Source organism: Streptomyces aurantiogriseus (assembly GCF_014649375.1).
In the GTDB taxonomy this organism is placed as follows: domain Bacteria; phylum Actinomycetota; class Actinomycetes; order Streptomycetales; family Streptomycetaceae; genus Streptomyces; species Streptomyces aurantiogriseus.
The window spans coordinates 227692-283596 of record NZ_BMSX01000001.1 but is presented as its reverse complement, the minus strand read 5'-3'; the positions used below and the strand labels follow the sequence as shown (position 1 = coordinate 283596).

Genomic DNA, 55905 nt, shown 5'->3' with positions numbered 1-55905 from the left:
CAGGATGATCCCAGTACATGCCTATACGTATAGCGCGCCCAGACGAACTACCTGCCCTCGTCCAGCACTCCGAGCAGCCCGAGCGCAACGCCGGGACGGCCGCCTACCTCACCGACCTACTTGCCAAGAAATGTACCCGGCCGGAGTGGTGCCTGGTCGCGGAGGACGAGGCCGGTCGGCTCACCGCGGCCACCGCGCTATGGACCCTCCCCGGGAACGACGTCCCGATGGCCCTGGTGCTCCTTGAGACGCGGTGGGACGAGCCGGGCCTGGCCACCGGCCGGGCGCTGCTGGCCGAGGCCGTCGCCCTGGCCGGCTCGCTCGGCGCCAGGGAGCTGGAGCACGTCATCGACTCGCCGACGCAGCCGCCGCAATACCAGGCGGAGCCGGAACGGCGCGCCGAGCTTCTCCGTCTGGCGGGCTTCGAGCGCGCCCGAGACGGTCGCCGCTTCCGCCGCCACTCCGGGGCGGAACTCACTTCGCATGATGACCGGTTGAACTGGCATTCCCTGCCCAGTCTGGGCCGTGAGCCGTTCATCGCTCTCCTCGCCGAGGCGCTGCCGACCAGCGCCGACGCCCACCTCGCCGCCAAGGTCGCCCAGCATGGCGCCCGGCGTGCCGCGGAGAGCCTCTTCACGGACATGGAGGAGTTCTTGTACGAACCCTCGTGGTGGGAGATCGGCTACGCTCCGGACGGCACGCCGGCTGCCCTCAGCCTCCCCGCCCGAAACCCCTCGACCGCGGTGATCGGCCTGGTGGCTGTGTCTCCCGCCTGCCGCGGCAACGGCTACGCGACGGCGGCGGTGGCCCGCGGCACGCGGCTGCTGGTCGAAGCGGGCGCCGAGGAGATCCGCGGCGACTGCGATGCGGCCAACACCGCCATGATCATGGCTTTCGAACGGGCAGGCTACGAGAACTTCGCCGACCGCCAGGAGTTCACCCGCCGGTTGTGAGCGGGGCCGCTCCCGCGCCGTAACGAATGCTGAGCGGCCCATCCCCACCCCGGTTGGTAGGGCTGGACGAGTAGGTCCGAAGTCCTGCGGGCGCAAAGGGAGAAGGGTCTCGTTGATCGTTGTGTGACGAACGACATCGAGACCCTTCTGACCGCACTGTACGTGAAGATCGACGACGAGCTGGCGGGACCACGACGGCTGGGCAGGCCCCCGGTGTTGACCGACTCCGAACTCGTGTGCCTCGCGCTCGCCCAGTCGCTGCTCGGTTTCACGTCCGAGACGCACTGGCTGCGCTACGCCGGCAAGCACCTCACCGGTTCCCGTACCTCCCTCAGCAGTCCGGCTACAACAAGCGGCTGCGGTCCGCGCTCGGCCTGGTCAAGCGGGTCATCCGGATGCTGGCGAAGTCGAGCGACTTCTGGCTGGACGACTGCTGGATCGTGGACTCCACCCCGGTGCCCTGCGGGATGTCGCGGCCAACGGTGAAACGCTCGGACCTGGCAGGATGGGCGGGCTATGGGTACTGCGCCAGCCACTCGCGGTTCTACTGGGGGCTGAAGCTGTATCTGGTGTGCGCTCCGTCCGGGATGCCGATCCTGTGGGCTTTGGCCGATCCGAAGATCGGCGAGCGCGAGGTGCTGGCCTCGATGCTCGAAGTCGAGGCAGACATGGTCGCCGAGCACGATGGCATCCTGCTGATCAGTGACAAGGGCTTCGCCGGACGAGCCTTCGAGACGCTGCTGGAGGAGCATGACATCACGCTCCTGCGGCCGTCCCGCAAGGACGAGAAGGCCCGCTACGGCGAACCGATGCTCAAGAAGGTGCGGCAACTGATCGAGTCGGTGAACGACACCCTCAAAGGTCAGCTCGACCTCGAAGACCACGGCGGCCGCGGCTGCGCCGGAGTCGCGATTCGCGTCGCTCAGCGCATCCTCGCGATGGCCGCCGCGATGTGGCACAACAACGCGACCCAAAGCCCCGATCACCCGATCAACAAGGTAGGGACCACTGACCGGAGATCGGACTTACTCGTCTAGGCACCCTTCCGCGCGCCCGGGCCGCTCACCCCCGGCTGCTGTATAACCGGACGATGATCTACCACGTCGTAGCGAAGGCCGAGTGGGACGCCCGCCCCGGCGAGCCCTACGCGCCCGCCTCCCTCGCCGAGGACGGCTTCGTCCACTGCTCCCCGGACGAGGCGACGACCCTCACCATCGTCAACAGCTTCTACCGCGACGCCCCCAGGCCGCTGCTCGCCCTGCTCCTCGACGAGGACCGTCTCACCGCCCGCTGCGAGTGGGAGGCGGCGGCCCCCGCTCCGCCGCCGGGGGTTCCCGACAGCACCCTGTTCCCGCACGTCTTCGGCCCTCTCGACCGCGACGCGGTCATCCGTGTCCTGGAGGTCCGGTGGGACGAGGAGGGGCGGGCGACGGGTCTGGTCGAGCCGGCCGCCGGCTGACGGACTCCCGACGCGCCCTCAGCACCACTGCGAGCCGTCCCGTTGGGCGACGATCTCCACATGGAACCCGCCGTCGGCCGGGTTCTCCACCTGGAGGTAGGCGGTCGTACCGCCGACCGCCTTGGTGAAGCAGCCGGCCGTGGAGTGGGCCTGCCAGCCGTCCGCGAGGGCCGCCTGCCGGTAGTGCCCCAGCACGCTCCGCGAGGAGTCGGCGGCGGAACCGGCGAGCTCGTACCGCGCCCCCGCGACCACGAACAGATCGTCGTCATCGCACGACCGGTAGGACTCCTCCCGCTCCGCCCACTCCGGCTCCGCCTCCAGCACACCCTCGCCGGCGAGCACCCCGGCGAGCCGGTCCTCGGCATCCCCGCAGCCGTAACCGGTCAGGAAGTACACCGCCGGCGGCCCCAGAGTCACCACCCCCGCCACCAGTACGCCCGCCGCCAGAGCCCCCGCCACGACCCCGACGCCACCTGGCCGCCGAGCCCCCACCCCACGTCTGTCCATGCGCCGGGACGCTAGCGCACGCACCATCCGCCCCACACCGACTCAGCCCGCACCCGCCCTTGGCCCCCAGTTGGCCACCCGTACGAATGCTTGCTCCCATGGGTGGATGGCCCGACCGCCGGTGAGATCGTGCTGTTCGACCGCTCCTGGACGACACCGCACCCCCGGCCGGCACCGCACCCCTGGGTGATCAGCGGTCGTAGGGCTCGTCCCGCGGTACCAGCGTCACCCGGTGGAAGTTGCACGAGGCGGACGTCGGTCCGGTGCCCGGCGCCTCCGCCAGGTGCGCCTTGAGGGCCATGCTGACGAGGCTCATCAGCAGGTCCACGTCCGCGTCGCAGTCGAGGTGGACGGTGACCCAACGGGAGCCCGGCACCAGCCGTACCGCGGTCGACTCCCGCAGGTCGCGACGGATGCGTTGGATGGCCGGGACGGTGAGGTGCAGGTCGACGTCCCGGTCGGTGTGGAAGTGGAGTATCTCGCTGTGGACGGAGCGCAGCGCGCGCCCTGTGCCACAACTGGCCTGGCCTGCAAGAAGATCGGGCCAGACTTCCAGTCGCTGCATGGCGCGCTCGGCCAGAGTCATGTGCCCATGGTTGCTGGCTCACCGCTTGTCCACCAGGGGTTGAGGGAAATGTAACCGGGGCGTGAGGTGACTCACGTGTGCTGTGCGAGGGGAGTGACGTTTCCACCGCCCGCCGCGCTTTGATCAACATGCGCCTCATATTCGAACGCACGCCCGATATCACGCGCCCTCGCACGCCCGGGCACACCAGCCGCACGGCCCGGCGCCTCGCGCTCCTGGTCGCCGTCGCCACCGTGCCCGTTCTCGCCGTCTCCCCGGCCGCCCACGCCGAGGACCCCGCACCGACGGAACTCGTCCTCCCCACCCCGTCCCAGTACGTCCCGGTGCAGGACACCCTGTACGCCGCCGGCGACACCGGCTACCTCCACCGCCGCGAGACGACCGACGGCTCCACGCCGACGTACCAGTGGCACGGCTACGACGGGACCGAGCGCACGGTCGACGACTTCACCGGCAAGGTGCCGGGCCAGCAGGGCTACTACGGCGCCGGGACGGACGTCCTGCCCGTGCCGGTCGGCGTGAGCGGTGTCGTCGAGCTGCGGGATCCCGCGACCGGGGAGTCGACGCAACTGACCGTGCCGGACGGGCAGTCCACCGTCGGCTCGTTCGGACGGACCGTACTGACGGTCTCGTTCAACGAGGTGTGGCAGGTGGACAAGCTGCACATCCTCCGCGTCCAGGACGGCGTCACCGTCGACACGCCCGTCGACCCGCCGGAGGGCGAGCGGTTCGACCGGTATCCGGTCGTGGCCGGTGACGGGGCGCTGGCCGTGGTGAGATTCATCCACGGGCGCACGCTCGGCATCCTCGACCTGACCTCGGGCACCCTCACCCCGGTCGCCTCCCGTGTCTCCGTCGACGAGTCCTGGAACATCCAGGCTGCCGTCTCGCCCACCCACATCGCCTGGTACCAGCAGGGCATGAGCACGGCCCGGGTGGTCCGCCGCGACGACCCGGCCGGGGCGCAGACCTCCGTCGCCGTACCGCCGTCCGGCGCGGACATCCCCGTCGTCGGACTGGCGGGCGACTGGCTGCTCACCACCTACCGGCCCGCCGCGCCCACCGAGCAGAACCCGCCCCTGCGCCGCGGCGGCCCCCTCAAGGCCACCCCGCTCGCCGGCGGAACCCCGGTCACGCTGCTCGCCGCCGCCCAGCCCGACCTGTTCCAGGTCCCCGGCGGCGGGGCGATCACCGTCGGCGGCGCGGACTCCGGCGACTGGGCGGTGCGCCGCGTCGAGGCCGGAGCGGACGGCGCCCCGACCCTCCGCACGCTCTCCGGGGTGCCCTCCCGGCCGGCCGCCGTACGCGGAATCGCGCTCTCCGGCGGCCAGTTGGTCACCAAGGAGGAGGACAGCGCGCCGCGCCCCGCCTACCTGACCCGGAAGGTGACGCTCACCGGCACCCCGGCGGCCGGGCCGCGCACCGAGCTCACCACCGCACCCCTCGGCGACGCCTACGGCCAGCCACTCGGCGCCGGCGACGGCTCCGTCGTCCACGTCCGCCACGACGACACCACCCAGCGCGACATCCTCGTCCGCGCCACCCCGTCCGGCACCCGCACCGAGGTCGTCCCCTTCGACCGGAACACCCCCTCGACCACCGGCCGCGGCCTGCGCGACGCCGCCGGCCGGTACGCGGTGTACGGCAGCGGCGACGAGCGGGCGGTCGTCGACTTCGAGGCGCCCGGCGGCGGCGCGGTCGTCCAGCGTCTGACCACCCCTGCTGCCGCCCTGTGGGGTTCCAAGCTGTGGACCACGGACGGCACCTGGGGCCAGATCGAGGCCCGCGACCTGACGACGGGCACGGTCACCTCGTACTCGGTCGGCGCCTCCTGCGTCATCCGCGACCTCCAGACCGTGGGCCGCTGGGTCTACTGGGACTGCCTGGGCCAGGACGTCATCGGCGGCGACCCGTCCACCCCCTTCGGCGTGTACGACCTCCAGACCGGCGCCACCATCACCCTCCCGAAGCGCGGCGAACTCGGCGACGGCTTCGTCGTCAACCACGACACGAGCGCGGCCACACTCCAGCTGACGGACTTCCACACCGGCACCGCGACCGGGCCCCGCACCCTCACCGACCTCCCCGCCGTCCCCAACTGGAAGAACTACGACGTCGACAAGTTCGGCGGCGGCGTCGCCTGGCTGGACACGACGGGCCGGGCCCATGTCGTCCCGTCCGGCGTCCCGGCCCAGCCCCTCACCGTGACCACGGCCGACGCCCCCACGGCCTACATCCGCACGGCCGACGCCACCTGGAACCCGGCCTGGCGGCTCTCCAAGCCGGCCACCGCCGCCCACCTGGTGATCAAGCGCAAGGCGAAGGTCCTCCGCACCCTCGACGTCACCCCGGCCGGCGCCGCGCTGACGACCCGCTGGGACGGCACCCTCGCCGACGGCACCCGGGTCGCCGCAGGCACGTACCCCTGGGAACTGACGGCCGCCCCCGAGGACGGCACCGGCACGGGGATCACTCTGACGGGCAGCGTCACCGTGACGGACGGCGCCTGACCCGGCGGGAAGCGGAACACGGGCGCCGTACCATCCCCACCCATGGCGATGTTCGTGCACCTGACCTCCGCGGCCGACGCCCCCCGCATCCGCCGCTCCGGCATCCGCGCCGCGAGCCGCGGGCAGGGGGGCGCCCGCGGGGTCTACTGCTTCCCCGTGCTGCCGTCGCACACCCTCACCCACCAGTGGCTGCGTGAACTGGCCCGCTCCGGCAGCCGGGGCGGGCTGGTGGCCGTCCATGTGCGGCTGGACGACACGGAGGACGTGCTGGTCGGTCACTACCGGGACCGCGCGCGGGACGAGCAGGCCACCGTCAGCGCCGCCGAGGCCGTACGGCGTGTCTCGGCGCTGGAGGACTCGCGAGGCTGGGAGGTGTTCGTGCCCCGCGCGATCCGGCCCCGCGAAGTGCACCGGGTCCGTACCGCCCCGCAGGTGGCCGGCTGGCGTTACTTCCCGGACGCGCACGGCACCCGCCCGTGCACCTGCTTCGGCTGCCGGGTACGCCGCGGCTACGGCGCCCGCCGCCTGCGCGAACGCCTCCCGCACCCGCTGGACGGCCCGCCGCCCCCGCCCAGGGTGCTCCTCGCCCGGCTCGCGGCGGCCGGGAGCCCCGGCGACCCGGCCGTGCTCCGGGAGACCCTCCACTGGTTCGGCATGCGCCGCCGGGGCCCTCTCCCACAACTGGCCCCTCTTGCCATCCACCCCGACCCCGGCGTCCGGGAGGACCTGGTCTGGGCGGTCGCCCGCTGGACGACCCCCGGCGTCACGGCCCTCCTGGACATCCTGGCCGACGACCCGGACCCGGACGTCCGGGAGGCGGTGGAGGCGGTACGCGCACCGGAGTGACCGGCGCGCCGAGCGGCCCCCGATGTCGGCCCCGCCCAGGTGTCAGCCCTGCTTCGGTGCCGCCTGCTGGACCACCTCGAAGGACCACAGCGTCGCGTCCGTCGCGGCGGGCTTCGGGCGCTCGCCGCCCTCCGCGGAGCCGCCGCCGTGCGCCGCCTGGCCGCGGCCGGCCATCCAGTTCTGGAAGTCCTCCTCGGTGCGCCAGCGCGTGTAGACGAGGTACGTGTCGGTGCCCTCCACCGGCCGCAGCAGCTCGAACCACTCGAAGCCGTCCGAGCTCTCCACCGCGCCCGCCCGGGCGGCGAACCGCTTCTCCAGCGTCTCGCGCTGCTCTTCGGGGACCGTGAGTACGTTGATCTTGACGATGCTCATGGGCCCATTGTCCAGCAGGTCACCCGCGCCGTCGCTCAGGAGCCGTCCGCGCGGACCGCGTACACGTACCGCTTGCCGGCGTACTCGCTGACGTTCCAGATCACCGACTCGCCGTACGCCCAGCCGGACGCCCCGCTGCTGTGGTAGCTGAGGTCCTCGCAGCCGACGGCCAGGTCGCCGACGGTGCTCGCGGTCGCGGCGCCGGAGGTGAAGGTGCGCAGGGCGCCCGTGCCGGAGGGGCCGTTGCTCACCGAGAGGTAGTGCTTGCTGTTGCGGGAGACGACGCCCTGGATCTTCTGCTGGGCGACCGTCACGGCCTCGGTCGCGGTGAGCGAGGCGAGGTGCCGGGTGGTGTAGTCGAGGTTCCAGCGGACCACCTTGGGCGTGGCGGTGCTGGGCTCGCCCGTGCCGTTGAAGGCGCCGTCCGTGTAGCTGACGGTGCCGGAGGTCGAGTACTCGCTGATCACCAGGGAGTCGGGGGTGCTGGCGCGGTCGAGGCCGATCGTCGTGTAGCGCAGGTAGGCCCCGGCGTTGTCGTAGGCGTGGCTCTGCGGCAGGACGTACTGGTAGCCGTAGCCGTAGTACTGCCCGTCGGTGTGCAGACCGCACACGTTGCCCTCGGCGGTGGCCACCTTGAAGAGGGTGCGCAGGTCGAAGACGCGCAGCCCCTTGTAGGTGTCGACGACGTACAGCAGGTCGCCGTACCACATGATGCCGCCGGCGTGCTTGCGGACCGGGTTGAAGGAGTACGCGCCGGTGGCGGTCTTGACGGGTTCGACCAGCAGGACGTGCTGGTAGCGGGGCGCCGCCGGGTTGGCGTAGTCGACGAAGGTCAGTCGCATGCCCTTGTCGAGCGCGTACTCGTCGACGCCGTCGGCGTCCGGGTCGGTCTCGAAGAACCAGGAGACGAGCACGACCTTGTTGCTTCCGCCCGCCGGGTAGAGCCCGTTGCCGAAGGCGTCGGCGCTGGTGGTGACGCCCTGCGGGATCCAGTAGGCGACGGCCTGGTCGGCGTCGTCCCAGGTGAACCCGGTCTGGAAGGCCTCCACCGTGCTGGGGGCGCCGGTGAGGGCCTTGGCGCTGCGGTTGGTGCCGGCGATGACCGTGGCCGCGTCGACCTTCGTCAGCACGCTGCCCAGTTGGGCCGTCAGATCGGCGAACTCCCCGTGCCTGTTGGAGGAGCGGCTGGTGAGGCTGAACTGCCCGGCGTCGATGGTGGCCGCGTGTGCGGTGGTGGGGGAGAGCAGGGTGCCGGCCACTCCGACGAAGGGGGCGGCGGCCATGCCCTTGAGGATCGCTCTGCGCGTCATGGTCATGGCGGGCAAAACTAAGCGAACACGATCACGCGCCACAACTTCGTTCGAGGTGGGCGAGGTTGGCGCTGTGGCTGTCCGGTATCGCGCGCAACGGGTGATCGCGTCCCCTTCCGCGATGTCCGCGCCCGTTATGGCGCCGCATGTACGCAGCACGTTTCGTGACCCGGTCGCGAAGCCTGGAACGAAGCCGTGAGGGGTGGGGAGATTCGGCGCACGCCGTGCCCGAAAGCGACTCGCGCGCGAGACGCTCGGGTCCGACGGGGGCGCTGTTGCTCCGTCCGCACCTGGAAGGCACATCTGTAGTGAACGCTCGTACCCACCGTGGGACCGCCGCGCGCCGTTGCGCAGTGGCCCTGGCCGCCGCCGCGTCGGCCCTCCTGCTCACCGCCTGCGGCGCCGTCGACGGCATCGGTGGGAGCGAGGAGTCCGCTGTCCCGAAGAAGGGCAACGACATCACGGTGGGTCTGCTGCTGCCCGACAAGTCGACCTCGCGCTTCGAGAGGTTCGACCACCCGCTCATCGCGCAGCGGGTCGCCGCGCTCACCCAGGGCAAGGGCAAGGTCCGCTACGCCAACGCCGAGGCGAGCGCGGCGAAGCAGAGCGAGCAGCTCGAGAAGATGATCGCCGAGAAGGTGGACGTCCTGCTGGTGGACGCGGTGGACGCCAAGGCCGTCGCGCCGGCCGTCGAGAAGGCCGAGGAGGCGGACATCCCCGTCATCGCGTACGACCGGCTTGCCGAGGGCCCGATCGACGCGTACGTCTCGCACGACAACGAGCTCGTCGGTGAGGTGCAGGGCCGCGCCATCATGGGGGCGCTCGGCACCAAGGCCCCCACCAGCAAGATCGTCATGATGAACGGCTCACCCGCCGACCCGAACACGGCGCGGTTCAAGAAGGGCGCGCTCAGCGAGCTGAGGGACAGGGTGATCATCGCCAAGTCGTACGACACCAGGGAGTGGCTGCCCGAGGTCGCCGAGGCGAACATGCGCAAGGCGATCCAGTCCGTCGGCCTCGACGACATCGCCGCCGTCTACGCGGCGAACGACGGCATGGCGGGCGCCGTCATCGACGCGCTGAAGAAGGCGGGCGCCGCCGAGCTCCCGCCGGTGACCGGGCAGGACGCGGATCTGGCGGCGGTGCAGCGGATCGTGGCCGGTGAGCAGTACATGACGGTGTACAAGTCGTTCCTGGAGGAGACCGCCAAGGCCGCGGAGCTGGCCGTGGCCAGGGCCCAGGGCCGCTCGCTGACGTTCGACTCGCTGACCCCCGACAGTGTCGACAGCCCGACGCAGAAGGACATCCCGTCGATGCTGGTGCCGGTGGTCGCCGTCACCCAGGACAACATCGAGGACACGGTGATCCGGGACGGCGTCTACACCGTCAAGGACATCTGCACCCCGGCCTACGCGGCGGACTGCGCGGCGATCGGCTTGAACTGACGTGATCGGCCTGAACTGTCGTGGTCGGCCTGAACTGAAGCGATCGGCCTCTCAGGGATCGGCCCGCACCGCCGCGGCCGGCCGGGTCAGCGGTCGGAGCTGAGAAGCGCGGGCGGGCCGGCGAGGACACCGCCGTCCAGGACGAACTCGCTGCCGGTCGAGAAGGTGGCGTCGGTGACGAGGAAGAGCACCATGCGGGCGACCTCCTCGGGCTCACCGAACCGGGGGAGGGGCTGCCCGGAGACGAACGAGTCGTCGAAGCCGGCCGTCATCACGGTGCGGACGGCACCCGGGTGGACGGAGCAGACGCGGACCCCGTCGGGAGCCAGCTCCAGCGCGGCGGCCTTCGTCAGCCCGCGCAGCCCCCACTTGCCGGCCACGTACGCTCCGACGCCGGCGTACCCGATCAGCCCGGCGAGGGAGGACATGTTCACGATCACCCCGCCGCCGGCCCGGCGCAGCGACGGCGCCACCGCGCGCATGCCCAGCCACGGGCCCTGGAGATTGACGTCGATCACCCGCCGGAACGACTCGAGGCTCTGTTCCTCCATCGGCGCCCACTCGACGACCCCGGCGTTGTTCACCAGCACCGAGACCGGCCCCAGCTCCCGTTCCGTCTCCGCCACGGCCCGCTCCCACCCGTCCTCACCGGTGACGTCGAGCGGTACGAAGCGGGACCGGCCGCCGAGCTCCGCCACCAGGCGGGCCCCCTCGGCCTCGAGGACGTCGGCGACCACCACGGCGGCCCCCTCGGCCGCGAGCAGCCGCGCCACCGCCGCCCCGATCCCCCTGGCCCCACCGGTGACGATCGCGACCCGCTCACTGAGACGCCCCATTCCGGCCTCCTGCTTCCGACGTCGTCGTGTCCATGGCCCTCAGCATCGGCGGGGCCGGGGCGCGGCGCAGGTGGCACTGGGCTGATCGGTGAACTACGTGATCACCCCAAAAGGAGTAAGACTGGACTGGAAGTGAAGAAATCAGGCACGCCTCAACACCCCAGGCACGCCAACGCAGCGGACAGCTCTACGAGAGCGAGATGAGCGGCGATGGACCGGCGAATCGGCGAAGAGCAGACAGCGGTCCAGGGCCCGAGCTCCGCCCGGGACGTCGTCGGTGAGGCGCTCACCGCGCGCGCCAGCGTCGACGAACACGGCACCGTGACCGGATGGAACGACGGCGCCGAACACCTGCTGGGACACACGGCGGCGCAGATCCTGGGCCGGCCGGCGGCCACCCTGCTCGCCGAGGAGCCCGCGGCAGCGGACCTCCCGCCCTTCGCCCAGCTGCCGAGGTGGCACGGAACGCTCGCCCTCAGGCATCGGGACGGCCATCGTGTCGAGGCCCGTGTGCTGGCCCACCACCGGACGCCGGAGCACGGCGCCGGTGCGTGGCTGGTGCTCTCCCCGCTGACCGGGCGGGAGGGCCGCCCGGCCGACGAGAGCCTGGTGAGCTGGAGCTTCGCCCAGTCCCCGAGCTGTGCGCTGGCGCTGTACGACACCGGGCTGCGGCTGCGGCGGGCCAACGCGGCCATGGAGCGGTCCGTGGCCCTCACCGAGGCCGAGATGCGCGGGCTGCGCGTGCCGGAGATCGTGGACAACGAGGCGGGTGAACTGGCGGAGCAGGACATGCTCCGGGCGCTGGAGACCGGTGAGCCGCAGTACCGCGAGAACTTCCTGCGCGCCGCCGGTGAGAACCGTGAGCACGCCTGGTCGGTCTTCCTGGCACCGCTGCGGGACTCCGGCGGCCGCACCCACGGCGTCTGTCTCACCGCCCACGACATCACGGAGCAGCACTGGGCCCGCGGGCGCCTGCAGCTGATCGCCGAGGCCGGCCGGCGGATCGGCAGCACCCTCGACGTGACGCGTACGGCGCAGGACCTGGCGGACGTGGCCGTACCGGCGCTCGCCGACTTCATCAGCGTCGACCTGCTGACCTCGTTCGAGGACGGCCAGGAGGAGCCCGCGGCCGGCGGATCCCTGATGCTGCGGCGCGTCGCCCACCAGTCCGTGCTGCCCGGGGTGCCCGAGGCGGTCCTCGCCCTGGGCGAGGTGGACGAGTACCCGGAGGGCTCCCCGCCGTTCGAGGCCCTCCGCTCGGGACGCGCCGTGCGCCGGCAGGTGACCGACTCCGCGATCGCCGACTGGGTGGCCGACGATCCGCTGCGGACCGCCCGCATCCGTGACTTCGGCTTCCACTCCGTGATGGCCGTTCCTCTGTCCGCACGCGGCACCACCCTCGGCGTCGCCGTCTTCGCCCGGCACCGGCACCCCGACCCGTTCCAGCAGGACGACCTGGTCCTGGCCGAGGAACTGGCCGCCCGGGCGGCCGTCTGCATCGACAACGCCCGCCGCTACACCCGCGAGCGCGGCACGGCGGTCACCCTGCAGCGCAGCCTGCTGCCGCAGCGGCTGCCCGAGCAGGCCGCCGTGGAGGTCGCCTCCCGCTACCTCCCGGCCGGCGCCCGGGCGGGGGTGGGCGGCGACTGGTTCGACGTGATCCCGCTGTCCGGGGCCAGGGTGGCGCTGGTCGTCGGCGACGTCGTCGGCCACGGCATCCACGCCTCCGCGGCCATGGGACGCCTGCGTACGGCCGTCCGCACCCTCGCCGACATCGACCTTCCCCCCGACGAACTGCTCACCCACCTCGACGACCTGGTGGGCCGCCTGGCTACCGAGGCGGAGGGCCCGGACCGGCACCCCGGCGACGGGGAATCCGCGGGCGATGTCGGAGCCACCTGCCTCTACGCCGTGTACGACCCCGTCTCCCGCCACTGCGCCCTCGCCCGCGCCGGCCATCCCCTCCCGGTGGTGGTGAGCCCGGACGGAACCACCGTCGACCTCCTTCCCCTCCCGGCGGGACCCCCGCTGGGCCTGGGCGGTCTCCCCTTCGAGGCGGCCGAGATCGAGCTGCCCGAGGGCAGCCTGCTCGCCCTCTACACCGACGGCCTGATCGAATCCCGCGACAACGACGTCGACGCCGGCGTCTCCCGCCTGTGCCGGGCCCTCACCACCCCCGCGGCCTCCCTGGACGTCCTCTGCGACACGGTCCTCGGCGCCGTCCTCCCGCACCGCCCCGCCGACGACGTGGCCCTCCTCCTCGCCCGCACCCGGGCCCTGGACGCCTCTCGGGTCGCCACCTGGGACGTCGCCCCCGACCCCGCCGCCGTCGCCGACACCCGCAAGAACGTCGCCGACCGCCTGGAGACCTGGGGCCTGACCGACACCGCGTTCGTCACGGAGCTGATCGTCAGCGAACTGGTCACCAACGCCATCCGGCACGCCGCCCCACCGGTCCAACTCCGCCTCATCCACGACAGAACCCTCATCTGCGAGGTTTCCGACGCCAGCAACACCGCTCCCCACATGCGCCGCGCCCGCATCTACGACGAGGGCGGCCGCGGCCTGCTCCTCGTCGCCCAACTGAGCCTGCGATGGGGGACACGGCCCACGACCACGGGGAAGACGATCTGGGCGGAACAGGAGGTGCTGTCGGGGGAGCCGTGGTGAGCCGACGGCAGGGTGACCCGGATCGGAACGGCCCCGCACGCCCCGTACGGCACGCAGGCCCGTGCCCGGCGATCAGCTGGAACCGGGAGAGGAGCCGTCGGCCGCTTCCTCGGCGGCGCGGCGGTATTCGGCGTTGATGCGCTGGGCCTCCTCGAGCTGGTCCTCGAGGATGACGATGCGGCAGGCGGCTTCGATCGGGGTGCCCTGGTCGACTAGTTCGCGGGCGCGAGCGGCGATCCGCAGCTGGTAGCGGGAGTACCGGCGGTGGCCGCCCTCCGAACGCAGCGGGGTGATCAGGCGGGCCTCACCGATGGCGCGGAGGAAGCCGGGTGTGGTGCCGAGCATCTCCGCCGCCCGGCCCATGGTGTACGCGGGGTAGTCGTCGTCGTCCAGTCGACCGTTGAGCGGACTGTCTGCTGTCATGTCACCTCGTTGCGCGGCGCGTCGAGGGGCCCCGATTCGGTCCTGCACCAGGGCCCCACCGGAAATTCAACACCATCGCGTCGGTGACGGCGGTTTCCCGCCCGTCCTCACACCCCGGGGAAGGGCCGCGCGTCGGTCCTGCCGAGCAGGTCCGATGCCGTCTGGAGGGGAGTGAGGACACCCGCGGGCGGGGGCTCGGGGTGGCTGTGGCAGGTGAATCCGAGCCGGGTCATGGCCCGGACGACCTCGCCGCTGCTGAAGTCACGGCGGTCCTGCCGGGTGATGACCTCGCCCACCTGCTTCACGGGGTAGCGGCGGCGGCCGATGGTCACGGACTCACCCGTGATGAGCTCGGGCGTGACGCCCTTCATGGAGGCCAGCACGCCCTCCTTGGTCAGATCGAACGGGTACCGGGCGATGACGCAGCGCATGGTGCCTCACAGAGAGCGAAGGGGAACGGATGGCGCCGGGGCGGGCGCCGGACGGGGGGACGGGAGCGCTCCGCCGGGGACGTCCCGCAGACGGATGCGGTCCGTGTACGTGGAGCTGTCGCGGAGGACGGTCAGCCGGGCCCGCGTGACCAGACCCGTGCACTGGTCGTCCCCGTCGCAGAGGAGCAGGTGGTCGACCCGGGCGCCCGCCATGACGGACAGGGCCACCTCGACGGTCATGTCGTCACTGACCCGCGGCGCGGACGGCTCGGTGTCGTCGCCCACGGGCACGGGGGCGGGATCCGCCGGGAGTCGCCGCATCTAGACCGCCGGACCGAGAGTGGACCGCCGCTGTGTCCCACGGCGCGGCGCCGTGCCGGCGGACCGGCCCTGAGCGGTGCGGTTCTGAGCGGTGCGGTTCTGGGCGGATTTGCCCTGCCCGGACCGGCCCCGGCGGCCACCGGACGACGCCGAGGACGCGGCCCGGCGCGGACGTTCTGCGACCGGCGCCGTGATGACGACGGGGACACCGGAAGGGGCCTGGGCGCCGGTGATGCGGCTCAGCTCCGCCTCACCCGACCGTACCGGGGTGATCCGCGCGGTGATGCCGGCCGCGGCCATCAGCCGGCTCATGCCGCGGCGCTGGTCGGGGGTCACGAGGGTGACGACCCTGCCGGACTCGCCGGCGCGGGCCGTACGACCGCCGCGGTGCAGGTAGTCCTTGGGGTCGCTGGGCGGATCCACGTTGACGACGAGGTCGAGGTTGTCGACGTGGATCCCGCGCGCGGCGACATTGGTCGCCACCAGCGCCGTCACCTGCCCGTTCTTGAACTGGGCAAGGGTGCGCGTGCGCTGCGGCTGGGACTTGCCGCCGTGCAGGGCGGCGGCGCGGACGCCGCTGCTGAGCAGGTGCCTGGTCAGCCGGTCCACCGCGTGCTTGGTGTCCAGGAACATGATCACGCGGCTGTCCCGCGCCGCGATCTCGGTGGTCGTCCGGTGCTTGTCGGCCTCGTGCACGTGGAGGACGTGGTGCTCCATGGTGGTGACCGCAGCCGCCACCGGGTCGACGGAGTGGACCACCGGGTCGGTCAGGTAGCGGCGGACCAGCCGGTCGACGTTGCGGTCCAGGGTGGCCGAGAAGAGCATCCGCTGTCCCTCGGGGCGCACCTGGTCGAGCAGGGCGGTGACCTGGGGCATGAAGCCCATGTCGGCCATCTGGTCGGCCTCGTCGAGGACGGTGACGTCGACCTCGTTCAGCCGGCAGTCGCCCCGGTCGATGAGGTCCTTGAGCCGTCCCGGTGTCGCGACGACGACCTCCGCCCCGCCCCGCAGCGCACTTGCCTGGCGGCCGATCGACATTCCGCCGACCACGGTGGCCAGCCGCAGCTTCAGCGAACGGGCGTAGGGGGTGAGCGCGTCGGTGACCTGCTGGGCGAGCTCGCGGGTGGGCACGAGGACGAGGGCCAGCGGCTGCCGTGGTTCGGCGCGGCGGCCCGCCGTACGGGTCAGCACGGCGAGACCGAACGCGAGGGTCTTGCCCGAGCCGGTGCGGCCCCGGCCGAGTACGTCACGGCCGGCCAGGGAGTTCGGCAGGGTCGCCCCCTGGATCGGGAACGGGACGGTCACACCCTCGTGGCCGAGCGCGGCCAGCAACGGCGCCGGCAGGGCGAGATCGGCGAACGACTCGACGGCGGGCAGTGCGGGCGTGACCGTCTTCGGCAGCGTGAACTCGCCCTGGGGCGCGGCCTGTCGACGTCCGGTGCCCTGGGCACGGCGCGGAGCGCCGGAGCGGTCGGCGGCCGGGCCTCCGGAGCGTTTGGAACGGCGAGTGGTGCGTGCACGGTTCATACGGAACCTTCCTTGATGCGGCGCGTATCAAGGAATTCCCGGAGCGGAGTGAGCAGCGCGGAGAATTGCGAGAACGAGCCGAGACGATGGAGTCGAAGCGCTCCCGTAAAGCGCCCTGAAAAACGCAGCGAGCTGGGGCCCGCACCCCAAGGTGCGGGCCCCAGCTGCGGAGTACGCGTCAGCGCTTGTGTCAGGCGGGAACGATGTTCTCCGCCGTCGGGCCCTTCTGGCCCTGAGCGATGTCGAAGGAGACCTTCTGGCCTTCCTGCAGCTCACGGAAGCCCTGCGTGGCGATGTTCGAGTAGTGGGCGAAGACGTCGGGGCCGCCGCCGTCCTGCGCGATGAAGCCGAAGCCCTTTTCCGCGTTGAACCACTTCACGGTGCCAGTGGTAGCCATTTTTTTCTCCTTCGGGAAGACGGTTCGGAGTCGCCGTGTGCGGACTCCGGTCGCCGTAATGATCACCCCGTCGGAAAAACCTTCTGGGAACCACAACTGCAACTGATATCGACAGTAGCACGGCGCGATCGGCCGTGCGCGGTGAATAATTTCACTTGGCCTGTCGACCGAGGAAATACTCATCGCGCCCCGCGGTAAATTCTCACCTCGCCACGACAGATATTGCTCCGCCACCGTGACCTCCCGTCCTACGGCGCGACGGGCCCACGCCCTGAGGGCCCGAGAGGCTCGGCGCCGGTGTCGAGAAGGATCCGCCCGGCCTCCTTGATGTTGTCGGCACGGACCGCCTCCGCCATCGCGGCCCACGCCGCGCGGGGTGGGCTGTCCGGCGGTACGACCAGCAGGGAGAAGAGGTCCTGATCGCCTCGCGTGATCAGGACGGTGTCGTCGCCCACGGACGAGGCGTCGATGTGCACGACGCGGCCGTCGATGACCAGACGCGTCGGGAGCCCGTCCCAGGCGGCGGAGTCCAGGCCGACGCGGGTGACCGGGCCGAGGTGTTCGGCCAGCGCGGTGATCAGCCCGGGCAGCTCGGTGGTGACGTCGCGGGAGCGTGGCCACCACGCGCCGTCGAGGACTCCCCGGCGGTCGTGTGTCGTCTCCAGCCGCACGAGGGCCGTCCCGGGGCGTACGGACTCGTGGATGCCGTCCGGCAGGAAGCCTGCCGTCGGTGGGGGATCGGTGCGGGGCATCGTGCCTCACCTGCCTGTACGGTTCCGGCAGCCGGCTCAGGAGCGGCGGCGAGGTCGGAGGGTTGTCGGCGCGAGGGGCTCACGGAGGACCGAAGAGGGCCTCCGGTGGCCTTCTTGTCCCACGCTACTCCTGGCGCTCGCGGTTGCCGTCCGTCAGCCGGGCTCGTCGGTGTGCGCGCGCCGGGCCTGGGAACGGCTGCTGTCCAGCCAGGTCCCGGGGTCGGACGGCATGTCCGGTCCGTGGCCGGTGTCGACCGTCAGGTGGAGCAGGGTGCCGCCGCCGTCCGGGCCCGTGGGGTAGCTGCGCGGTTCGTCGCAGCGGAACACCTGGCGCAGGGCGAGAGCGACCTGCCGGGCGACGTCGGGGTCAGCCGCGATGATGCGTACCTCGGCGAGTCCCTCGCCCTCGGGCGGGGCGTCCCGAACCTCGGGGCCGCTGTCGACGCCCTCGGGTCGGCCGGACCTTGCGTGCATGGACGTCACCGTTCTCCTCCGCCACCGGCCCCCGGTACGTCCACCGTACCCCGGTGGGGTCCTGGTCGGACGGGAGCGCGGGGCCGGGGGAACGAGGGTGAGGGCGAGAACGACGGTGAGGAGGAGGGCGCTGAGGTCCCGGCCGGCGGTGCGGGGGCGGGAGTACGGTGAAAGAGCCGAGGGTTCTTCGTGCGTCCGCTTCCCCGCGGTGCCGTCCTCGGCGAACGACGACGCCGGGCCGGTACCCGCCGAGCCCGGGGCAGGACTCGCCCCATGACCGTGAATGTGCCCGTCCGGAGGCGCAGACAGGGACCGTCGCCCCTGGAAGGGGAGCGCATCCGCCGGCTGAGCCGGTCGCAGGTCGAGGACCTGCGGCGGGAACTCGGTGATCTGTACGCGGAGACCGCGGGAGGCGACCCGTCGGCGTGGAACCAGGACCGTGTCCGCTTCCTGCGCCGGCTCGCCGTCGACGTACGGCGACCGGGCTTCGCCCTGCTGGTGGCGGAGAGCGCCGTGCTCCAGGGGAGCGCGGGGGCCGAGAGCGCCGGGGCCGCGGAGATCCCCGGTCGCTGGGAGGTCGGGGTGCTGACGGGATGCGCCTACGGCTTCCCCGTGCGCGCCGACGGGCCCTGGTGGAGAGGTCTGGACGGATACCTTCCGCGGGATCTGCTCCGGCTCGCGGCCGCCGGGAGGCTCTTCGTGATCTCCGGGCTCGTCGTCCACTCCCAGGTGCGCACACAGGACCCGGGCCGCGAGTGGAACCTCGCCCGACGCCTGCAGAGGCGGCTGCTCGCCGACCGTACCGCCGGACTCACCGGCCGTCCCGCCGTGCTCGGCGTCACGCTGGTGGACCGCGGCGACACGGGAACCCTCCAGGCGCTGCGGTCCTGGGGCTGGCGCTCCGTCACGACGGACCCCGATGACCCGGCGCCGGCGTTGGGGCCGTGCCGGGCGCTGGTCTTCGGGCCCTGAGGGCTGAGCCGACCCTTCGACAGAACGCCCGGATTATCAAGATCTGTCGCATATGCGGGTATAGCTGAACCTCTGCCGGATACTCGTGCGGCATGACGCGGACCATGAGAAGGCATGGAAGACACGGCAGGCGCGGTGGGCGCGTCGTGGCCGGGCCGGAGGCCGAGGCCGCGCGGGCACCGGAGGCCGGGCCGGACGAACAGGTGGAGCGGCGGGCGCCGGACACTCCGACGGATCTGCCCAGGAGGTCCTGGGGAGCGGTGCTCAAAGGGACCCTGAAGGAGTTCAAGAAGGACGAGCTGACCGACCGGTCCGCGGCGCTGACGTACTACGCGATCCTGGCGCTGTTCCCGGCGCTGCTGGCGCTGGTGTCGGTGCTGGGGATCGTCGGCCGGTCGGCGACGCAGCAGGTGCTGGACCAGATCCAGAAGCTCGCGCCGGGCGCGGCGCGGGACGTGCTGAGTGACGCGGTGCGGCAGTTGCAGGGCACCTCCGGGCTCGGCTCGGTCATGGCGGTCGTCGGTCTGGTGCTCGCGGTGTGGTCGGCGTCCGGCTATGTCGCGGCGTTCATGAGGAGCGCGAACGCGGTCTACGACATCCCCGAGGGCCGTCCGGTGTGGAAGGTGCTGCCGGTCCGGGTCGCCGTGACCCTGGTGCTGCTGGTCATGGCCGTGATCATCTCGCTGATCGTCGTGTTCACCGGCGGCATCGCACGGGAGGCCGGCAACGCGCTCGGAGTCGGTGACGCGGGGCTGACGGTGTGGTCGATCGCGAAGTGGCCGGTGCTGGTGGTCCTGGTCACGATCATGATCGCGGTCCTGTACTGGGCGACCCCGAACGCGAGGGTCCGCGGCTTCCGCTGGATCACGCCGGGCAGTTTCCTGGCGCTGGTGATCTGGATGATCGCCTCCGCCGGATTCGCGTTCTACGTGGCGAACTTCGGCTCGTACAACAAGACCTACGGCACGCTCGCCGGCGTGATCGTCTTCCTGGTCTGGCTGTGGATCACGAACCTGGCGATCCTGCTCGGCCTGGAGTTCGACGCGGAGCTGGTCCGCCAGCGTGCCGTCGCGGGCGGTCACCCGGCCGATGCGGAGCCGTACGTCCAGCCGCGCGACACCCGGGGGTGGGACGAGGAGGACCGCCGACGCTTCGAACCGCCCGATCACAGGGGTGAGGGAGAGACCCCGCCGGCGTCGGCTCAGCGGTAGGTGACGGCGGAGGCGTTGTAGCGGCAGTTCGTGCCGTCCGGGCCGCTGCCCAGCGCGGTCGGCTCCGCGCCGCTGCTGTTGCCCTGGAAGCGCTCGCACACGGTGATGTCCCTGCCGCCGTCGCCCGAGATCGTCACCCCCGAGAGGGCGGCCGTGTCCCCGTAGTTGGCGTTGATTCCGACCAGGACCTTCCCGGGGCTGCTCGCCCGTACGTCGCTGATCACGACGTGGCGCGTGTACTGCGTGTCGCAGTTGCCGCACGAGCGGTACAGCTTGCCGAAGTCGGAGACCTGGAAGCCCCTGATGGTCAGCGTGCCGGCGCCGTTGTGCTGGAAGACCTTGTCGTCGGCCTTCCGCGCTCCACCGCCGTCGACCAGGTACGTGGCCCCGGCGGACCTGCCCTTGAACGTGGCGGCGTCCTCGCCCACGTCCTCCCACCACACGTTCCGCAGCGTGCAACTGCCCAGGCAGTGCACGCCGTCGGCGGCCGGCGCACCGAGGACGACGTTCTCCAGCACGGCGCCGTCGGCGAGTTCGAACAGCGGCCCCTGGTCCTCCCCCTGGCCGTCGGTGCCCAGCTCCCCGGAGCCGTGGAAGCGTTTCAGTCCGCCGTCGTAGCTGCCGGTGACCTCGATGGTCGAGCTCACCGGCCGGTCGGCGGTGGCGGTGGGCCACGCGCCGAACCGGGCGGTGCGGGTGACCGGGGCGGAGGACGGCGACGCCGTGGGGGTCCGCTTCGGCGCCGGCTTCTTCGTCGCGGACGCGGAGACCGAGGGCGAAGCCGACGCCGAGGGGGACGAGGAGGCGGACGCGGTGGGCGAGGGACGCGAGGCATACGTCCTGGGCGACGGGGACGCCCCGGCGACCGAGTCGGACCCCGACCCCGAGCCCGAGCCCGACACGAGGACGCCGGCGACGACCACGCCACCGGCCAGTACGGCGGCCGCCCCGGCGATCAGGACACGTCGGCGCCGGCCGGCCGTTCCGCCCCGCCGGTGGCGCGGGGCTGCTGCTCTCTTGCTCACGTCGTCCTCTTCATGGGGAGAACCGGGTTTCTCACCTGTCGCCACCGGACGTACGAAGGTTGCCGTGGGCGCGGAACGGGTTTCCGCGCCCCGCGCTCAGGAGACGTCCGGCTCCAGGACGATCGCCTGGCCACCCGCGCCGGCCATGGTCACGCTCAGAGTGGTGGCCGAGGTGACGGTCCGGGTGCTGACCACGACCGGGGTGCGGTACGGGCTGCTGCCCGGGGCGCCGTCGGCGTAGACGGTCGCCGTGTAGGACGTCTCGCCGTCCAGGAACGACAGCGGGATCGACAACGTCCGGGCCGTCTCGTTGGTCATCGCCCCGAGGTACCAGGTGGAGCCGCGCCTGCGGGCGACCGCCACGTACTCGCCGATCGATCCGGCCAGGGTCCTGCTCTCGTCCCAGGTCGTGGGGACGGCGTTGAACCAGGGCAGGCCCGGCCAGCTCGCGGGGTTGGCGTACTTGGAGGGCTTGTCGTACCAGAACAGGAAGTTGAGCGGCTGGTAGTACACGGCGGCCATCGCCATCTGGTGGGCGTTGGTCGTCTTGTTGCGCGACTGGCCGTAGCAGATGGTGTAGTCGAGCGGGCCGCCGATGTTGCGGGCGAAGGGCAGGGTGACGTTGTGGGTGGCGGTGGGGAACTGCTCGTTGCCCCGGACGCCTTCCAGGCTGACGTAGTTCGGGTATGTGCGCTCGTAGCCGAACGGCCGGACGTCGTCGTGCATGTCGATCAGCAGCCGGTACTCGGCGGCCGTCCGGGCCCAGTCGGTGATCTGGTTGGTCATCGCCTGGGTGCCGTCGTTGATGAAGCCGAGCTTGATGCCCTGGACGCCCCAGCTCTTGTAGAGGCCGAAGAGCGAGTCCGCGTCGGTCAGCGCGAGCCGGTTGACGTAGAGGAAGACGCCGATGCCCTTGCCGGTGGCGTACGAGATGACGGACGGCAGGTCGATGGCGGCGATCGGCTTCGTCGCGTCGACGGTGCTGAACTCGGGTCCGTACCAGCCGGCGTCGTACTCGATGTAGTCGATGCCGCGGGCCACGGCGAAGTCGACGCCCGCGAGGCCGGCGGCGGTGGACAGCTCGCAGCGGAAGACCTTGCCCGGCTTGATCCACGAGGTGTCGGTCAGGGCGTTCGCCGGGGCCAGATTGAGCACCAGCTCGGCGTTGTCGACCAGTTCGGCGTGCGTGGACCCGATCACCACCGCGCGCCAGGGCGTGGCGAACGGGGTGGTGACCGTGGTGGTCGTCTCGACCGGGCCGCTGCCGCGGGCAGTGTGCTCCATGAGGAAGGCCGAGAGAGTGTTGGGCTGCCCCGGGACCGAACTGAGCATCAGGCGGGGGAAGTTCAGCCGGGAGGACTCGCAGACGCAGGCGATGAGCCCGCCTGAGAGATCGGCGGTCAGCGGCAGGTCGGTCAGCGGGCCCTGGTCGGTGCTCGACGTGCCGGTGACCGGGATCGAGCCGGGGGCGACGGGGTTGTAGGCGTCCTCGTCGCGGGCGCTGTGGACGGTGGTGCCGTCGGGGAAGACGAACGTCGTCAGTTCGTCGGCGATGGTGGCGGTGTCCGTGCCGGGCAGGACGTAGCGGAGGGCTACGCCGGTCCGGTACGCGCGGATCCGGACGCCGAACCGGGTACCGGAGGCCGTGTCCCGCAGGTCCCAGCACTGCTCCTGGTAGTGGTCGGTGACCTTGGCGTTGCGCCCGTACACCGGCGACCAGGTGTCGTGGACGGTCCGGTGTCGGCTCCGGATCACCCTCACCTCGCTGCCGAGGACGGTTCCGTCGCTCAGCCTGAGTCCCAGGGCCGAAGTGTCGATCACCGTCCTGCCGTGGCGCTCGGCGGCCCACTGGAGCGCCCCGTTCACCACCGACATGGTGATGGACGTACCGCCCATGCGTGCGGTCGCACTGACCGTGCCGCCCGGGGCGCCCGTGCCGCCCGGGGCGTCCGCCGCGAGGGCGGCCCGCGGGGCGCCGAGCCCCAGTGCCGCCGTTCCGGCGGTGACGGCCGCGCCCCTGAGCATGCCCCGGCGGGACAGCATCTCCGAGCGGCCGCGTCTGTCCGTGGTGGGTTCTTCCTGGTCTCCTGCGGTTCTCATCGTGAAGGGACCTCTCCTTCGGGGGCGCGCAGAATTCTGGTAGTAACCGGTTACTGGCGTGGGGAAGGTACGCCCCGGGCAGGCGCCGGTCAAGGTCCCGCAACCGATTACGGCCATTCCGTCCGTGGTGCGGAACCCGTGCTGTGCCGTGATGCGCCGCGGTCCGCCCAGGAGCCACGATGTTCCGGGGGGCTGCGGCCCGCTCGCCGAGCGCGCGGACTTCGCGTGAGGAGAGGACGTACCCCATGCCTGAGCTGCCAGACGTCGAGGGATTCCGGAAGGTGCTCGAGTCCTGCGCGAAGGGCAGGATCATCCAGCGCGTCGAGGTGCGCGACGCGGGCGTCCTGCATGACGTGAGCCCGCGGCGGCTGCGGGACGCGCTGGAAGGCCGGCGCTTCACCGAGCCGGAGCGGCGCGGAAAGTGGCTGCTCGCTCGCACCGGCGGCCCCACCCTCATGCTGCACTTCGGCATGACCGGGCAGCTGGTCTGCGGCCGCCCCGACGACGCGGTCGAAGCCCACGACCGCGTCCTGTTCACCCTGGGCCGCGAGCGTCAGCTCCGCTACCGCGACCAGCGCAAGCTCCAGGGCCTCTGGCTGGCCGACGACGACTCCGAGGTCGCACGGCTGCTGGACCGCCAGGGCCCCGACGCGATGACGGTGGACCGCGAGGAGTTCGAGGCCGCGCTCTCTTCCCGGCGCGGCAGCGTCAAGACCGCCCTCACCGACCAGTCCGTCCTGGCCGGACTCGGCAATCTGCTGGCCGACGAGATCTTGTGGCGGGCGAGGCTGCGCCCCAGCAGCCGGACGAGCGACCTCACCGAGGCCGACCGCCGCCGCCTGTACACGGACATGCGCCGCACCCTGCGCTCCGCGGTCACCGCCGGCTGCGTCCCACCACGCGACTCCTGGCTCACCGGCCACCGCGACGACCCCACCCCGACCTGCCCGCGCTGCGGCAGCCTGCTGCGTCGGTCCCGTATGGCAGGCCGCGGCACGGTGTGGTGCCCGCGGTGCCAGTAGAACGGGTCCCCCGGCCATGGTCAGCCGGTTCGACGAGCGGCGCCTGACGGGATGACGGCGGACACAAAACTACTATTACTGAGGACACAAAACTACTATTACTGCGGGCGTACGACTCCGAGGCGCTGGTGACATTAATTAAAAACGCTCTCATCAGCGTTTTCCTGCGTCAGGGTCACTCATTTGCCGCGCATCCGGAGGAGAGCGAGCGGCGTTAGCGAGATATGACGAACGCAAGGCCCCATGGTTTGCCTCACCGCAGTGCGAGGACGGATAATCTGCCTGCGGCCGGTGATGTGACATTGGGGAAATGCAGTTACACGCCCGGTGCGGCGTACTCGGCTCTGGATCCCCGTGTCGCCTTGTACGGGGACGGTGCGCGGTTCGAACCCCAGGTCACCGAACCGCTGCTCCACGAGTTCCTCACGCTGCTGGAGGCCGTCCAGGACGAACTCAATCAGCGGTGGAACGGCCAGGGGAAGTCGGGCTGGCGCGCGGACCGCGCGTGACGGGGTGGATTTCCATGAATCACGACTATGCAGATCCCTCCTTTGCGCGGCGTGAATGGTATTCCGACGCGTTCCCCTACGGGTCGGGGACCGGCCGGCATGGCAGTCCTGCCGACTCCCTGCACTCGAAGTCCCCCTTGGTACCCCCCGAACCGGGTTGGGACCCGGTCGAGGAACTTGCCTATCTCCTGCAGGAGGCTGTGCCGGCGGAGCAGGCGTCCAACGCGCCGCCACCGCGCAGCGAGCCGGCATCCGGAGCCGACTTCGCCGACCCGATGGAGAACCTGGCGCAGATCACCGCTCAGTTGCCGCCCATCCGGCGTTCTGCCGCCGGGCACCGGAAGATTTCAGACCGGAAACCCCGGCTCAATTGGTTGCAGACCGGCAGTTTCGTCATCATCGCCTTCGTTGCCGTCATCGTGGCGATGGTCAGTGTGTTCGGCGGCATGGTGGCCTACGCGCCGCTGCAGAACATCACGTCCGGCACGAAGAGCGGGGGGATTCCCTGGTGGCCTCTGCTCGTGTACGGGCCCTGGATGGTGGCCTCTCTCTCCATCCTGCGTACCGCCTTGCACCAGCGCCGGGCTTTCCACTCGTGGTTCATCGTCCTGGTGTTTTCCTCCGTCGCGATGATGCTGTGCGTGGCTCAGGCCGAAAGGACGTTCACCGGTATCGCCGGAGCCGCTCTGCCGGCCCTCGCGTCCCTGGCGTGCTTCCAGCAACTCGTCCGACAGATCACCCTGACTCTGCCCCCGCGCCAGGGCACGCCCCGCCACCGGCAGCTGCGCCAACATCCGCACGCCTGAACGGAACACGCAGAGCGCTCGGCTGGGAAACCCCAGCCGAGCGCCTGTCCGAACTGCTCGCGGCTTGATCAATTCACCGCGTCGTGCGGGGCGGCGGCAGCATCCAGGTCGCCACCCGCATCGGCACACACGGTCCCCGTTCACACCGGAGCCAGCGTGATCACTGTCGCCGTCCCCAGTGCGCCGTCTGTGGGGATCGTGCGCACGGTGGTGTCGCGGCCGGCGATGAGGCGGGCCAGGGCGGTGTCGTCCGGTTGCAGGCGGCCGTGTTCGAAGAGGACCAGGGTGACGTGGGTTCCTGGGGGCGGTGTCATGCGGCGGTACTGGGCGTAGGTGACCGCGTCGCAGCCCGAGTACCAGCCCATCTCCGGTTCGTAGCCGGTGACCAGGAGGCAGGGGTCGTTCGTCGCGAGCCGCTCGGCGACCGGGACGGTGGAGCGGCTGAGGCGGTCGGGGCCGGGCATCGCTCCGTGGGCCACCACGTGGGCCGTGCCGATGGTGGTCAGGCCGGCCAGTCCCGCGACGGCGGCGAGCAGGCCCCTGTTCCTGCGCCCGGTCAGTTCCGCGAGGGCCTCGACCCCCAGGACGGTGAGCAGGATGACCGGGAGGTAGACGAACCGCGGTTCTCCGTCCGTCACCAGACCGAGGACGACGAGGACGAGGACGGACGTCGAGCCCAGGAACACACGGCGTGCGGCGCGCGTCCCACCGTCTCCGCCGCGCAGGGCGCGTACCGCCAGGAGCATCCCGCCGGTCATCACCACCGCTCCGAGGTCTCCGGCCAGGCGGTAGGGGAAGATCGCCAGGTAGTAGACGAGGCCGTCGCCCACGTAGGTGCGATTGGCCTGGGAACCGGCCCACAGGATCAGGCCGAGCGGCGATCCGGTGACCTGCGTGGCGTGGACGAAGTGCGGCAGCAGGCCGAGGGCGAGGACGGCCAGTGCGGCGGCGAGGCGGCGGCCCTGGGCGAGCCAGGCGCGCGGGCCGTAGGCGAACAGCGCGGCCAGCGCCGTCGCGAGGAGGTTGCCCGCGCTGCCGTAGCGCAGGTAGAAGGCGGCCACCGCCACGGCGGCCGCTACGGGCAGGGCGTACGAGCGCCGGACCTCCTGGGCGCGCGTGAGGAGGAAAACGACGATCAGCAGCAGGCCGGTCGTGCCGATGTCGTTGAGGAACTCAGGTACGCGGCGCAGGAACCCGAGGCCGGAGAGCAGGAGAAGGACGACCACGACGGCCCGGCGGGGCGTGGTCCAGTGGGCCGCGACGAGGTAGGTCGTGGTGAGGGTGAGGAGCGTGAGCAGCAGGGCCACCGCGCGCAGGCTGCCCACGTCGTCGTGGACGGCGAGCGCCAGGCGCCCCAGCGCGGGGAGACCGAGGGGGCGATAGGGGCCCCAGCCCGCGTCCGGGGTGCCGTCGGCCCAGGAGCGGGCCTTGTTCGCGTACACGGCCTCCTCGTGTCCCAGGTGCGGCTCGTGTTCCTGGAGCACGGCCCAGATTCCGGCCGTCAGCGCCAGCACGGTCACGAGGTACGCGGGGCCCGGTATGCGGCGCAGCGCGCGTGTCGCCCGGATCAGCGGCCGGGGTGGGTCCGCCTGCCGCCACCGGGCGCGCGCGAGCCACCAGGCCGGGGCCGCGCCCAGCAGGAAGGGCCAGGGCTGCCAGCCGGGCAGCAGGCCGCCCAGGCCGACGATCAACAGGAGCTGCTGGCCCACCGCGGCGAGGGTCAGGGCGACGGCGAACACGAGGGCCGCTCGGGTAGTGCTCCTGATTGACATTCCGGCGACGCCTCCACCATGCTTGTACTAATTCATTAATGGAAGCACACTGAAAACGGTGGAAGGTGACGTGGTCGAGTACCGGATCGACCGTGGCAGCGGCGTACCGGCCTACGTGCAGATCGTCGAGCAGACCGAACGGGCGCTCCGGATGGGCACGTTGAAGGTCGGGGACAAGCTGCCCACGGCCAAGGAGGTGGTGGCGGCGACCGCCATCAACCCCAACACCGTGCTCCGGGCCTACCGCGACATGGAGCAGGCCGGCCTGGTCGAACTGCGCCGCGGGCTGGGCACCTTCGTGACGCGGTCGCTCGCGCGGCCCGGCGCCGAGGACGACTCGCCGCTGCGCGCGGAACTCACCGACTGGACGGCACGCGCACGGGCGGCGGGTCTGGAACGGGCCGACATCCTGGCCCTGGTCACCGCCGCCCTGGACACCTACGACAACGAGCGACACAGCAACACCCCGGGCGACCGGGAGCGGAAAGAGGAGGACGCATGACCGGGCCTGACGCGCCGGCCGCGCTGCGCGCCACGGGACTCGGATTCCGGTACCGGGCGCGGGGCGGCTGGGCCCTGCGGGACTGCGGGTTCACCGTGCCCAGCGGCCGCATCACCGCTCTCGTCGGACGCAACGGCGCCGGCAAGAGCACCCTGTTGCACCTGGCCGGTGGCCTGCTGCGCGCCGGCACCGGGGAGTTGCGCGTACTGGACGCCGTACCGGGCACACCCGAGGCCCGCGCCAGGGTCGCCCTGCTCACCCAGGACAAACCGCTCTATCCCCGCTTCACCGTGGCGGACACCCTGCGGATGGGCGAGAAACTGAACTCCGTGTGGGACCGGGCGGCCGCCGAGCGGACCGTCCGCGAGGGTGGCATCCCGCTTACCGCCCGCGTCGGCGAGCTGTCCCCCGGGCAGCGCACCCGCGTCGCGCTCGCCCTGGCGCTCGGCAAGCGGCCCGAACTGCTGCTGCTCGACGAGCCGATGGCCGACCTCGACCCCGTGGCACGAGGCGAGATCATGGCGACGCTGATGACCGAGGCCGCCGAGCGCGGCACGAGCATCGTGCTGTCCTCGCACGTCCTGCCCGAACTGGAGCAGACCTGCGACTGGGTGCTGGTGCTGCGGGACGGCCGCGTCGAGCTGAGCGAGGACGCCGACACCGTGCGCGAGAGCCACACCCTGGTGACCGGACACGCCGACCAGGCCGACGCCCTGGCCGGACCGCACACCGTCGTACAGCGCCGGGCCAGTGGCAGACAGGTGACCGCCCTGGTACGGCAGCGCGGACCGCTGCGCGGCGACTGGCACGTCCTGCGGCCCAGGCTGGAGGACGTCCTGATCGGCTACCTCCAGGCCGGCGACACGGTGCGCCCGGCCGACGCCGAGCGGACGGAGGCAGCGGCGTGAAAGGCTCCCTCTGGCTCGCCTGGCGTCAGCAGCGGGTGCTGGTCTGCGTCGGCGCGGCCGTACTGGCCCTCGCCGCGGCGATCGCCGCGTACTCCCGCTCGGGCATGCTGGACGCCCTGCGCAGCGGGCTGTTCGACCACTGCGACACCGGGCCGCTGTACTGCACGCAGTCCGACACCGGCCTGCCCCTGCTGCTGGACGTCGAGCCGCTGAAGTACCTCGGCGCGCTGAACATCGCCCTGCCCGTCATCATCGGCGTCTTCTGGGGCGCCCCCCTGCTGGGCCGCGACCGGGAACTGGGCACGCACCGCATGGTCCTCGCCCAGGGCGTGAGCCGCGGCCAGTGGTTCGCCTCCCGGACGGCGCTCGCCGCGGTGACCACGGTGGCCGTCTCCGGCGCGCTCGCAGGAGTGTTCGCATGGTGGTGGCGGCCGGCCGCGGACCGGAGCTACGGCCTGTTCTGGTACGAGAACACGGCCCTGAGCGGCTCGGGCCCGCGCGTCGTGGCCGCCGCCCTGTTCGGCCTGGCGGCCGGCACGCTGCTGGGTCTGCTGGCCCGCCGGGTCCTGGCCGCCATGGGCCTCACCCTCCTGGTGACCGGGGCGACGACCCTCCTGCTGGAGTGGACGCACAGGACCCGCCTGCTGGTCCCGCCGCATCTCTACACCAGCGCCGGCAGCACCCCCAAGCCGCCCATGGGCGAGAAGTGGTCGGCCAGCCACTACGGCCTGATCACTGCCTCCGGCCGCCGTGACGACGTGATGAACTGCCCCTTCCCCTCGGGCGCCGAGCTCAGGGAGTGCATGGACCGGCACGGCTACGTCGCCCGCTTCTACGAGGCCAACCCGGCCGGCGACTACTGGACCTTCCAGTGGACCGACACCGCCGTCCTCGGCGGCCTCGCCCTCCTGCTCACGGCCGCCACCCTCCTCCTGCTGCGCCGCCGCGTCTGACCGCGCCACCCCACCGCATCTGTCATCCCCTCACCGGGGCCGCCTGCGCCCGGTCCACCTTGCCATCGGCCCCCTTCTTCAGGGCCGCTCTCGTACGGAGGTCGCTTCACCATGCCCGCTGACGCCAGGTCACCGAAGAAACTGCGCAACAACCGCGCCGCCCTCACCCACAAGGTCGGCTACGCCCTGCGCCATCCCGGCCGCGTCGCCCCGTACCTCCGCCGCGCCGGGAGGGACGCCTGGCTTCGCCTGAAGCACCCCGACCACGTCGGCTACTACCGGGCCGTCATGGCCTCGGACACCCGCCGCAACCCGGAGGCCGCGGTCGGCAGTCAGACCCACGACCGCTGGCTGGCGCTCGGGCAGATGCAGTTCGACTACCTCGTCGAGCACGGGCTGCGCCCCGGACACCGCATGCTCGACATCGGCTGCGGCAACCTGCGCGGCGGCTGGCGCTTCATCGACCACCTCGACAGCGGCCACTACTACGGCATCGACATATCGCCCGACATCCTCATCGCCGCCAAGCAGACCCTCGCCGAGCGCCGCCTCCAGGAGAAGCTGCCGCACCTGACCATCACCGGCGACCTCACCCTGGACTTCCTGCCCAGCGACCACTTCGACGTCGTTCACGCGCACAGCGTCTTCTCCCACTCGCCGCTGGACGTCATCGAGGAGTGCCTCGCCCACGTCGGGCGCGTGCTGACCGACACCGGGTTCTTCGACTTCACCTTCGACCGCACCGAGGGCACCGAACACCAAGTGCTGCGCGAGGACTTCTACTACCGCACCGAGACCCTTCTGGCCCTGGCCCGCAAGCACGGCCTGCATGCCCGCTTCATGGAGGACTGGGAGGAACGCCCGCACGGCCAGTCGAAGATACGCGTCAGCCGCTCCCCCCTGGCCGTCACGTCAGCCGAGGCACAGCACGAGCAGGCAGACCTCCGACGGTGAGGTCGCGGCGGGCGCGGGGCTCGCCTGAGACGCTCCCGGGTCCGTGGTTCCCGGGCCCGTGGTTCCCGGGTTCGTGGCGTCGGTGGCGGTGGCCGCGGACCTCTGCGCAGCCGCCGAGTTCGCCGTGTGGCTGCCGTTGCCGCTGTCGGTGCCGTCGGACACCGTTCCGCCGGAGGAGCCGGCGGTGGACTGCGGCTGCGGGCCCGACACCGCCGCCGTACGAGGAGCGGCGGCGGCGTCCGGCTGGGCGTGTGACGGCGTGGTCGGGAGCGAGGCGTTCGCGTACTGCCGGCGCGGGGTGTCGGACGAGGGTGTCCGCGCGGGAGCCGTGGGCGAGGAGCGGTGCGTGTCGGGCTGTGTCGTCGTCGGGCGGGAGTCCTGCGCCGTCTGTTCCTCGACCGCGCTTCCGCCCGGGTCCTCCGGCGCCGTGGCCGCCTGGGTCCGGTCGCCGGACTGCCGGTCCATCGAGGCCAGGGTCAGACCGCCACCGACGAGTGCGACGGCGGTCGCGACCACGGCCCGGCGCTGGTTCTTCTTCCAGCGGGCGAGCTGGCGACGCCGTGCCGCCCGTCCCTGAGGCGCGGTCGGCGCATCGTCGAGATCGACGGACGGGTCGCTCGGCGGGGCCGTCTCCTCGCCGCCGAACCGGAGCGCCGCGGCGTCCGCTTCGTCACCGGGTCGGCCGTCCTGCCACGAGTCCCAGGCCGTGGACTTCGGCGCGGCGGCGGCCGCCGCACCCAGCACCACCGTGCTGACCGGGGCCGGGACGATACGGCCGTCGGCGGTGGCCGGGGCGATGTCCGGGGCGTAGGCGCCGCATCCGGGACACACCAGGGCGCCGTTGAGATGCCGGTGACACGAGGAGCAGTAGTCCATCTGCGTCTTCCTGAGTTGACATGCCGTCGACCCGCCAGGCCACGGCCCGGTCACGTTCGTACGTGGGATCGAGCGGCCTGTAACACTAACGACGCCTTCGAAAGGCTGAGTGCAGTCTGTGTGAGGCTCCTGCGGGGATTCTCGGGGCTTGTGCGGGGGCTGCGAGTCCGGCGGCAAGCCGAACGGCACCCGTCCCGTCGGGATGGGTGCCGTTCGTGACGTGCCGGGCCCCGCGTCCGCGGGACGATCCGCCGGCGGCCCTAACCGGCCATGGAGGGGGCATAAGGGGACAGGGCCGGAGCGAGCTGCACTCCGGGCGCCAGGCCGAGGGCGGTGAGGGCGTCGGGCAGGCCGTGTCCGAGGCGTGCCGCCTCCATGGTGCCCGGGGCGGCCAGCGGGCGGCAGCTGGCGGCGATGATCTCGAACAGGTGCCGCACCCGGCCGGGTCCGCGGGGGAGCAGCTGGCCGTGGAAGTCCTCGTGGTGGGCGAGGACGAGGGCCGCGAGACCGGTGACGTGGGCCGCGGCCGTGCCGGTGCCGTCGAGCGCCGCGTATCCGCCTTGCGGCGAGCACGACAGGACGGCCACGCCGGGGGCGGCCGCGTCGACTCCGGGGCCGTAGCAGCTGAACGGAGCGGCGAACAACCCTTCCGGTGTCAGCTGCGGGCCCACATGGGTGGCTTGGGAGGAGTCCGGGGGGAAGGACCCGAAGACTCCGATCGCCCCCACGGCGAACACGGTGGGCAGTGAACCCGGGAAGCAGATCGGTCCGCCCGAGTCGCCGGCCGGGGCGACGCAGGCGATGCCCACCGCGTTGGCGTCGGCCAGTTTGCGCGAGACCAGGGCCGACGGGTACGGCGTTGCCACGGAGATGTGTGCGACGTCGACCTCGCGTTCGATGCAGTGGTCCAGGGCGGCGATCAGGTCGCTGAAGCAGCCGTCGGGCAGCACCTGGCAGACCTCGATCTCGGCGTCGACCGCGGTGCCGATGACGCCCTTGCCGGTGTCCGCGCCGGCGATGACACCCGCCGCGTGGGTACCGGTGCCCACCGTGTCGTGGGCCCAGCCCTCCTCCGTGCCGCGGACGAGATCGACCCCGTTGCGCACCCGCTGCTTCAGATCGGGATGCTCGGCGGCGACACCCGAGCCGATGACCGCGACCTTGATCCCGAAGGCACGGAACGTGGGAGGCAGCCGGTCCAGCCGCATGGCCTGCTGGCCCCAGCCGTACTGCTGTCTCTCCTCCAGCCCCGGGTACAACTTGGCCAGCGGCGCGAGGGTGACGAGGTTCTCGTCGCTCACCGACAGGTCCGGACGATTGATCCAGCGGTCGGCGTAACCGCTCACGGGCCGGACGTACAGGGACTGAATGGAGCCCACGGTGTCCGTGGTCAGCGTGACGGTGACCGTCCCGTCGGCACCGGTGACGCCCTGGCCGGGCCACGACGACCCGAGCAGGAACACTCCGGCGCCGGCCAGCGGTTCCCCTTCCGGGCCGCAGACACGCAGCGAGACCTCCACGGGTTGCTCCAGCGGCATGACGAGCCCCGGATCGCGCAGCGGCAGGACCCCGGCGGCCGGCCCAGCGGCGATTCCCGCTGCGGACAGCGGCAGGTCCGGCTCGATGTGTACGTGCAGGGTCCGCATCGCCGGCAGTTGGGTGTCGGGTGCCTCGACGACCGCGATCTCCGGGCAGGAGAGGGGCAGCCCGGCCGACTGCAGCTTCTCCGACGGCCGGAGTCTGCGGGTCACGGTGACCTCGGGCATCCGGTCCAGCTGGTCACACACCGCGTCCATGCTGAGTTCGGGCACTCCGGGTGGGAGCAGATGCCGCGGCAGCGGTGTCACCATGTACCGCTCCCGGCGCGGCTGCACCGTGAGCGGTGACCGCGCGCCTTTCGTGCCCGGTGCCCTCTCTTTGTCCTCGGGGCCGGGGCCGCCGGCTCCCGCGCCACCGCCGGACCCGCTCGCGCGGCTGTTTGCGGGCTTTTCCTTGACCATCACGTCCACCTTCACCACGCCTACGTCGTAACTCGTGCTTCTGATCCGGGTGACGGGGCAGCCGGCGCTTCCACGGGGGACCGCTTCCACGGTGAGGCGGTGCGCCCGGAAACTGCTCCGGGCGCACCGCATCACGCTGCCCTGGGAGGTCAGCCGATACCGAACGGCTGACCCATCTGGCCGAAGCCGAAGCCGGGCTGCTGCTGGTACTGCGGGAACTGCTGGCCGAACCCACCGCCCCACTGCTGCTGGCCCTGCTGGCCCTGCTGACCCTGCTGGCTCTGCTGGAGCAGCGACACGATCGCGGTCGGCAGCGCCTGCTGCACGGACTGCTCAACCGCGTGACGGATGCCCGAGTGCAGCGCGCGGTGCAGCGCCACAGCCAGGTACGGGTGCGCCTGCTGGGCCATGCCCGGCTGCTGCTGCAGCTGCTGCTGGATCTGCTGGATCTGCTGGATCGTCTGCTGCACCTGCTGCGCGACCTGCTGGGCCGTCTGCTGGCACGCCTGCTGGATGGTCTGCTGGACCAGCTGGGCGATCTGCTGCGGGCCCTGCTGCTGACCGCCCTGCTGCTGACCGCCGAACTGCGCGCCGTACTGCTGGAGGGGTTGGGTTCCGGTCATCACCGACATGGATGTTCCTTCCGGTGTCACGGGGGGAGTGCCGACATGCGCGTCATATCGGCACTATCGGGATAATCCGACGACCTGAAGTTATGGGGGTGTCGGCACGGCCGCAAACGGGACGATCCGTGACGCTGCGTGTGCATCGAGGGAAAAGCGGGACTCGTGGGGCGGGCGCGACCAGGCCCGATGGGGCTCCATGGCCGTCCGGCTCCGGCGGATCCGGCCCTCGGCTGCGGCACGGAAGGAGCGGTGCCGCACGTGCCGCTCGGGGGCGCGGCCGAGCGTCCGTTCGGGCGAACGCCTGGCAGGGGCTCGGCAGTTCGTGGTGGGGGAGCTGATGCGAAAGTGGATATATGGCGCAACTCCGAAGGATCACGGAGCGTGATGCCATGCCGCACCGCCGCACCGCCTCGTCCGGTGGCCACGACGACGTGTCCGTCGCCCTGGATTCCGGGCTGTCCGTGACCTGTACGTTCCTGGGCTTCGACCCGGTCACGAGCGAGCTCGCCGACGCACGCGCCGGGGTGAGCGGCAGGCACGGCCTGGACGACGCCGGTGCGGCACCTCTGCTCCGGCAGGCCCGCCGGGGCAGGCCGGGATGACCGACGCGGCGCGCGGCGCGCGGCTGAAGCCGTACGCCGCCGAGGGTCTGCGGCTGGCTGCCGTCGTGGCCGCCTACTACGTCAGCGCCAGGATCGGGTTGCAGCAGCAACTGGTGCGAGGGCAGGTCACACCGTTCTGGCCGCCCACCGGCATCGCGCTCGTCGTCCTGCTGCTGTGGGGCCTTCGTGCCTGGCCGGCCGTCGCGCTCGGCGCGTTCCTGGTGAACGTGACGCTCGGGCCGTCGATCCTCCCCGTGCTCGCCATCACGGTCGGCAACACGGTCGCGCCGGTGTGCGCCTGCCTTCTCCTGCGGCGGGTGGGATTCCGTACCGCTCTCGACCGGCTGCGGGACGCCCTGGCGCTGGTCTTCCTCGGGGCCCTGATCGGCATGGTGATCAGCGCGACGGTCGGCACGGGGGTACTGGTGGCCTCCGGCGCGCTGACGGCCCAGGACTTCTGGCCGACCTGGTCGGTGTGGTGGACGGGTGACGCGATGGGTGTCCTGGTCGTCGCCCCGTTCCTGCTGGCCCTGCGCACCGCCCGATGGCCGCGCGGGGTGTCCGTCCTGCGCTGGGCCGAGGCGGCGGCCCTGCTGGGCGGCACGGCAGCGGTCTCCCTGGTGGCCACCCACAGCAGGGTCAACCTTCTCTTCCTCGTCGGACCCTTCCTGATCTGGGCGGCCTTCCGCTTCCAGCTGCTCGGCGCAGCGCCCTGCGTGCTGATCGCCTCCGTGATCGCCGTCGACGCGGGGGCCACCGGCTCGGGGCCCTTCTCCGGTCACGATCTCCTCGCCCAGATGGTCATCCTGCAGGCCTTCAACGGCACCGTGTCCCTGACTGCTCTTGTGCTGTCGGCGGTCGTCACCGAGCGGAACCGCACGCTCCGGGAAATCGAGGGGGCCTGTGAGCGCCTGACGGAAGTGCTGGCCCGGCTCGCGCCGGACGAGACACCCGATCAGTGGCCGCCGTTCCGGCCGGAGGAAGGCGATCACCGGAAGCGGCACCGCCCGTGAGCCGTACTCCCGCACGGGCACCCTGCTCGACTGTCGGTGGAGCCAGGGGCCGCCCTAGACTCGAGGGAACGGTTCGGGGACGCGGGCAGCCGGGAGGCAGGACGCGGGAGCGGGAACCGAGGGGGCGGCCACCCCAGGAGGACGCGATGTGGCGGCACACCAGACTGGCCGGGGAATCACCGGACTACCTCGCAGCCCGCGAAGAGCTACGCCTGGCCGAGATCGACCTCATGCGCCACCGCGAGAAGGTCGCGGCCCTACGACGGACCCTCCCCAAGGGGCCGCCCGTGGACGACTACCTCTTCCTGGAAGGCCCCGCCGATCTCGACGCCGGCGACACACCGGTCCGCGAGGTCACCCTGAGCGGGCTGTTCACCGCCCCCCACCGTCCGCTGATCGTGTACCACCTCATGTACGGCAAGCTGCAGACCAGCCCCTGCCCGATGTGCACCCTGTGGATCGACGGCTTCAACGGCATCGCCCGCCACATCGCCCGCAGCGCGGACTTCGCCGTCGCCGCGGCCGCCGACCCACCCGCCCTGCGGCAGCATGCCCGCGACCGCGGCTGGCAGCGGCTGCGGCTGCTGAGCTGCGGTGACAGTACGTTCAAGTACGACCTGGGCAGCGAGGACAAGGACGGCGAACAGGACTCCACGGTGTCCGTCTTCACCCGTGACCACGACGGCGCGATCCGCCACTCCTACTCCGCCCACCCCCGCATGGGCGACGACATCGCCGAGCGCGGCATCGATCTCCTGGCCCCCGTCTGGCACCTCCTCGACCTGACGCCCCAGGGCCGCGGCGACTGGTACCCGAGCCTCGACTACTGACCGCAGCCGAGCACGGCCCACGCGTCCCAGCGCGGCCGGCAGCGGCGGGCTCCGCGCGCGCCCGAGCCGCTCGGACCGGCCACCGGACTCCACGGTTCCCGGCCAGTCGGCCCGCTCGAGCGGCAAAAAGGAGGGGCGAGGGTGCCCTCGTCGTGTCGAGCTGGGTACCCGGGGGCCTGGTGACACACGAGTCCTGACGGCAAGCGCCCGACGTAAGGAGACCCGATGGCCCCGCCCCGGAATCGTGCACAGGACGCCCACAAGGGAAAGGGAAAAGGCCACACCAGCCGTGAGGGACCGAACGGCCGCGCGCTGCTCGCGGACCCGCTGAGCAACAAGGGCGTCGCCTTCACCCAGGAGGAGCGGGAACGGTACGGCCTGGTCGGGGTGCTGCCGCCCGCGGTGCTCTCCCTGGAGCTCCAGGCGCGGCGCGCCTGGGAGCAACTGGGCGCGCAGGGGGACGATTTGGCGAAGAACGTGTACCTGGAACAGCTCCACGACCGCAATGAGGTCCTCTATTACCGCTTGCTCTGCGACCACCTCCCCGAGCTGCTGCCGATCGTGTACGACCCGACCGTGGGCGAGGCGATCAAGCGCTACAGCCACGAATACCGGCGGCCGCGCGGTGTCTACCTGTCCATCGACCGACCGCAGGACGTCCGTCCCGCGTTCCAGGCGCTCGGCCTGGGCCCCGACGACGTCGACCTGGTGGTGGCGACCGATGCGGAGCAGCTCCTCGGGATCGGCGACTGGGGTGTCGGCGGCATGCAGATCTCGGTCGGCAAGCTGGCCGTCTACACCGCCGCCGCGGGCATCCACCCCGGGCGGGCCGTTCCGGTGATGCTCGACGTCGGCACCGGGAACCAGGCGCTGCTCAACGACCCGCTGTACGTCGGCAACCGGCACAACAGGGTGCGCGGCGAGGCGTACGACTCGTTCGTGGCCGCCTTCGTGGAGGCGGTGGGCGAGCTGTTCCCGCACGCGCTGCTGCACTGGGAGGACTTCGGCCCCGGCAACGGCCGCCGCATCCTCCAGCAGTACGGCGAGAAGATCCGCACCTTCAACGACGACATGCAGGGCACCGGCGCGATCACGCTGGCCTGCGTCATGAACGCGGCACGGGTCACCGGCACACCCATGCGGGACCAGCGGATCGTGGTCTTCGGCGCCGGGACGGCGGGTGTGGGCATCGCCGACCAGCTGCGCGACGCCATGGTCCGCGACGGACTGGACCGCGAGGAGGCCACCCGCCGCATCTGGTGCGTGGACCGCCAGGGCCTGCTGCGGCAGTCCACCGAGGGACTGCGCGACTACCAGCAGCCGTACGCGCGGCCCGACGACGAGTGGCCCCCCGACAGGCCGGCCGACCTGCCGAGCGTGGTGGACCGGGCACAGCCGACCGTGCTGGTGGGAACCTCCACCCAGCACGGGGCCTTCACCGAGGACGTGGTGCGCTCCATGGCCCGCCATGTGGACCGGCCGGTCGTCCTGCCGCTGTCCAACCCCACGGAGAAGATCGAGGCCATGCCGGAGGACGTGCTCCGGTGGACCGGGGGCAAGGCCCTGGTCGCCACGGGCATCCCGGTACCTCCGGTGGAGCTGGACGGCACCACGTACGTCATCGGCCAGGCCAACAACGCCCTCCTCTACCCGGGGCTGGGACTGGGCGCCGTGGTGGCCCGCGCCGATCGGATCACCGACGGCATGCTCCAGGCCGCGGCGGAAGCCGTCGCCGGCCTCGCCGATCTGTCGCAGCCCGGCGCCGCCCTGCTGCCGGAGGTGGAGAACCTGCGCGCCTCGTCGGCCGTCGTCGCCACGGCCGTCGCCCGCCGCGCCGCCGAGGAGGACGTCGCCCGGGCCCGCCTCGACGACGTGATCCAGCAGGTCCAGGACGCCATGTGGCAGCCCGAGTACGGCTGATACGACTGATACGACGAGGCAGCGTGCGACGCGTACGGGGAGGCCGCGACAGTGCGGGAGGCCGCAAAACAGAGGGGGGCCGCAAGAAAGGGGGAGGCCGCAAAAAAAGGGGAAGCGGCGTCGACCTCCCCAGGCACTCCGCCGCTTCCCGTCCAGCACGGCCCGGCTACCCACGGACTGTTGTCCTAAGCCTGTCCGCTTTCACCGGTGCGCGGCGACAGCGGTGGCCAAGTGCTTCTGTGGCAACGCGGTTGGCAGGAGGGGCGGGCGTGAGCCGACGGCTCGTCAGCCGCTGGAGAGGCGGTGGGCGAGGAAGGCGGCTCAGCCGCTCTTTTCCGGCTCATGTGCGCCGATGCCCGCCGGGCCGGTGCGGAGCATGGCCTTGTAGAGGGCGTCGTGCTCGGGCGAGGCGGGCAGGGGACCGCGGGCCGGGGCCTCGCGGGACTGGATCATCAGGGCGACGACGCGTCGCCAGGCGTCGGGGGCGGCGTCGCCGGTGGCGTTGACGACGCCTGCGTTGGCCATGTGCAGCAGCACCAGATCCGAGGGATCCCGATGCTCCACTTGCCCGCCACGCGGTCGAGCACCTCGGTGAGCCACTTGATCACCCATGGGCACGGCGGCCGCCCATCGCCCTTGCGCTCAGCCGGTCTGCCGGAACGGCTCCGCCCCGGTCCGGATCAGGAAGTCGGTGAGCACTTCGGCGAGTCGTTCGGGCTGGTCCTCGGGGACGAGGGTGGACGAGTCGGCGATCTCGACCAGCCGGCCTTTCGGATACAGCTCCGCCAGTCGGGGGCCGTGCTCGCGCGGCATCAGGCGGTCTTCGGCCGCCCAGACGACGAGTACGGGGCGGTCGAAGTCGCGCAGTCGTTCGCTCCAGGCCAGCAGGGTCGCGCGGTCGGGCGCCGAGGTGGCGAACTTGGCGAAGTCCCTGCGAATGGCCCTGCTCCGGGTCGCGGGAGCGAACCAGTCGTCCAGGATCTCGTCCGGAATCCCGCGCAGGCTCATCCCTCCGTATCCGTTGCGGTTGTTCCGGAACGCAGGGACGCGCATCAGCCGCGTCAGAAGCCAGACGCCGCCGGGGACCCGGCACACGTGGGCCAGCGCCTTGGCCGGTCCCGGGGGAAAGTTGTCGAACGCCTCGCAGGCCACCAGCACCAGCCGCGCGACCCTCCGGCCCTGCTCCTCCGACACCAGGAACTGGCCACCGCCCCAGTCATTGAGGACGAGGGTCACCTCGTCCAGGCCCAGCCGTTCGATGAACTCACCCAGCAGTCGCGCGACACCACGGTGGGACAGGTCGGCGTCCGGGTTCATCGGCCGGCGATGACCGCCGAGGGGCAGTGTGGGCAGGACGCAGCGATACCCGTCCAGCAAGGGCACCACCTTGCGCCACTGCGTCTCGTTCATCGGCAGCCCATGACCGAACACCAGCACCGGCCCTGCACCGCCGGTGTCCTGATAGTCGATCGGTCCGGACGACAGCTCGATCTCCGGCATCGCGCCCCCCTTTGACAGGTCGTTCTCCTGCGTGCGGCCACGGTGTTGTTCCCCCGGACAGTGTTCCGGACCCGGTCGAGTCCGTCCTCCACGCCTTCGCCCTCCGTCGCGTCCGGAGCGGAACCTCGGACATCCGTTCGCCATCAAGCAAGGCGAACAGGCTGAGGCGTACGGATGGCATGGGGGTAGCGCGCGGTGAACAGGCGGATCAGGAGGGCGGCGCTGGCGTGTCTCCTTCTCGCGACGGGCTTTGCGACGGGCTGCGCGGCCGAACCCCCTGCGGAGTCCCGCGCCACCCCGCGCCCCGCCGTACCGTCCACACAGCCTCCCCGCGGCGACGCGGGGGCGCAGGTGGGCACCGAGGCCGCCTACCGCAGGTGGGGCATCAAGCCGCTGGCCGCACCGCCCGCCCCGCCCGCGACCAAGCCGGCGGGGCGGGCGGCTGCCGGAGGCGGGGTGCCGGTGATCAGCGAGATACCCACCAAGGAGAAGATCGTCTTCCTCACGTTCGACGACGGCGCCGAGAAGGACCCGGAGTTCGTGACCATGATGCGGGAGCTGAAGATCCCCTTCACGATGTTCCTGACGGACTCCGCCATCCGTGCCGACTACGACTACTTCAAGCAGCTCCAGCAGTTCAGCGACGGCGTCCAGAACCACACGCTGACTCATCCGAACCTCCGCACCCTGGGCGCGGCCGCTCAGAAGCAGGAGATCTGCGGCCAGCAGAAGAAGCTGAAGGATCGATACGGCACCATGCCGCGGCTGTTCCGTCCGCCCTACGGCAACTGGAACGAGGACACCCGGGCCGCCGCGGCGTCCTGCGGTATAGAGGCAATCGTCCTCTGGCGCGAGTCCATGCAGATAACGAACATGCAGTACCAGCGCGCCGACAAGAAGCTCCACCCGGGTGACATCGTGCTGGCCCACTTCCGCGGACCGTCCGAGCTCAAGGGCACGACGATGACCGAGATGACGGCGAACCTGCTGCGTCACATCCAGGAACAGGGCTTCACGGTTGCCCGCCTGGAGGACTACCTGTAGCCCCGACGGGCCGAACGCTCAACCGCTCTCACCCTCGGCTGCTTGTCACTTCGTCGTAGCGTCAGGGGGGAAGGGCCGTCTCGGCAGCCCAACAGGGCGTCACGGGCAAGGAGTTGAGGATGGGCGCACAGGACGCGCAGGACACGGCCAAGCGACTCCGGGCGATCAGCGACGAGCTGTCGGACCGTTTCTACGAGCGGGACGACGTGGTGCGGACACTGGTGGTGACGCTGCTGGCCGGACAGCACTCGTTGGTGCTCGGCCCGCCCGGAACGGCGAAGTCCGAGATGGCCCGGGAACTCACCGGCAGGATCGACGGGGCGTCCTACTGGGAGATCCTGCTGTCGAAGTTCACCGCGCCGACGAGGATGTTCGGTCCCATCGACGTCGCCGCGCTGGCCCGGGGTGAGTACCGCCAGGTCTACGAAGGCCGCGCCACGACCGCGCATGTCGCGTTCATCGACGAGATCTTCAAGTGCTCCACCGCGGCGCTGAACGAGACATTGGGCTACCTCAACGAGCGGATCTACCACCCCGAGAACGGCGGCGAGCCGATCCGCTGCCCCCTGATCGGAGCCATCACGGCGAGCAACGAACTGCCCGGCGGGGAGGATTCCGCCGCGATCTACGACCGGCTGCTGGTGCGGATCGAGGTCGGGTACCTGGCAGACCCGTCGAACTTCGCCGCACTGGTCCGCTCCGCCGTCAGCCGCCCGGTGGCAGCGACACGGACCACCATCGAGCTGGCCGCCCTGCAGCACGCCGTGACCGAAGCCGTCCCGGCCGTCGACGTGCCCGACGTGATCGTGGACGCGGTGTGCACGCTGCGGGCCGCCCTGCGCCGCAAGGAACTCGTCGCCTCCGACCGCCGCTGGCGGCAGGCGGTGGGCCTGCTCCAGGCGTCGGCGTACCTCGACGGCCGCCCGGCGGTCGCCGAGACCGACCTGTCGGTGCTGACTCATGTGCTGTGGGACTCTCCCGCCGAACGCCCCACCGTCGAGCGCGAGGTGCTGCACCTGGTCAACCCCGACGCCAGGGAGGCGCTCGACCTGGCCGACACCATCGACGAGCTGGAGGCCCAACTCGACGCCATGGCCGGACAGTCCCGCGAGGCGCTGAGCGAGTGGGTCATCAAGAAGGCCCACAACAAGCTCGCCACGGCGGGGAAGCGGCTGGAGAAGCTGCGCGAGGAGGCGGCGGTCGCGGGCCGCTCCACCGCCGCCATCGACCGAGTCGCCGGCCGCCAGCGTGCCGTCCGCGCCCGCGTTCTCACCGAGGCACTCGGCGTGGACGCGAGCATGGTGCAGGCCCAGTTCTGAACGCCCAGTTCTGAACACAGGGGACAACACAGGGGATCAGGACCGAGGGACCAGGACCGAGGGATCAGGACCAGGGATCAGGACCATGGGCGAGACACCGAGCAAGCTCGACGAGCTGGCGAGCCGGGCCGGGAAGTGGCTGGGCCTGTCCACCGCCGCTCCCGAGCGGCACACCACGGCCGTGGTCGCGGACCCCTTCGACCGGATCGCATGGCGCGACACCTACGAGCAGTCGGCCGGACTGCGCGAGCTGGCCGAGGAGCTGAACGAGCGCCACGACCACGCCACCGACCTCCTGACCGACGCGTTCCTGGCCGCCTACACGGCCGCCCCGCGGTTGCGCGAGCGCGCGGAGATGACGCCCTCCCGGCTGGTCAACCACCAGATCATCACCTCACTGGTGGAGTCACCGGAGTTCGCCGAACTGCGCCGGGAGACGGCCGGCGACCCCTACGCCGCCGCCATGGCCGTGCTCGCCCAGGCCGCCGCGCTGCGCCGGATGCTGGAGCGCTCCCGGGATGCCCAGGAACAGGCCGAGCAGGCGAAGAAGGCCCAGCAGGACGCCGACGGCGCGGCGACCGCCGTGGGCGAGGCGCTCCAGCAGGCCGCCGACGAGGCGGACCGGACCGACGGGGCCGGCACCGTGCCGGCCCCGGCCGCCGACGCCGTACAACAGGCGATCGAGGCCGCCGGGGCCGCCGAGGCCGCCGCGCGACAGGCCGCCCAGGACGCCGCGCAGGTCCTCGCGGCGGCCGTCCCCGGTACCCGTGCCACCGCTCGGAACGCGGTGGCGAAGGCCGCCGAGACCGTGCGGGAGGAGGCCGCGCTGATGCGGGCGTGGGGCGTCGGCCCCGGCGAGCTGGAGCGGACGCCGTACGACGAGCGCGCCCGGCTCGCCGAGCGGCTGCGCACCGGCCGTCTCGCAGAGTGGGCCGAGCTGATCGGTCGCTTCCGGCAGATGGCCGGCGGTGAGCGCGCCCGCAAGGTGGAGAACGCCGCCGGGGAGCTGGTCGGCGTCACACTCGGCAACGATCTCTCCCGCGTGATCCCCTCCGAGCTGGCCCACCTCGGCCTGCCTGAGCTGCGCGCGGTGTTCGCCGCGCGCTACGCCGCCGGGGAGCTGATGCTCTACGACAGCCAGGGGGAGCAGACCACCGGCCAGGGCGCCGTCATCGCGTGCGTCGACACCTCGCACTCCATGTACGAGGCAGGGCCCGGCGGGGTCACCCGGGAGGCGTGGGCCAAGGCGTGCGCCCTGGCGCTGCTGGATCAGGCTCGCCACGCGGGGCGTGACTTCGTCGGCATCCTGTTCTCCGCCGCCGACAAGATCCAGGTCTTCCGCTTCCCGGCCGGCGAGCCCGCCGGCATCGACCGGGTGCTCGACTTCGCGGAGACCTTCCTCGGCGGCGGCACCAGCTTCCAGACACCGCTGACAGCGGCCAGGGAACTGCTGGAGGAGGAGTTCGACGACGCCGCCCGCACGCGCGGCGACATCGTGATGATCACCGACGAGGAATGCGGCGTCACCGAGGAATGGATGCGCGGCTGGAACGACGCCAAGCACCTGCTGGGTTTCCGCGTCTTCGGCGTGGCCGTCGGCGCCCCGCGCGCCCCCGAAACCGGCTCGGTCCTGGAGGCCCTGTGCGACAACCTCCGCTCCATCGAGGACCTCACCGACGTCCACGCCGCCGCCGACCTCTTCCGCGTGATCTGAGGGACCGGCGGTTCACCTCACGCGGCCCTCCTCCGGTTCGGACTCCTCCTCGTCGGGAAGGTGGACGTCGTCGACGGCGATGTTCACCTCGACGACCTCCAGGCCCGTCATCCGCTCCACGGCGCCGACGACGTTGGAACGCACGTCACCGGTCACGTCGACGATGGAGACCCCGTACTCGACGACGACGTTCAGGTCGATGGCGGTCTGACGCTCGCCGACCTCGACCTTCACGCCTCGGGTGACGCCGCCTGAGCCGGGGACCCGTTCCCGCATGGCGCCGAAGGCGCGTGCCATGCCACCGCCGAGGTTGTGGATGCCCGGTACCTCACGGGCGGCCATGCCCGCGATCTTGGCCACCACGCCGTCCGCGATGGAGGTCTTCCCCCGGGTCTCCGCGGGAGCCCCGGCCCCGGTACGGCCCTTCAGCGTGCTCACGCCCGCGTCGGGCCGGTCTGCGGAGCCGATGTTGGTGGTGTTGTCCGTCATGGGTATCGCCTCGGCCCGTGTCCGATGTGATGTGCGGACTCCGGGTACCCGCCCGTCCCGAGTCGCGAACGGGATCGGCATGATCGAACGGAGCGGTTCCCCATCGCCGGCCCGCGTCGTCCGTGCCGGAGAGTCGGTCCCGCACAGGCCGGCGAAGGGTCGGTCGGTCGTACGGTCCGTTCGGCTTGTCCGAGGAGTAGGCTGCAGTTACCGAGGACATTTCGCGCACCGGCATCCATGCTCGTGTCGTTTTCGGCGATTGAATATGCCGGGCCGGTTGCGGCCGGCCCGGGGCAGGGTTCGCGTCATGACTGCGACCATTTCCCCCTCGCCGACACTCGAAGTCGAAGACCGGTTCTCCTCGTCCTCTCTGCGTCTGTCGCTCGCTCCCGCCGGTCCCGCGCCGGCTCTGCTGGACGGTGCCTGGTGGCCCCGCTCCCGCGATCTCGGGGCGGAACTCCCCTCCCTGACCGCCGTACTGGATCCGCTGTGGGGGCGGATCACCCGGGTCACGGTGAATCCCACCCACTGGCCGGTCGTTCCGCGCAAGGTGCCCGTCGCCGGGCACGTGGTGAACGTGGGCTGGTTCCTGGACGAGCAGGACCCGCACGAACTGATGCTGCTCTCGTACCACATGGGCCGCTGGAACCTCCTGGTGGTCCCGCCGCAGACGGCCCCCGTCTCGGCCGCCTGGCTGATGGCCGCCGCGAGCGACCCCCTGGGCACATCGACCGCGAGCCGGTTGATGGAGGAGGCGGCGCGCCTGCGGACGGTGTCCGAGACCGACCGGGCCGTGGAGGCGGTCTGGGACTCCGAAGGGGGACATGAAACCCCCGATCCGGCCGCACGTCCACGGATTCCGGCCGTCACCGGCGTGCTGACGTATCAGCCGATGGGGAGGTGAGGACCGTGGAGACGTTCGTGACCGTGATCGTGGTCCTGGCGATGATCGCCTTGGGGGTGCTCCTCATCCACCTGCTCAACTCGCAGCACAGGGACCGCATCGCCGCCTTCCACTACGGCCGCTCCGGGACGCCGGTCCCGGGACCGGCCCCGTCGCATCCACGCAGGACGCGTGGCCGGGCGGCGGCGAGCGTCACGGGTGGCCGTCGCGACCATCGCGACGGCGGCCGCGGACGGCTCCGCCCCCGGCGCCGCACCCGTAGGGGAGCGGGGTGAGCCCGTGCTCCCCGGCAGGCTTCCGGCCGACACCAGCAGCAGGCCGGTGATCCCAGGCACCGCGGTGCTGCGGATGGAGACGACATCGAGGCGCACGGGTGCTTCGACGGCGCGTGGTGGCCGCGGTCACGCGACCTGGAGAGCCAACTGCCCGGCCTGCTCACCGCGCTGACCGCTCGACCGGGTGTTCCTGGCCTGTCACCGACCTGACGGCACATCCACAGCCCGAGGAGGGCACCGATGCCCGCCGGGCGTGGACCTTCCACCCCGATCCCTTGTCGCCTCCATGGGCAGCCGATCCGCCGCCGGGCTCGCCGTCTCGGGCTGTCGGTCGGACCGGCTGTTCACCCCGTCACCACCCCCCGTATCGGCGGTACGCCAGGGGCCGGACCCGGCCCTGCCGCGCGGCACTCTCCGATGGGGCGTCCGAACCGAGGAGCCATGCCCCTTCCCCAGCTGAGCGTCTACCGGCACGACCACACCAGCCGCGCTCTGATCACCTTCGCAGGAGAGATCGACCTGGCCACCACCCCGCTCGTGCGTGACGCACTGGCCGCATGTCTGCGCGACGGCATCCGCACCGCCGACGTCGATCTGACCGCGGTCACCTTCTGCGACGTCAGCGGACTCAACGCTTTCCTCACGGCAGCCCGGCTCGCCACCGATGCCGGAGTGACTCTGCGACTGCACTATCCGCCGCCGACCCTGGCCCGCATCATCGAGATCACCGGCTCGGGCTTCCTGCTCCACGAGCCCCACGCCGCCCGACCACCGTCACATCGGGTTCCCGCCGCCTCGGTCGGTACGCGGTGACGGCCCGCCCCGCCGGAAGCCGCCACAGGGTACGTAGCCGGGAGCCGCCACAGGGTAGGGAGAACACGCCTCTCGCACGGCAGTCGGGTGCGCTGTGTCTCGTCCGTGGGTCCCGCAGCAGTCGTCAGCGGAGGGGGCGCCGCTTGGTGCGCCGGGACCCGCGCCCTGACCCTCGCACTACGGCGAAGGCCACAGTGGCCACGAAGAGGATGATGCCGATGGCCAGCAGATAGCCCAGGCCCTCCGCTGTCGCGCCGATGATTCCCAGGATGACGGCCACGAGGATGAGCAGGAGGAGGAGCACCATCACCCGAACACCTCCTTCGGAGCCGGTGGTGCAACGGCCCCGGCGTATGCACACCGGGGCCGCCCTTCCGGGCCGTGGCACGTGAGAGTGCACTGACCCACTTGTCATCGTATGCCCGATACGCGCGAAATGTTCTTACTGTGCCAGGGATTCTCAGGTGCTACAGGGATTCTCAGGTACTACGACCCCTCGTCGTGACTGTCCCCTCGGCAGTCCTCCGGGCCGTCCCGGAGGGTGAGGCATCTCATCGGTTGAGATTTCATCTACCTAGGTATCAAATTTGGTAAGGCTTGCCTTATATGCTGCCAATCGTGTCCCCGGTCGTCGCATCCCGCGTGCCGGGGGCGTGATCTGCCCCCGCACGACAGGACTCACCATGCGCACCACCTCCCGCGGCATCGTCGCGGCACTCGCTCTCAGCCCGTTGCTGGCCGGCTGTTTCGCACCGGGCGAGGACGGCTCGGGTACAGGTGGCGAGGCGGGATCGGCCGGTCGTCTGAGGGTCGCCCTCGCCGTGCCGCCGGTGCAGGCTCTGTCGCCGTACAGCAACGACGCCACCGTGCTCAGCAAGCTCTCCGTGGCCGAGGGCCTCACCGCGCTGGACAAGGACGGCGCCGCCGCACCCGCCCTGGCGAGGTCCTGGACCCAGAAGAACGCCACGACCTGGGTCTTCGAGCTGCGCAAGGCCACGTTCCAGGACGGCACCGAGGTCACGGCCGACTCGGTCGTCAATGCCCTCGACCACGCCGCCAAGGCCGAGACCAGGCCCCGCGTCCTCAGTGACGTGACGCTGACCGCCAAGGCCGACGACGCCGACACCGTCACGATCACCACCAAGGCCGCGGACCCGGTTCTCCCGCTGCGGCTCGCCAGCCCCGCCCTCGGCATCCTCTCCTCGAAGGCGTACGCCGAGGACGGCACCGTCAGTCCCGTCGGCACCGGCACCGGCCCCTTCGAGATCACCAAGCTCACCGGGAAGACCAAGGCCACGCTCAACCGCTTCGACGGCTACTGGGGCGGCAAGGCCAAGGCGTCCGGCATCGACGTCAGCTGGATAGCCGACGGCACCGCCCGCGCGGGCGCCCTGCGCAGCGGCGACGTCGACATCGCCGAGTGGATCCCCACCGCCCAGGCGAAGCTCCTCGACGAGAACACCCGCCACGAGGTGCCCTCCGTGCGCACCGACAGCCTGATCCTCAACACCGCGAGCGGTCTCTTCGCCGACGCCACGCTGCGGTCGGCCGCCCGCGAGGCCGTGGACGGCGACGTCCTCGTGGACTCGGTCTTCGGCGGCTACGCCGACCCCGCGCAGGGCCTGTTCGGGCCGGCCGTCTCCTGGGCCGCCGACCGGCGCGTCGAGGTGACCGGCCGGGCGACGGCCGCGACCGCAGCACAGGTGAAGGCGGAGACGAAGGGCAAGACCCTGCGCCTGGCCACCTACACCAACCGCGCCGAACTCCCCGAGGCCGCGACCGTCCTGCAGCAGCAGCTGGAGAGGGCCGGGTTCACGGTGAAGCAGGACGTACGCGAGTACACGCAGATGGAGGCCGACCTCCTCGCGGGCAAGTACGACGCGCTCGTCTTCTCCCGGGTCACGCTCCTCGACACCGGTGACGCGGTCGCGTACCTCGCCAGCGACTACACCGGCGACGGCGTCTACAACATCGCCGGCCTGAAGGACAGCAAGGTCGACCAGGCCATCAAGTCCGCCGCCGAGGAAGGCGACACGGCCGCGCGGCAGCAGAAGATCATGCGGGCCGAGGCGGAGATCCTGCGCACCGACGCCGTCGTCCCGCTCGTCCACGAGAAGGTCGTGCAGGGCATTTCCGACGACGTCGAGGGCGTCCTTCTCGACCCCCGCGAGCGCTCCCTGGTCGACGTCGACACCCGCCTGAAGTAGCCCGATGAGCATCACGCCGTCGGCCGGCGCCCATGGCCTGCCGACCCGGTGGCGCGCGGGGGCCGGCCGCGTCGTCGCCGGGGCCGCGCTGCTGACGGCCGTCGCCTTCCTGCCCTGGCTGTCCGGCACCGACCCCGCGCTGACCGTCCTGCGCGCCCGCTCCGCCGAACAGGACCCGACCCCGGCACAGCTGGCCGCCGTACGGGAACAACTGGGCCTGGACGAGGGGCCGTTCGCCCATCTCGTACGGTGGCTGGACGGACTGGCGCACGGGGACGCCGGCACCTCCTGGGTGTCGGGCGAACCGGTCCTGCCCCAGGTGACGACCGCCTTCGCGGTGTCCCTCACCCTGATGCTCGGCGCGCTGGTGGTCACCGTCGCGGTCGCCGCGCTGGTCTGCGCCCGCACCCTCCACCTGGGCTCCCGGCGGCGGCTGCGTCAGGCGCGAGCGGGCACCGGGGCGGCGGTCCTCGCCGCGCTGCCCAAGTTCCTGCTCGCCTCACTGCTCGCGACCGTGTGCGGGGTGTGGCTGGGCTGGTTCCCCTCCCAGGGCTGGGCGGGGCCGCAGTCGATGGTGCTGCCCGCGCTCGCCCTCGGCGTGCCCTCCGGGGCGGTGATCGGCGGACTGCTCGACCAGTCCCTGCCCGCCGCCTTTCACGAGCCCTGGGCACGGACCTGGCGCGCCTACGGCCTCACGAACGGCCGTATCGCGCGCACCGCACTGCGCCGCGCACTGTCCGGGGTGCTCCCGCAGCTTCTGCCGACCGTCGTCGCCCTGGTCGGCGGCGCGGTCGCGGTGGAGAAGATCTTCAACATCCCGGGCCTCGGCCGTCTCGCGCTGGAGTCCGCCATCGCCCAGGATCTGCCGCCGCTGCAGACCGCGACGCTGGCCCTGGTCCTGCTCGGCGTCTGTGCCGGCGCGCTGATCCAGGCAGTGCGCCGCGCTCTGCTCGGCCCTGCCCTGCGGGACGGCGCCCTGCCCACCCTGCACCTGCCCGCCCTGCCGCGGCCCCGTTCACTGCCCTGGGTCATCGGCTTCTGCGCTCTCGCCCTGCTCACCCTGGTCGTGGCCGGCCTCCTGCGCGACCCCCTGCACGTGGACACGACGGCCCGACTGCTCCCCCCGTCCTTCGCGCACCCGCTGGGCACCGACTCACTCGGCCGCGACCTGCTGGCCCGGCTGGGCCACGGGGCCTTGCGCACGGCCGGTGTGGCCCTCGCGGTGACCGTGGCCAGTGCCCTTCTCGGACTTCTGATCGGCACGGCGACACAGGTGGGCGCGGGCCTGACCGAAGTGGTGTCGACCCTGCCGGCGGTCCTCGCCGGACTGCTCACGACCGCGGTGACCGGCCCGTCGGTCTGGGGCGCCGCCTGCGCGGTGTGCCTGGTGGCCTGGACCCCCTACGCCGCACAGACCGCCGCCCTGCTCGAACAGGAACGGGCCAGCGGCCACCTGCTCGCCTCGATCTCCTTCGGCGCCGGCCCCTCCTATCTGCTGCGCCGTCACCTGCTGCCCGCGGTCCTGCCCCCGCTGGTGCGCAATGCCCTGCTCCGGCTGCCCACCACGGTCCTCGTCCTGGCCTCCCTCGGCTTCCTCGGCCTGGGGGAACAGCCGCCCACCCCGGAGTGGGGACGCCTGCTCTCGGAGAACCAGCCCTACGCGGAGCTCGCCCCCTGGACCGTGCTCGCCCCGGCCACCGCCCTCGTCCTCCTCTCCGTCCTCACCGTCTCCGGCACGGCGACGGGACGCAGCCGGGCCGGCCTCCGCACCGCCGGGCGCGGCTCCGCCTGACCCAGGAGCAAGGACGCCGCCGCGGGCAGGTTCGATCGAAGAGTGCCCTCCCGCGTGCACAGACCCAGGGAGCGACGGGACGCGGAGGGTGCAAGGGAGCGTGAGAGGGGCCCGCGAGGCGGCCTGTCACCGCCAGGAGTTATTGTCCGGCCTGCTCGTTTCATTTTTTTCACAGGAGCTCCATGCGCCTCAAGCAGGTCTCGCTCGCCGCGGCCCTCTCGGTCGTCGCCGGGCTGACCACCGCCACCGTCGGCCTCACCGGCTCGGCCGCCGTCGCCGACAGCACCGCGGCGCTGCCGCTGTCCGGCTACGCGGACATGCTGGTCGACACCGCTCACCGGCACGTCTTCCTCAGCCAGGGCGCCGGCTCGACCGGCATCGTCGTGACCGACCTGTCCGGCGCGCCCGTCGCCACCCTCGCGGACGAGCAGGGCGCCACCGGACTGGCGCTGTCCCCCGACGGCGGCACGCTGTACGCGGCTCTGGCGGACGGCGACGCGATCGCCGCCATCGACACGGCGACGCTCACCGAGACCGGCCGCTGGTCCACCGGGACCGGCAGCGCCCCGGTCTCCGTCGCCGTGGCGGGCGGCCGCGTCTGGTACGGATACACGGCCGACGGAAAGGGCGCCATCGGATCGGTCGACCCGTCCGCCCCCGCTCCGCAGGCCACCCCCCAGCCCGCCATGTCGCACTGGTCGGTCGCCCCGCTGCTCACCACGGGCGGCGGCGTGCTCGCGGCCGAGGAGCCGCAGCAGAACCTCAGCCACGTGGCCACCTTCGACGTCTCCTCCGGCACCCCGTCGGTCAAGGCCGACACCCTCGTCCACGGCGGCACGGCGACCGGACTCGACGTCACCGGCGACGGCACGAAGGTGCTGCTCGCCGCCCCGCAGCAGCCCGCCCTGAAGGCGTACCGCAGCTCGGACCTCGCCGCCGCCGACCCCGCCGTGTACTTCACCGGTGGCGCGAACTCCGCCCCGAACTCGGTCGCGGCCGACACCGACGGCACGATCGCCGTCGCCGGCACCTCCGGCGTCCACCTCTACGCCGGCTCGGACACCCTCGCCGAGAACCGGGTCACCTTCCCGTCCGGCACCACCGTGGCCCCCGACGGCCTGGAGTGGGGAGCCGACGGCACGACGCTCTACGCCGTCACACGGGACTCCTCGGGCGCCTACACCCTCAACGTGCTCGACGCCCCCAAGCTGACCGACACCCAGCTCTCCCTGGAACACCCGAAGTACGCGGTCCCCACCGAGCAGTACACGATCACCGGCTCGCTGAGCACCCGCGGCTTCCTGCCGGCCGGCGCACCGCTCCAGGTCACCCGCGACGGCACGGCCCTGCCCGACACCACGGTCGGCAAGGACGGGACGTTCGCGATCAGCGACACCCGGCAGGACGAGGGCACGTACACCTACCAGGTGGCGTACGCCGGTGACGCGACGCACCGGGCCGCGACGGCCTCGCTGACGGTGTACGTGGCGAAGCTGCCGACCACCCTCACGGGCCCGGACATCAGCTCGGCGAGCCCCGGCTCGGTCGTCTTCACCGGCGCGCTCTTCACCCAGCTGGGCTTCGGCAGCCTCCCCCAGGGCACCACGGTCGAGGTGGCCAGGAGGAACGACGCCACCCAGGAGACGGTGCAGCTCCCGTCCGTCCCGGTCGACCCGGCCACCACCGGGTTCACCGTCACCGACGCCCCGGGCAGCGCCGGACAGTTCACCTACATCCTGTCGTACGCGGGTGACGCCACCCACCAGCCGACGTCCGCCGGCATGAGCTTCGTGGTCTCCCCGTACGCCCCCACCCTGACGCTGAACGCCCCGGCGACCGCGACACGCGGGGCCGCCCTGACCTTCGGCGGCAAGCTCGGCGACGGCCCGTACGGCAGCGGCCAGACGGTCACCGTCTCCCGCACGGACGCCGCCCACACCACGACGCCGGTGAAGTGGACCGTGCCCGTGAGCGCCGACGGCACGATCACCGTGAAGGACACGCCGTCCATCGGCGGCGCCAACACCTACACGGTGAGCTACCCGGGCGACGCCTCCCACCGGGCGGCCACCACGTCCGCGATCGTCCAGGTGTCCCGCGCGGCGACGGCCGTGTCCGTCACCACCAACGCGTCCTCGTACGCGTACGGCGCGACGGCCACCGTCACCGCGCACCTCGGCACGACGTACAACAGCCGTACGGTCTCGATCTGGGCCACGCCCCACGGCGGCACGAAGGCGCTGGTCAAGACGGGGACCGTGGACGCCAAGGGCAACCTGACGGCCACGTACAAGCTGACCCGCAACACGACGTTCACGGCGTCCTTCGCGGGCGACCACCGCTACGCGCCGGCGACGGCCACCCGCGTCGCCAACGCCTATGTGAAGGTCGCGACGGCCCTCGGCGGCTACTACACGAGCACCACGTACAGCGGCATCACCTACCGCGTCTACCACCGCACGGTGAAGCCGACGGTGACCGCGACCGTGACGCCGAACAAGGCGGGTCAGTGCCAGCGCTTCCAGGTCCAGCAGTACTACAGCGGAGCCTGGCGCACGCTGACCACGTCGGGCTGCTACGCCCTGGCCGCGAACAGCACCGCGAAGACCCAGCTGACCCTCACCAACGCGCTCAACCAGAAGTTCCGGGTCCGCTCCCAGTACGAGCGCAGCACCAAGGACAACACCAACCTGAGCACGTGGGGCGGCTGGCTCTACTTCACGGTCAGGACCTGAGGCCCGTACAGGAGGCCCCCGCCGGAGGGCGGCGGGGGCCGGACGGGAGCGGCTGCACAGTGCGCTGCAGCGAAGAGGTGAGGAGGCCTGAGGTAAACCTCATGTGTAGGAATGTAAAGGCCATGTAATTACGCTCCGCACACTCAGGTATATGCCAGGAGCACCCTTACAAGGGGCGACTTTTACTCTTCCGACATAAGTAGTTAACAGCCGTACCTCCCTCCATGTGTGGATCCCGTGTATAACTTCCTACTGTCTGACTTTTAGCGACAGGCGCCAAGTGGGGGTGCCGTCACTTGATGCAGCACTGACAGGGGGTTTGGGGGCTTTCGCCGACGGCGTTTTCTCACGCTGTCGCGTCGTCGGCCGCACGCCACAGGGGAGGCGTGCCGATGCCGGACACACTTCAGTGAATCCACGGTGAGCTGTGCTCAGGAGCAGCCACCGGTGCTGACCATCGTATTCCGCGCGGTTTGGCATGTGCCTTTCTCCGTCGCCGGATTCCAGCATTCCGCTTGCGTGTTCGGTGTGCCCTCCGCACCCGAATCCGAACAGGAGACGATTCAAATGGCCAGAATCTTCATCGTCGGTTCCGGTGTCGTCGGAACAGCCACCGGCAAGGGATTTCTCAACGCCGGACACCAGGTGAGCTTCATCGACGTGGCGCCGCAGCGCCTGGACCACCTGCGCTCCCAGGGACTGGACGCGCGTGCCGAACTCGACCTCGCCGCCGAGCCGGACGCGTTCATCTTCCTCACGCTCCCCACGCCCAACGTCGGCCACCGCTACGACCTGTCCGCGTTCGAGGCGGGCACCGCCTCCGTGGGCGAGGCGCTGGCCGACGCCACGGCCACGCACGTCGTCGTGGTCCGCTCCACGGTCCCGCCGGGCACGGCCGAGGGTCTCGTGCAGCCGCTGCTGGAGAAGCACTCCGGCAAAACCGTCGGCGAGGGCTTCTCGCTCGCCAGCAACCCGGAGTTCCTCCGTGCGGCCACCGCGGTCGAGGACTTCCGTCACCCGTGGATGACCGTCATCGCCTCGCGCAGCATCCGCACCCGGGAGCGGCTGGCCGAGTTGCTGGCACCCTTCGGCGGTGAGACACGCACCTTCTCGAACCCCGCCGAGGCGGAGTTCGTCAAGTGCGCCCACAACATCTACAACGCCACGAAGATCAGCTTCTGGAACGAGATGTGGCTGGTGGGTCAGCACCTCGGTCTGGACCTCGACCCGATCGCGCAGACCGTGGCCCGCTCGGCGGAGGCCTCCTACAACCCGCACTACGGCATCCGGGGCGGTGCCCCGTACGGCGGTGTCTGCCTGCCGAAGGACACCCAGGGATTCCTCGGCCTCGCCGCGGCGATCGGCGTCGACATGCCGCTGCTCAAGGCGGTCGTCGCCGTGAACGACAAGCTCGCCGAGGTGGCCGAGATGGAGGCGGAGGCCCTGACCGCCTAGGCCCGGCGGCCGACACGAGCAGGAACGGTTCTGCGCGGGCCGATTCTGGGCGGTTTCCCGGGCAGGAACGGTTCTGCACGGGCCGGCTCCGGGCGGTTTCCCGGGCCCGATTCCGGCCGCCGGGCGTTTCACTCCGCTGCCGCGCCGCATGGCCGGCGCGGCAGCGGAGGCTGTCAGACACCTGTGGACCCAACGAGAACAGGCCTATGAGCGGACTCTTCGACACCACCCTGCTGGACTTCCGGTACTACCTCGTCTACCTGCCGCTGGGCGTACTCGGGCTGGTCCGCTGGACCTGCTGGCTCGTGCGGCGCGCGCCTGCGGCTCTCTACCGGTCCGTGACGAACGACCACTCCCTTCCGATCGGCATCGTCGTGCCGGTGTACCAGGAAGACCCGGAGATCTTCGCCCACGCGATCGAGTCGTGGCTGGCGAACGAGGTGGACGAGGTCGTCCTGGTCATCGACGTCACCGACAAGGCCTGTCAGGAGATCGCGGCGCGCTATCCGGTGACCGTCGTCATCACCGACGTGCCCGGCAAGCGTGACGCCCTGCGCAAGGGTTGGGAGGCGTGCTCCACCGACCTGGTGGCGCTGGTCGACTCGGACACCATCTGGGCGGACGACGTCGCCCAGGAGGTGTGCAAGCCCTTCGCCGACCCCAGGATCGGCGGGGTGGGGACCCGGCAGAACGTGTACAACCCCAAGGGTTTCCTGCAGCGGGTCAACGACATGTTCCTGGACTACCGGTACTTCGACGAGAACGCCGCGCAGACCGTCATGGGCCGCGCCGTCTCGTGCCTGTCCGGGCGCACCGCCGTCTACCGGCGCGAGCTGCTGCTGGAGATATCCGACGACTTCATGGCGGAGACGTTCTGGGGCGTCCCCTGTATGTCGGGCGACGACAAGCGGCTGACCACTCTCATCCTGGAGCGCGGTCACCTCACCTACATGCAGCGCTCCGCCCGCGTCTGGTCGACCTTCCCCGGCACGCTGCGGATCTTCCTCAAGCAGCGGCTGCGCTGGGCACGCAACACCTGGCGCTCCGACCTGAGGGCGCTGTCGCACCGCTGGGTCTGGCGGCACCCCTTCCTCGCCTTCACCATGATCGACAAGGGGGTCAGCAGCTTCACCCTGCTGTTCTCGCCGTTCTTCATGACCTGGGCGATCATCCGGCAGGACTGGTTCTTCGTCGCCTGTCTGGCCGGCTGGTGGTGGGTGAGCCGGTCGATGAAGATC

At 71.4% G+C, this 55905-nt stretch carries 53 protein-coding genes and 1 pseudogene (1 of these 54 only partly in view); 32 read left to right on the top strand and 22 right to left on the bottom strand.

What is annotated here, in order from left to right; translation table 11 throughout:
* The first annotated feature begins 17 nt into the window (after positions 1–17).
* From IE263_RS01335 to IE263_RS01325, 3 genes and pseudogenes are all read left to right on the top strand, one after another.
* On the top strand, positions 18–953 hold the full coding sequence (locus IE263_RS01335) for a GNAT family N-acetyltransferase (RefSeq protein WP_189931274.1): 936 nt from the start codon (positions 18–20) through the stop codon (positions 951–953).
* A 123-nt stretch (positions 954–1076) separates the two neighbouring features.
* Positions 1077–1990: pseudogene (locus IE263_RS01330) on the top strand (IS982 family transposase).
* A 53-nt stretch (positions 1991–2043) separates the two neighbouring features.
* A complete protein-coding gene (locus tag IE263_RS01325; RefSeq protein WP_189931273.1) occupies positions 2044–2412 on the top strand; it encodes a DUF952 domain-containing protein in 369 nt (122 codons plus the stop codon).
* 18 nt (positions 2413–2430) lie between these two features.
* Here the strand turns inward: IE263_RS01325 and IE263_RS01320 are convergent, their stop codons facing one another.
* Both IE263_RS01320 and IE263_RS01315 read right to left on the bottom strand, forming a co-directional pair.
* Positions 2431–2871 carry a hypothetical protein gene (locus IE263_RS01320; RefSeq protein ID WP_268255986.1) on the bottom strand — a complete coding sequence of 147 codons (441 nt, stop codon included), beginning with the start codon at positions 2869–2871 and terminating at the stop codon, positions 2431–2433.
* 238 nt (positions 2872–3109) lie between these two features.
* Entirely contained in the window at positions 3110–3505 is a 396-nt protein-coding gene (locus IE263_RS01315) for a luciferase domain-containing protein (protein WP_189931272.1), read from the bottom strand.
* A 128-nt stretch (positions 3506–3633) separates the two neighbouring features.
* On the opposite strand from IE263_RS01315, the gene IE263_RS01310 reads away from it, so the two are divergent.
* A complete protein-coding gene (locus IE263_RS01310; RefSeq protein ID WP_189931271.1) occupies positions 3634–6015 on the top strand; it encodes a FlgD immunoglobulin-like domain containing protein in 2382 nt (793 codons plus the stop codon).
* Between the two features lie 42 nt (positions 6016–6057).
* Positions 6058–6861, top strand: coding sequence for a HEAT repeat domain-containing protein (locus IE263_RS01305; RefSeq protein ID WP_189931269.1), 804 nt, complete (start codon positions 6058–6060; stop codon positions 6859–6861).
* Positions 6862–6903: 42 nt separating this feature from the next.
* On the opposite strand, the gene IE263_RS01300 is transcribed toward IE263_RS01305, so the two are convergent.
* A complete protein-coding gene (locus IE263_RS01300; RefSeq protein WP_189931267.1) occupies positions 6904–7233 on the bottom strand; it encodes an antibiotic biosynthesis monooxygenase family protein in 330 nt (109 codons plus the stop codon).
* Positions 7234–7268: 35 nt separating this feature from the next.
* Positions 7269–8549 (bottom strand): LVIVD repeat-containing protein, encoded by a 1281-nt coding sequence (locus IE263_RS01295; protein WP_189931265.1) that lies wholly within the window; start codon positions 8547–8549, stop codon positions 7269–7271.
* 353 nt (positions 8550–8902) lie between these two features.
* On the opposite strand from IE263_RS01295, the gene IE263_RS01290 reads away from it, so the two are divergent.
* Entirely contained in the window at positions 8903–9988 is a 1086-nt protein-coding gene (locus IE263_RS01290; RefSeq protein ID WP_229910780.1) for a sugar ABC transporter substrate-binding protein, read from the top strand.
* A gap of 86 nt (positions 9989–10074) precedes the next feature.
* On the opposite strand, the gene IE263_RS01285 is transcribed toward IE263_RS01290, so the two are convergent.
* Positions 10075–10824, bottom strand: coding sequence for an SDR family oxidoreductase (locus tag IE263_RS01285; protein ID WP_189931261.1), 750 nt, complete (start codon positions 10822–10824; stop codon positions 10075–10077).
* Positions 10825–11034: 210 nt separating this feature from the next.
* On the opposite strand from IE263_RS01285, the gene IE263_RS01280 reads away from it, so the two are divergent.
* Positions 11035–13494: a SpoIIE family protein phosphatase gene (locus IE263_RS01280; protein WP_189931259.1), complete on the top strand. Its 2460-nt coding sequence runs from the start codon at positions 11035–11037 to the stop codon at positions 13492–13494.
* 72 nt (positions 13495–13566) lie between these two features.
* Here the strand turns inward: IE263_RS01280 and IE263_RS01275 are convergent, their stop codons facing one another.
* From IE263_RS01275 to IE263_RS01245, 7 genes are all read right to left on the bottom strand, one after another.
* Positions 13567–13917 carry a helix-turn-helix domain-containing protein gene (locus IE263_RS01275; protein WP_189931257.1) on the bottom strand — a complete coding sequence of 117 codons (351 nt, stop codon included), beginning with the start codon at positions 13915–13917 and terminating at the stop codon, positions 13567–13569.
* Positions 13918–14024: 107 nt separating this feature from the next.
* Complete coding sequence (locus IE263_RS01270) at positions 14025–14348, bottom strand: SCO5918 family protein (RefSeq protein ID WP_189931255.1); 324 nt, start codon at positions 14346–14348, stop codon at positions 14025–14027.
* A gap of 6 nt (positions 14349–14354) precedes the next feature.
* The gene (locus IE263_RS01265; protein WP_189931253.1) at positions 14355–14669 is read right to left on the bottom strand and encodes a CBS domain-containing protein; all 315 of its coding nucleotides are present in this window, start codon (positions 14667–14669) and stop codon (positions 14355–14357) included.
* A complete protein-coding gene (locus IE263_RS01260; protein WP_189931251.1) occupies positions 14670–16196 on the bottom strand; it encodes a DEAD/DEAH box helicase in 1527 nt (508 codons plus the stop codon). It abuts the gene before it with no gap.
* A gap of 190 nt (positions 16197–16386) precedes the next feature.
* The gene (locus tag IE263_RS01255; protein ID WP_189931249.1) at positions 16387–16593 is read right to left on the bottom strand and encodes a cold-shock protein; all 207 of its coding nucleotides are present in this window, start codon (positions 16591–16593) and stop codon (positions 16387–16389) included.
* A 248-nt stretch (positions 16594–16841) separates the two neighbouring features.
* Positions 16842–17345, bottom strand: coding sequence for a DUF5994 family protein (locus IE263_RS01250; protein ID WP_189931246.1), 504 nt, complete (start codon positions 17343–17345; stop codon positions 16842–16844).
* A 153-nt stretch (positions 17346–17498) separates the two neighbouring features.
* Positions 17499–17819 (bottom strand): hypothetical protein, encoded by a 321-nt coding sequence (locus IE263_RS01245; RefSeq protein WP_229910739.1) that lies wholly within the window; start codon positions 17817–17819, stop codon positions 17499–17501.
* Positions 17820–18092: 273 nt separating this feature from the next.
* Between IE263_RS01245 and IE263_RS01240 the strand changes: the two genes are divergently transcribed.
* Positions 18093–18791: a hypothetical protein gene (locus IE263_RS01240; RefSeq protein ID WP_189931244.1), complete on the top strand. Its 699-nt coding sequence runs from the start codon at positions 18093–18095 to the stop codon at positions 18789–18791.
* A gap of 92 nt (positions 18792–18883) precedes the next feature.
* Positions 18884–20002 (top strand): YihY/virulence factor BrkB family protein, encoded by a 1119-nt coding sequence (locus tag IE263_RS01235; protein WP_189931242.1) that lies wholly within the window; start codon positions 18884–18886, stop codon positions 20000–20002.
* On the opposite strand, the gene IE263_RS01230 is transcribed toward IE263_RS01235, so the two are convergent.
* Together IE263_RS01230 and IE263_RS01225 are read right to left on the bottom strand one after the other, a co-directional pair.
* Positions 19993–20904, bottom strand: a complete 912-nt coding sequence (locus IE263_RS01230) for a pectate lyase (protein ID WP_189931983.1) — start codon at positions 20902–20904, stop codon at positions 19993–19995. The genes IE263_RS01235 and IE263_RS01230 overlap by 10 nt on opposite strands.
* 219 nt (positions 20905–21123) lie before the next feature.
* Positions 21124–23127 carry a glycoside hydrolase family 97 protein gene (locus tag IE263_RS01225; protein ID WP_189931240.1) on the bottom strand — a complete coding sequence of 668 codons (2004 nt, stop codon included), beginning with the start codon at positions 23125–23127 and terminating at the stop codon, positions 21124–21126.
* 245 nt (positions 23128–23372) lie between these two features.
* On the opposite strand from IE263_RS01225, the gene IE263_RS01220 reads away from it, so the two are divergent.
* From IE263_RS01220 to IE263_RS01210, 3 genes are all read left to right on the top strand, one after another.
* Positions 23373–24149 (top strand): Fpg/Nei family DNA glycosylase, encoded by a 777-nt coding sequence (locus IE263_RS01220; protein WP_189931238.1) that lies wholly within the window; start codon positions 23373–23375, stop codon positions 24147–24149.
* A 362-nt stretch (positions 24150–24511) separates the two neighbouring features.
* Positions 24512–24658 carry a hypothetical protein gene (locus IE263_RS01215; RefSeq protein ID WP_189931236.1) on the top strand — a complete coding sequence of 49 codons (147 nt, stop codon included), beginning with the start codon at positions 24512–24514 and terminating at the stop codon, positions 24656–24658.
* Positions 24659–24672: 14 nt separating this feature from the next.
* Entirely contained in the window at positions 24673–25464 is a 792-nt protein-coding gene (locus IE263_RS01210) for a DUF2637 domain-containing protein (protein WP_189931233.1), read from the top strand.
* 140 nt (positions 25465–25604) lie between these two features.
* On the opposite strand, the gene IE263_RS01205 is transcribed toward IE263_RS01210, so the two are convergent.
* The gene (locus IE263_RS01205; RefSeq protein ID WP_189931232.1) at positions 25605–27236 is read right to left on the bottom strand and encodes a glycosyltransferase family 39 protein; all 1632 of its coding nucleotides are present in this window, start codon (positions 27234–27236) and stop codon (positions 25605–25607) included.
* A gap of 58 nt (positions 27237–27294) precedes the next feature.
* Here IE263_RS01205 and IE263_RS01200 point away from each other — a divergent pair, with 58 nt between their 5' ends.
* The 4 genes from IE263_RS01200 to IE263_RS01185 all read left to right on the top strand — a co-directional run bounded on the left by IE263_RS01200 (position 27295) and on the right by IE263_RS01185 (position 30553).
* The gene (locus tag IE263_RS01200; protein WP_189931231.1) at positions 27295–27738 is read left to right on the top strand and encodes a GntR family transcriptional regulator; all 444 of its coding nucleotides are present in this window, start codon (positions 27295–27297) and stop codon (positions 27736–27738) included.
* Complete coding sequence (locus IE263_RS01195) at positions 27735–28646, top strand: ABC transporter ATP-binding protein (protein WP_189931230.1); 912 nt, start codon at positions 27735–27737, stop codon at positions 28644–28646. The genes IE263_RS01200 and IE263_RS01195 overlap by 4 nt, the downstream gene beginning before the upstream one ends.
* Positions 28643–29599, top strand: a complete 957-nt coding sequence (locus IE263_RS01190; protein WP_189931229.1) for an ABC-2 membrane transporter-related protein — start codon at positions 28643–28645, stop codon at positions 29597–29599. The genes IE263_RS01195 and IE263_RS01190 overlap by 4 nt, the downstream gene beginning before the upstream one ends.
* Positions 29600–29710: 111 nt before the next feature.
* Entirely contained in the window at positions 29711–30553 is an 843-nt protein-coding gene (locus tag IE263_RS01185) for a class I SAM-dependent methyltransferase (RefSeq protein ID WP_189931228.1), read from the top strand.
* Here IE263_RS01185 and IE263_RS01180 read toward each other — a convergent pair.
* The 3 genes from IE263_RS01180 to IE263_RS01170 form a co-directional block, all read right to left on the bottom strand.
* Positions 30512–31429 (bottom strand): SCO2400 family protein, encoded by a 918-nt coding sequence (locus tag IE263_RS01180; protein WP_189931227.1) that lies wholly within the window; start codon positions 31427–31429, stop codon positions 30512–30514. The two genes, IE263_RS01185 and IE263_RS01180, sit on opposite strands and share 42 nt — an antisense overlap.
* A gap of 260 nt (positions 31430–31689) precedes the next feature.
* On the bottom strand, positions 31690–33279 hold the full coding sequence (locus IE263_RS01175; RefSeq protein WP_229910738.1) for a S8 family serine peptidase: 1590 nt from the start codon (positions 33277–33279) through the stop codon (positions 31690–31692).
* Positions 33280–33578: 299 nt separating this feature from the next.
* Positions 33579–34052, bottom strand: coding sequence for a hypothetical protein (locus IE263_RS01170; protein ID WP_189931225.1), 474 nt, complete (start codon positions 34050–34052; stop codon positions 33579–33581).
* A gap of 356 nt (positions 34053–34408) precedes the next feature.
* Here IE263_RS01170 and IE263_RS01165 point away from each other — a divergent pair, with 356 nt between their 5' ends.
* The 4 genes from IE263_RS01165 (at position 34409) to IE263_RS01150 (ending at position 38420) form a co-directional block, all read left to right on the top strand.
* Positions 34409–34657 (top strand): hypothetical protein, encoded by a 249-nt coding sequence (locus tag IE263_RS01165; protein WP_189931224.1) that lies wholly within the window; start codon positions 34409–34411, stop codon positions 34655–34657.
* On the top strand, positions 34654–35670 hold the full coding sequence (locus tag IE263_RS01160; protein WP_189931223.1) for an MASE1 domain-containing protein: 1017 nt from the start codon (positions 34654–34656) through the stop codon (positions 35668–35670). The genes IE263_RS01165 and IE263_RS01160 overlap by 4 nt, the downstream gene beginning before the upstream one ends.
* 146 nt (positions 35671–35816) lie before the next feature.
* Positions 35817–36500, top strand: a complete 684-nt coding sequence (locus tag IE263_RS01155; RefSeq protein WP_189931221.1) for a DUF899 family protein — start codon at positions 35817–35819, stop codon at positions 36498–36500.
* Positions 36501–36725: 225 nt separating this feature from the next.
* The gene (locus IE263_RS01150; protein ID WP_189931219.1) at positions 36726–38420 is read left to right on the top strand and encodes an NAD-dependent malic enzyme; all 1695 of its coding nucleotides are present in this window, start codon (positions 36726–36728) and stop codon (positions 38418–38420) included.
* 321 nt (positions 38421–38741) lie between these two features.
* Here the strand turns inward: IE263_RS01150 and IE263_RS01145 are convergent, their stop codons facing one another.
* Both IE263_RS01145 and IE263_RS01140 read right to left on the bottom strand, forming a co-directional pair.
* Positions 38742–38984 (bottom strand): hypothetical protein, encoded by a 243-nt coding sequence (locus IE263_RS01145; protein ID WP_229910737.1) that lies wholly within the window; start codon positions 38982–38984, stop codon positions 38742–38744.
* Between the two features lie 78 nt (positions 38985–39062).
* Positions 39063–39920, bottom strand: coding sequence for an alpha/beta fold hydrolase (locus IE263_RS01140; RefSeq protein ID WP_189931217.1), 858 nt, complete (start codon positions 39918–39920; stop codon positions 39063–39065).
* A 351-nt stretch (positions 39921–40271) separates the two neighbouring features.
* On the opposite strand from IE263_RS01140, the gene IE263_RS01135 reads away from it, so the two are divergent.
* The 3 genes from IE263_RS01135 to IE263_RS01125 all read left to right on the top strand — a co-directional run bounded on the left by IE263_RS01135 (position 40272) and on the right by IE263_RS01125 (position 43997).
* Positions 40272–40964: a polysaccharide deacetylase family protein gene (locus IE263_RS01135; protein WP_308430569.1), complete on the top strand. Its 693-nt coding sequence runs from the start codon at positions 40272–40274 to the stop codon at positions 40962–40964.
* Positions 40965–41083: 119 nt separating this feature from the next.
* Positions 41084–42283, top strand: coding sequence for an AAA family ATPase (locus IE263_RS01130; RefSeq protein ID WP_189931213.1), 1200 nt, complete (start codon positions 41084–41086; stop codon positions 42281–42283).
* 85 nt (positions 42284–42368) lie between these two features.
* Complete coding sequence (locus tag IE263_RS01125) at positions 42369–43997, top strand: VWA domain-containing protein (RefSeq protein ID WP_189931211.1); 1629 nt, start codon at positions 42369–42371, stop codon at positions 43995–43997.
* Between the two features lie 12 nt (positions 43998–44009).
* Here IE263_RS01125 and IE263_RS01120 read toward each other — a convergent pair whose 3' ends face one another.
* Positions 44010–44486 (bottom strand): Asp23/Gls24 family envelope stress response protein, encoded by a 477-nt coding sequence (locus IE263_RS01120; RefSeq protein ID WP_189931209.1) that lies wholly within the window; start codon positions 44484–44486, stop codon positions 44010–44012.
* Between the two features lie 307 nt (positions 44487–44793).
* Between IE263_RS01120 and IE263_RS01115 the strand changes: the two genes are divergently transcribed.
* The 4 genes from IE263_RS01115 to IE263_RS01105 all read left to right on the top strand — a co-directional run bounded on the left by IE263_RS01115 (position 44794) and on the right by IE263_RS01105 (position 46478).
* The gene (locus tag IE263_RS01115; RefSeq protein WP_189931207.1) at positions 44794–45390 is read left to right on the top strand and encodes a DUF5994 family protein; all 597 of its coding nucleotides are present in this window, start codon (positions 44794–44796) and stop codon (positions 45388–45390) included.
* Positions 45391–45395: 5 nt separating this feature from the next.
* On the top strand, positions 45396–45665 hold the full coding sequence (locus IE263_RS01110) for a hypothetical protein (protein ID WP_189931205.1): 270 nt from the start codon (positions 45396–45398) through the stop codon (positions 45663–45665).
* An 84-nt stretch (positions 45666–45749) separates the two neighbouring features.
* Entirely contained in the window at positions 45750–45875 is a 126-nt protein-coding gene (locus IE263_RS49885) for a DUF5994 family protein (protein ID WP_373311846.1), read from the top strand.
* A 231-nt stretch (positions 45876–46106) separates the two neighbouring features.
* Positions 46107–46478, top strand: coding sequence for an STAS domain-containing protein (locus tag IE263_RS01105; protein WP_189931203.1), 372 nt, complete (start codon positions 46107–46109; stop codon positions 46476–46478).
* 124 nt (positions 46479–46602) lie between these two features.
* Here the strand turns inward: IE263_RS01105 and IE263_RS01100 are convergent, their stop codons facing one another.
* Positions 46603–46785, bottom strand: a complete 183-nt coding sequence (locus IE263_RS01100; protein WP_189931202.1) for a hypothetical protein — start codon at positions 46783–46785, stop codon at positions 46603–46605.
* Between the two features lie 376 nt (positions 46786–47161).
* Here IE263_RS01100 and IE263_RS01095 point away from each other — a divergent pair, with 376 nt between their 5' ends.
* From IE263_RS01095 to IE263_RS01075, 5 genes are all read left to right on the top strand, one after another.
* Positions 47162–48685: an ABC transporter substrate-binding protein gene (locus tag IE263_RS01095; protein WP_189931200.1), complete on the top strand. Its 1524-nt coding sequence runs from the start codon at positions 47162–47164 to the stop codon at positions 48683–48685.
* A gap of 4 nt (positions 48686–48689) precedes the next feature.
* Positions 48690–50477, top strand: a complete 1788-nt coding sequence (locus IE263_RS01090; protein WP_189931199.1) for an ABC transporter permease subunit — start codon at positions 48690–48692, stop codon at positions 50475–50477.
* Positions 50478–50659: 182 nt separating this feature from the next.
* The gene (locus tag IE263_RS01085; protein WP_189931198.1) at positions 50660–53212 is read left to right on the top strand and encodes a hypothetical protein; all 2553 of its coding nucleotides are present in this window, start codon (positions 50660–50662) and stop codon (positions 53210–53212) included.
* A 567-nt stretch (positions 53213–53779) separates the two neighbouring features.
* Positions 53780–54667: an NAD(P)-binding domain-containing protein gene (locus IE263_RS01080; RefSeq protein ID WP_189931197.1), complete on the top strand. Its 888-nt coding sequence runs from the start codon at positions 53780–53782 to the stop codon at positions 54665–54667.
* Positions 54668–54873: 206 nt separating this feature from the next.
* Positions 54874–55905, top strand: partial view of a glycosyltransferase gene (locus tag IE263_RS01075; RefSeq protein WP_189931196.1) — the 5' portion only. Its footprint extends 198 nt past the window's final position; 1032 of the gene's 1230 nt are visible here — the first part of the coding sequence; the start codon lies at positions 54874–54876; the stop codon falls past the right edge of the window.

Excerpts from the sequence above, each read along its gene's own strand:
- IE263_RS01285 (WP_189931261.1), bottom strand. The coding sequence starts at position 10,824 with ATGGGGCGTCTCAGTGAGCGGGTCGCGATCGTCACCGGTGGGGCCAGG.
- IE263_RS01185 (WP_189931228.1), top strand. The coding sequence starts at position 29,711 with ATGCCCGCTGACGCCAGGTCACCGAAGAAACTGCGCAACAACCGCGCC.
- IE263_RS01130 (WP_189931213.1), top strand. The coding sequence starts at position 41,084 with ATGGGCGCACAGGACGCGCAGGACACGGCCAAGCGACTCCGGGCGATC.
- IE263_RS01280 (WP_189931259.1), top strand. The coding sequence starts at position 11,035 with ATGGACCGGCGAATCGGCGAAGAGCAGACAGCGGTCCAGGGCCCGAGC.
- IE263_RS01310 (WP_189931271.1), top strand. The coding sequence starts at position 3,634 with ATGCGCCTCATATTCGAACGCACGCCCGATATCACGCGCCCTCGCACG.
- IE263_RS01235 (WP_189931242.1), top strand. The coding sequence starts at position 18,884 with ATGACGCGGACCATGAGAAGGCATGGAAGACACGGCAGGCGCGGTGGG.
- IE263_RS01085 (WP_189931198.1), top strand. The coding sequence starts at position 50,660 with ATGCGCCTCAAGCAGGTCTCGCTCGCCGCGGCCCTCTCGGTCGTCGCC.
- IE263_RS01270 (WP_189931255.1), bottom strand. The coding sequence starts at position 14,348 with ATGCGCTGCGTCATCGCCCGGTACCCGTTCGATCTGACCAAGGAGGGC.
- IE263_RS01245 (WP_229910739.1), bottom strand. The coding sequence starts at position 17,819 with ATGCACGCAAGGTCCGGCCGACCCGAGGGCGTCGACAGCGGCCCCGAG.
- IE263_RS01220 (WP_189931238.1), top strand. The coding sequence starts at position 23,373 with ATGCCTGAGCTGCCAGACGTCGAGGGATTCCGGAAGGTGCTCGAGTCC.
- IE263_RS01255 (WP_189931249.1), bottom strand. The coding sequence starts at position 16,593 with ATGGCTACCACTGGCACCGTGAAGTGGTTCAACGCGGAAAAGGGCTTC.
- IE263_RS01325 (WP_189931273.1), top strand. The coding sequence starts at position 2,044 with ATGATCTACCACGTCGTAGCGAAGGCCGAGTGGGACGCCCGCCCCGGC.
- IE263_RS01225 (WP_189931240.1), bottom strand. The coding sequence starts at position 23,127 with ATGAGAACCGCAGGAGACCAGGAAGAACCCACCACGGACAGACGCGGC.
- IE263_RS01095 (WP_189931200.1), top strand. The coding sequence starts at position 47,162 with ATGCGCACCACCTCCCGCGGCATCGTCGCGGCACTCGCTCTCAGCCCG.
- IE263_RS01295 (WP_189931265.1), bottom strand. The coding sequence starts at position 8,549 with ATGACCATGACGCGCAGAGCGATCCTCAAGGGCATGGCCGCCGCCCCC.
- IE263_RS01165 (WP_189931224.1), top strand. The coding sequence starts at position 34,409 with ATGGCGCAACTCCGAAGGATCACGGAGCGTGATGCCATGCCGCACCGC.
- IE263_RS01170 (WP_189931225.1), bottom strand. The coding sequence starts at position 34,052 with ATGACCGGAACCCAACCCCTCCAGCAGTACGGCGCGCAGTTCGGCGGT.
- IE263_RS01080 (WP_189931197.1), top strand. The coding sequence starts at position 53,780 with ATGGCCAGAATCTTCATCGTCGGTTCCGGTGTCGTCGGAACAGCCACC.
- IE263_RS01090 (WP_189931199.1), top strand. The coding sequence starts at position 48,690 with ATGAGCATCACGCCGTCGGCCGGCGCCCATGGCCTGCCGACCCGGTGG.
- IE263_RS01210 (WP_189931233.1), top strand. The coding sequence starts at position 24,673 with ATGAATCACGACTATGCAGATCCCTCCTTTGCGCGGCGTGAATGGTAT.
- IE263_RS01175 (WP_229910738.1), bottom strand. The coding sequence starts at position 33,279 with ATGGTGACACCGCTGCCGCGGCATCTGCTCCCACCCGGAGTGCCCGAA.
- IE263_RS01140 (WP_189931217.1), bottom strand. The coding sequence starts at position 39,920 with ATGCCGGAGATCGAGCTGTCGTCCGGACCGATCGACTATCAGGACACC.
- IE263_RS01315 (WP_189931272.1), bottom strand. The coding sequence starts at position 3,505 with ATGACTCTGGCCGAGCGCGCCATGCAGCGACTGGAAGTCTGGCCCGAT.
- IE263_RS01300 (WP_189931267.1), bottom strand. The coding sequence starts at position 7,233 with ATGAGCATCGTCAAGATCAACGTACTCACGGTCCCCGAAGAGCAGCGC.
- IE263_RS01100 (WP_189931202.1), bottom strand. The coding sequence starts at position 46,785 with ATGGTGCTCCTCCTCCTGCTCATCCTCGTGGCCGTCATCCTGGGAATC.
- IE263_RS01160 (WP_189931223.1), top strand. The coding sequence starts at position 34,654 with ATGACCGACGCGGCGCGCGGCGCGCGGCTGAAGCCGTACGCCGCCGAG.
- IE263_RS01155 (WP_189931221.1), top strand. The coding sequence starts at position 35,817 with ATGTGGCGGCACACCAGACTGGCCGGGGAATCACCGGACTACCTCGCA.
- IE263_RS01105 (WP_189931203.1), top strand. The coding sequence starts at position 46,107 with ATGCCCCTTCCCCAGCTGAGCGTCTACCGGCACGACCACACCAGCCGC.
- IE263_RS01260 (WP_189931251.1), bottom strand. The coding sequence starts at position 16,196 with ATGAACCGTGCACGCACCACTCGCCGTTCCAAACGCTCCGGAGGCCCG.
- IE263_RS01120 (WP_189931209.1), bottom strand. The coding sequence starts at position 44,486 with ATGACGGACAACACCACCAACATCGGCTCCGCAGACCGGCCCGACGCG.
- IE263_RS01150 (WP_189931219.1), top strand. The coding sequence starts at position 36,726 with ATGGCCCCGCCCCGGAATCGTGCACAGGACGCCCACAAGGGAAAGGGA.
- IE263_RS01250 (WP_189931246.1), bottom strand. The coding sequence starts at position 17,345 with ATGCCCCGCACCGATCCCCCACCGACGGCAGGCTTCCTGCCGGACGGC.
- IE263_RS01240 (WP_189931244.1), top strand. The coding sequence starts at position 18,093 with ATGACCGTGAATGTGCCCGTCCGGAGGCGCAGACAGGGACCGTCGCCC.
- IE263_RS01125 (WP_189931211.1), top strand. The coding sequence starts at position 42,369 with ATGGGCGAGACACCGAGCAAGCTCGACGAGCTGGCGAGCCGGGCCGGG.
- IE263_RS01265 (WP_189931253.1), bottom strand. The coding sequence starts at position 14,669 with ATGCGGCGACTCCCGGCGGATCCCGCCCCCGTGCCCGTGGGCGACGAC.
- IE263_RS01115 (WP_189931207.1), top strand. The coding sequence starts at position 44,794 with ATGACTGCGACCATTTCCCCCTCGCCGACACTCGAAGTCGAAGACCGG.
- IE263_RS01275 (WP_189931257.1), bottom strand. The coding sequence starts at position 13,917 with ATGACAGCAGACAGTCCGCTCAACGGTCGACTGGACGACGACGACTAC.
- IE263_RS01180 (WP_189931227.1), bottom strand. The coding sequence starts at position 31,429 with ATGGACTACTGCTCCTCGTGTCACCGGCATCTCAACGGCGCCCTGGTG.
- IE263_RS01335 (WP_189931274.1), top strand. The coding sequence starts at position 18 with ATGCCTATACGTATAGCGCGCCCAGACGAACTACCTGCCCTCGTCCAG.
- IE263_RS01205 (WP_189931232.1), bottom strand. The coding sequence starts at position 27,236 with ATGTCAATCAGGAGCACTACCCGAGCGGCCCTCGTGTTCGCCGTCGCC.
- IE263_RS01305 (WP_189931269.1), top strand. The coding sequence starts at position 6,058 with ATGGCGATGTTCGTGCACCTGACCTCCGCGGCCGACGCCCCCCGCATC.
- IE263_RS01195 (WP_189931230.1), top strand. The coding sequence starts at position 27,735 with ATGACCGGGCCTGACGCGCCGGCCGCGCTGCGCGCCACGGGACTCGGA.